The organism is Pantoea sp. USMM079, from assembly GCF_037153115.1.
Taxonomy (GTDB): domain Bacteria; phylum Pseudomonadota; class Gammaproteobacteria; order Enterobacterales; family Enterobacteriaceae; genus Pantoea; species Pantoea communis.
In genome coordinates this window covers 57,316-114,407 of the sequence record NZ_JBBCKX010000012.1, presented here as the reverse complement: position 1 = coordinate 114,407, position 57,092 = coordinate 57,316, and the positions used below count along the sequence as shown (strand labels likewise).

Genomic DNA, 57,092 nt, shown 5'->3' with positions numbered 1-57,092 from the left:
CCTACAATCGCCCGGCAAGCTAGCTTATTACCAGGATTAAAGATGACACCCGAACAGCTCCCGATTGAACAATACGACGCGCAACTGGCGGAAAAAGTCAGCCGTTTACAGGCGATGATGGTGCCCTTTGCCGCGCCTGACGTGGAGGTGTTCCGCTCACCGGTCAGCCACTACCGTATGCGCGCCGAATTCCGCATCTGGCATGATGGCGACGATCTGTACCACATCATCTTTGATCAAGAGACCAAGCAGCGCATCCGTGTGGATCAATTCCCTGCTGCCAGCGCGTTGATCAACCAGTTGATGCCAAAATTGATCGATGCGATCCGTGATAACAAAGCGCTGCGTTTCAAGCTGTTCCAGATCGACTACCTGTCGACGATGAGCAATCAGATTGTGATTTCGCTTTTGTATCACCGCAAGCTGGAAGCGGACTGGACGGAAGCGGCCACCGCGCTGCGCGACGCACTGCGTGCTGAAGGCATTGATGTACAGCTGATTGGTCGCGCGACCAAAACCAAAATCTGCCTTGATTGCGATTACGTCGATGAGCGCCTGCCGGTAGCAGGCAAAGAGATGATTTATCGTCAGGTGGAAAACAGCTTCACCCAGCCGAATGCGGCGATGAATATTCAGATGCTGGAATGGGCGCTGGATGTCACTGAGGGCTCACGTGGTGATTTGCTGGAACTCTATTGCGGCAATGGCAACTTCTCATTGGCGCTGGCGCGAAACTTCCATCGCGTACTGGCAACCGAGATCGCGAAACCTTCGGTGGCGTCGGCGCAGTACAATATTGCCGCCAACCATATCGATAATGTGCAGATCATTCGCATGGCGGCGGAAGAGTTTACCCAGGCGATGAATGGCGTGCGCAGCTTTAATCGTTTGGAAGGCATCGATCTGAAAAGCTATCAATGCGAGACCATCTTTGTCGATCCACCACGCAGTGGCCTGGATGAGGAAACCGTGAAGATGGTGCAGGCGTATCCACGCATCCTGTATATCTCCTGCAACCCGCAAACCCTGTGCGACAATCTTGCCACGCTGAGTGAAACCCATGACGTGTCGCGGCTAGCGTTGTTCGACCAGTTCCCGTACACCCATCATATGGAATGCGGTGTCTGGCTCACGCGTAAAGCGTAAAACAAAATGGGAACCCTGCGGTTCCCGTTGTTGTATTTAGCTCTTGTTCCTGGCACGGCGGAAGCGCGTGGCAATCCAGAACACCAGCGCCACCATCAAAATGGTCGGAATGAAGTTGGAACCGATATCCGGATATTCAGCACGCACCAGCGCGCTATACACCAGAATACCCAACAGGAAAAACGCCGCGGCCAGTGAAGGCATGCCATCGGGCATATTACGGTTAAGATAACGCTGATGCAGACACCAGGCTGCGAGGCCAAGGGCGATCAGCGGGAATATCGAAAAAGGCACAAACGTACTGAACAGCACCGAAAAGGAGCCGTTGATCGCTAAACCGGTGATAAAAGCCAGTAACAGGGTTCCTTTATCGCGTGGGTTTTGCTCAATCATTTCATTATCCTTATCACATTACTCTTCGGGTTTTTCCAGGGTCACCGCCAGACGTTCCTGCTCCCGGCGATACCAGTAATAAGCGCCTTTGGCGATCATACGTAATTGCAGCACCAGGCGATCTTCCAGCTTGCGACGCTGTTCGATATCCACATCCAGCGCTTCCGCACCGGCACTGAACACGATGGTCACCATGGCTTCGGCTTGCGCTTCGGTAAAGCTGCGCGGCATCCGATTTTCCAGCTCAAGGTAATCCGCGAGCTCAGCAATAAAGTGCTGAATTTCTCGCGCAACTGCGGCACGGAACGCGGCCGATGTTCCGGAGCGCTCGCGTAGTAAGAGACGAAAAGCGTTGGGATTGTTCCCGATAAATTCCATAAATGTGGAAACGGAGGTCTTGATGATGCTGCCGCCCTTGGCAATGCGCTGACGTGCCTGGCGCATCAACTGGCGTAACATCAGGCCACTTTCGTCGACCATGGTCAAACCCAGTTCATCCACATCTTTAAAGTGACGATAAAACGAGGTAGGTGCAATCCCGGCTTCACGCGCAACTTCACGCAAACTCAGGCTGGCAAAACTCCTTTCTGCACTTAACTGACTGAAGGCTGCTTCAATCAGCGTACGTCTTGTACGTTCTTTCTGTTGCGCCCTGACGCCCATTTTCCCGGCCTTTTAAGTGATCTGGAAGGCACTATAACAAACTTTTCAGCGTACAGTGGCGCAAAGTTTGTGACCGCCTGTGTACCTCACGCTTTGTCAAAACTGGGGATTTTTCGCTGTTAGAATTCAGAAGTGCGCGGTGAGATGTTAGAATCTCGTTGTAAAAATGTGATAGAAAAATAGGACGTACTGGTATGCAAAAGTCTTACGATTACGATGCCATTGTGATTGGCTCAGGTCCAGGCGGCGAAGGTGCGGCAATGGGCCTGGTGAAGCAGGGAGCGCGCATTGCAGTGATCGAACGCTACCATAATATCGGCGGCGGTTGTACTCACTGGGGGACCATCCCCTCCAAAGCTTTACGTCACGCTGTCAGCCGTATTATCGAGTTCAATCAAAACCCTCTTTATAGCGATCACACCCGACTCCTGCGCTCCTCATTTGCTGACATTTTGAATCACACCGAAAACGTTATCAGTCAGCAAACGGCAATGCGTCAGGGATTTTATGAGCGCAACCGTTGTGAGCTTTATCAGGGCGATGCCCATTTTGTTGATGCCAACACCATCGAAGTTGAACAGCCCGATGGCACCCGCGAACGCTTAACCGCAGAAAAATTCGTGATTGCGTGCGGTTCACGTCCTTACCATCCTGCAGACGTCGACTTTACGCACCCACGCATTTACGACTCCGACTCCATCCTCAATCTGCATCATGAACCTGGCCATGTGATCATCTACGGTGCCGGTGTGATTGGTTGCGAATACGCATCGATTTTCCGTGGCCTGAACGTCAAGGTGGACTTGATCAACACGCGCGATCGTTTGCTGGCGTTCCTCGATCAGGAAATGTCAGATTCGCTCTCCTATCACTTCTGGAACAGTGGCGTGGTAATTCGTCACAACGAAGAGTTCGAGAAGATTGAAGGTGTCAGTGACGGCGTAATCATGCACCTGAAGTCGGGCAAGAAAGTGAAAGCGGATTGCCTGCTGTATGCCAACGGCCGTACCGGTAACACCGATTCACTGGCGCTGGAAAATGTCGGGCTGGAAGCCGATGGTCGTGGCCTGTTGAAAGTGAACAGCATGTATCAGACTGCGCAGCCGCACATCTATGCAGTGGGCGACGTGATTGGTTATCCGAGTCTGGCTTCAGCCGCCTACGATCAGGGCCGTATTGCGGCACAGGCGATCATAAAAGGTGAAGCCACTGCTCATTTGATCGAAGATATTCCCACCGGGATTTATACCATTCCGGAGATCAGCTCAGTGGGTAAAACCGAACAGCAGCTGACTGCGATGAAAGTGCCTTACGAAGTGGGTCGTGCGCAGTTCAAACATCTGGCGCGTGCGCAGATTGTGGGGATGCACGTGGGTAGCCTGAAGATTCTGTTCCATCGTGAAACCAAAGAGATTTTAGGTATTCACTGCTTTGGCGAACGTGCGGCAGAAATTATTCACATCGGGCAAGCCATTATGGAGCAGAAGAACGGCGGCAACACGATCGAGTACTTCGTGAATACCACCTTCAACTATCCGACCATGGCCGAGGCCTATCGCGTCGCGGCGCTCAACGGCTTAAACCGCCTGTTTTAACGACGTGTCCAGATAACCCTGCATGTGGGTTTTGATTGCTTCTGCCAGCTGCTCATAGCGGCTGCGCAGAGGTGATCCTGGGCGATAAACCAAAGCAATCGTGCGCTGCGGAACCGGCTTATAGCAAGGCAGATAGCACACGCCATCACGCACTCGCTCATTCGGCACCGCCAGCGAAGGCAGCAAAGTAATGCCGCTTCCTGCCGCGACCATGTTGCGTAGCGTTTCCAGGCTGGTTGCGCGGAAATGGGTATCTTCATCCGCACCGGCTTCAAAGCAGAAGCCCATGGCCTGATCGCGTAAGCAGTGGCCATCTTCCAGCATCAGCAGCTTTTCGCCGGCCAGATCAGACATCGGCACACGATCGCGATCGTGCCATGGATGATCCTTGTAGATCGCCAGCTTCATCGGCTCGTCAAACAGCGGCACCTCAATAAAGGCTTCGCTCTCTTTCACCAGCGCCAGAATCGCGCAATCCAGTTTGCCACTGTCGAGTTGTGCCAGCAGTTGCTGCGTTTGCGCTTCGTGCAGGTACATTTCGAGTTTAGGGAAGGTTTGATGCAGCATGGGAATGATCTGCGGCAGCAAATACGGGCCAGTGGTTGGAATCAGACCAATATGCAGCGGTCCGGACATCGCTTCGCCCTGTTGGCTCGCCATCTCCTTCAGCACTTTGACTTCGCGCAGCACAGTTCGCGCCTGATCCACCAGCAACAGTCCAGCCTGGGTAAATAACACCTTACGGCTGGTACGCTCCAGCAGCATCACACCGAGCTCATCTTCAAGCTTTCGAATTTGACCGCTCAAGGTAGGTTGGCTGACATGACACGCATCAGCTGCACGCCGGAAATGGCGATGCTCCGCAAGCGAAACCAGATACTCCAGATCACGAATGTTCATTGATTTCCTCCAAACCACGATAGCCCGTGGCGATAGATAGAATAGCAATGAACGATTAGCCCTATCAAGCGATGAACAGGAATAATACCGGCCATAGCAAGCAATGTTGAAAAAGACGCTGAGATGACGTCGAGCATCACCTGCAATCAGCGGTAAAAATCAAAGTGTTGGCCGGGAGTGCCAGCCCTTGATGATGTGCCTATAACAATATGTATTTCTGAAGCTAGAGGTTGGCGGGCTACCGAAAAGGAGCCCGCTCTTTTTTTAGCCTAAACGCTTTTTCGCTTCAGCGATGGCAAATGCGACTTGCTGAGGCGACACACCGCCCTGTGCATTACGCTTGTCGAGGCAGGATTGCAGCGACAGAATCGGATAAACGTCATCCTCAATCACCGTACTGAACTGCTTCAATTGCGCCAGGCTTAATGCTTCCAGCGCCACGCCCTGCTTGATCGCTTCAACCACGGTTTCACCAACAATGTGGTGCGCTTCACGGAACGGTACACCTTTGGCCACCAGATAATCCGCCAGTTCGGTGGAGTTGGCGTAACCCTGCTCGGCCGCTTCCTGACAACGTGGACGTTTCACCTGAATGCCGTCCAGCACCAGTACCGACATATGCAGACAATCAACCCAGGTATCGAGCGCATCGAACAGGCCTTCTTTGTCTTCCTGCATGTCTTTGTTGTAGGCGAGCGGCAAGCCTTTCAGTGTCATCATCATGCCGGTCAGTGCGCCTTGTACACGGCCACATTTGCCGCGAATCAGCTCCAGTGCATCCGGGTTTTTCTTCTGTGGCATCAATGAAGAACCCGACGTTACTTTGTCAGACAGTTCAAGGAAGCCCGCTTCGCCAGTGTTGAAGAAAATCAGGTCTTCTGCGAAACGTGAAAGGTGAATCATGCCGATGGAGGCATCGGACAGCAGTTCCAGCACATGGTCACGATCGGACACGGTATCGAGGCTGTTGCGCGTAGCAGACGCAAAGCCTAACCAGCCGGCCAGCTGCTGACGATCGATTTCATATGCGGTGCCGGCCAGTGCGCCACAGCCCAGCGGGCTCACGTCTAAGCGCTTCAGCGTATCCTGCAGACGGCTTTCATCACGCGCCAGCATTTCTACATAGGCAAGGCACCAGTGCGCAAAGGTCACCGGCTGCGCACGCTGCAGGTGCGTATAGCCTGGCATCACCGCGTCCTGATTAGCTTCAGCGGTGGCAACGAGGGCTGATTGCAGTTCACGCGTGGCGTCCAGCAGCACTGCGACCTGCTCTTTGCACCACAGTTTCAGATCGGTGGCCACCTGGTCGTTACGGCTACGGCCAGTGTGCAGTTTTTTGCCCAGTGCGCCGACTTTGTCGATCAGCTTGCCTTCTACCCAGCTATGGATATCTTCGGCATCGCTTTGCAGAATCTGCTCTGGATTGGCGCGCACTTCTGCCAGCAGTTCATTCAATGCGGCTTCCAGTTGCTGCTGCTCATCGCTGCTCAGCACATTCACGGTAACCAGCGCTTTAGACCACGCTACCGAACCGGTGATGTCCTGCTCCGCCAGACGATAGTCAAAACGCAGTGAATCGTTGAACTGTTTAAACCGTTGGTCTGCTGCCTGCGAAAAACGTCCGCCCCAAAGTGCCATCTGCTTTACTCCTGAATGCTGTTATAGAAAGGGCGGCCCGAAGCCGCCCTTGCAAAATGTGTTATCTGCCGCGGTATTACTTCTTCAGCTCGTTCAGTGCACGAATGCGTGAAGAGAGAGAGAACAGACGGATGAAGCCGCCCGCGTGGCTGTGGTCGTAAACTTCGTCTTCGCCGAAGGTCGCGAACTCTTCCGAGTACAGGCTGTTCGCCGAGGTTTTCTGAATCGCAGTGGCGTGGCCTTTATACAGCTGCAGTACCACTTCGCCATTCACCTCTTCTGCCAGGGACTCGGCAGCAGCCTGGATAGATTTACGCAGCGGCGCAAACCAGCGACCGTCGTAAACCACATATGACATTTCGTGGCCCAGCTGCTCACGCCATTTGAAGCTGTCACGATCCAGTACCAGCTGCTCAACCGCACGCAGTGCGTTGACCATAATGGTGCCGCCAGGGGTTTCATAGCAGCCGCGAGATTTGATACCGACCAGACGGTTTTCCACGATGTCGATACGACCCACGCCGTGTTTCGCGCCCAGCACGTTCAGTTTCTCCAGGCACTGGAACGGGCTCAGCTTCTCGCCGTTTACCGCAACGACACGACCTTTCTCAACGGTCACAGTGACGTTCTCTGGCTGATCTGGCGCTTCCAGTGGATCAACGGTCCACACCCAGCAATCTTTGTTCGGTGCATTCGCTGGGCTTTCCAGCACGCCACCTTCTGTAGAGATGTGCCACGCGTTCTCATCACGGCTGTAGATTTTTTCCAGTGATGCCGTCGTTGGGATGTTACGCACTTTCAGGTAATCCAGCAGCGCTTCACGTGAACGCAGATCCCACTCACGCCATGGCGCAACCACTTTCAGCTGTGGCGCCAGTGCGGTGTAGGTGGTTTCAAAACGCACCTGATCGTTGCCTTTACCGGTCGCACCGTGGCACAGCGCGTCTGCACCGACTTTCAGCGCCAGCTCAACCTGCGCTTTGGCGATGATTGGACGTGCCATTGAGGTGCCCAGCAGGTAAGTGCCTTCGTACAAAGCACCGGTTTGCAGCACGGGATACACGTATTCGCTGATGAACTCTTCACGCAGGTCAGCAACGTGACACTCAGATGCACCAGACTGCAGCGCCTTCTTCTCAACGCCTTCCAGATCGGCTGGGTCCTGGCCAATGTTGGCCACGAATGCCACCACTTCACAACCGCCGTAATTCTCTTTCAACCATGGAATGATGGCCGAAGTATCCAGACCGCCAGAATAGGCCAGAACGATTTTTTTGATGTTTTGCGTGCTCATGTCTTAAATCCTTGATTATGCGAGAATCCGGGTGCCAATCGACACGCCGTTGAAAAGGGTTGGCAGCTGTTCAGCATGGCGCCAGCTGGCGATATCAACCGGACGACCTAAAGTACGTGCGGCATCGAGTGCCGCGTTCACTTTAACGATCATGCCATCAGTAATAATGCCCTGATCGATCAGCTGCTGTGCTTTATCGGCTGTCATCTCTTCGATACGTTGACCTTTGCCATCGAGAATACCGCTGACATCTGAAAGCAGGACTAAATCAGCACCAATGGTCGCTGCCAGCGCGGTCGCTGCCTGGTCAGCGTTGACGTTCATCAGATCGCCGCCGTCAGTAATACCGATGGAGCTGATCACCGGCATATAGCCCGCGCTCAGTAAGGTATTCACCAGCGCTGGATTACCTGGCGTCGCGTTGCCTACATGCCCGAGTTCTTCATCGAACTGCGCCACGTTTACCAGGCCCGCATCACCGAGGCATAAGCCAACGGCACCAATGCCATATTTCTTCGCCCAGGCCAGCAAGGTCTTGTTCGCTGTACCCGCCAGGGCACCAGTAATAATGTCAATCTGATCGGCTGGCGTCACGCGCAAACCGTTCTTCTTTTTCACTGGCAGAGCGAGCTTCTTCATCAGCTCGTCCACCAGGCAGCCGCCGCCGTGCACAATGATCAGCGGACGCTGATGTTCGTTGCGGTAGGCCAGCAGCGCATCAAACAAGCGGGCCAGCGCTTCTTCGCTATCCAGCAGTACGCCACCCAGCTTAATAATCAATGGATTCATTGCAGTTTCCGTCCGTTAAATCAGAGACAATGTTTCAGGGTAGCCGAAACGAATGTTTAAGCATTGAACCGCCTGCGAAGAGGCACCTTTCAGCAGGTTATCTTCGGCCGCCACCACAATCAGGTGCTCGCCCTGCATGGCAAAGCCAATATCGCAGAACGGCAAGCCGACCACGGCTTTCAGTGCCGGGACACCTTTGTCATACACACGCACCAGCGGTTTGTCGTGGTAAGCCTTGTGGAAGGCATCCGCCACGTCTTGCTGCGTCACGCCCGCTTTCAGGCGACAGGTGGTGGTCGAAAGAATACCGCGCGGGAAGCTACCCAGATGCGGGGTGAAAATCACAGGCGTACCGAGATGCGCCACGATTTCAGGATGATGACGATGATTGAACAAGCCATACGGCTGCAGGCTCACTTCACAGAAGCTGGTGCCGACGTTGGCTTTACGCCCTGCGCCGCTCACACCACTGGTGGCATTGATCACCGGCCATTGTGCATCGTTAAGCAAACCGGCTTCGACCAGCGGCTTCAATGACAATTGTGCAGCCGTTGGGTAGCAACCCGGCACAGCAACCAACTGTGCATCTTTGATTTTGTCATGCTGCCATTCGGCCAGGCCGTAAACGGCTTTATCCAGCCAATCCTGATGTTGATGGCTGAAACCATAATATTGAGTATAGAAAGCATCGTCGTTGACACGGAACGCACCGGAAAGGTCAAACACCACACAGCCTGCTTTGAGGAATTCGGGTGCCAGATCGTGGCTGACTTCATGCGCGGTCGCGAGGAACACCACATCGACTTTATCGGCCCACTCTGCGGCATCACTCAGCGGCTGCAGCGGCAAATCGACAATGCCTTTCAGCTGCGGATGCAGATCGGAGAGTAATTTTCCGGCGTCCGGGCTTTGCGCTGAAACCGCCAAAGCGGTTATGTTCATATGCGGATGGCGATTCAGGTAAGTGGCAAGCTCTACGCCAGCATAACCACTGGCACCAACGATCAGCGTATTCAACATCAGGCTGTAACCCTTTTTACAGTCACTCATTCCGGGTCGCGGCTTTGCCCCGTTGCCCACGATGCCGTTTGCAGATGATTTTACGCTTCACTTGCAAACGACGTTATTGTATTTTTATTCACTATTAATGCATGAATATTGATACATCCTAACCCAAGGACCGTCAACAGTGAAGACAAAATTACCACCTTTTATCGAACTCTACCGCCAGCTGATTGCCACACCATCGATCAGCGCCACTGACAGCGCGCTGGATCAGAGCAATGAAACTTTAATCAATTTGCTGGCGGGCTGGTTCCGCGATTTAGGCTTCAGTGTTGAAGTCCAGCCAGTCCCGGGTACGCGTCATAAGTTCAATATGCTGGCACGCAGCGGTTTGGGTGCTGGCGGCCTGCTGCTGGCAGGCCATACCGATACCGTTCCGTATGATGATGGCCGCTGGACGCGCGATCCTTTCACCCTAACCGAGCACGACAACAAGCTATACGGTTTAGGTACGGCGGATATGAAAGGCTTCTTTGCTTTTATTCTGGATGCGCTGCGTGACGTTGACGTGACCAAACTGAGCAAGCCACTGTACATCCTCGCCACCGCCGATGAAGAGACCACCATGGCCGGTGCGAAGTACTTTTCCGAATCCACCCAGTTGCGTCCAGATTGCGCCATCATTGGTGAGCCGACCTCACTGAAGCCGGTGCGCGCGCACAAAGGTCATCTGTCGAACGTGATTCGTATTCAGGGTCAGTCAGGCCACTCCAGCGATCCTTCACGCGGTGTGAACGCCATTGAGCTGATGCATGAATCCATTACCCAGCTGATGCAACTGCGCAATACCCTGAAAAATCGCTATAACCACGATGGATTTGCGATTCCTTACCCGACCATGAACTTTGGTCACATTCACGGTGGCGATGCCGCGAACCGTATCTGCGCCTGCTGCGAATTGCACATGGATATTCGTCCGCTGCCGGGCTTAACTCTGAGCGATTTGGATGGCTTGCTGAATGAAGCATTGGCGCCAGTAAGCGAACGCTGGCCGGGGCGTTTAACGGTAGGTGAACTGCACCCGCCGATTCCTGGCTACGAATGTCCGGCCGATCATGAGCTGGTGAAAGTGGTAGAGAAACTGCTGGGTGTGCCGACTGAAGTGGTGAACTATTGCACCGAAGCGCCTTTTATCCAGCAATTGTGTCCAACGCTGGTTTTAGGTCCAGGATCGATCAATCAGGCGCACCAGCCAGATGAATTTATCGATACCGCATTTATTAAGCCAACTCATGCGCTTATCACGCAGGTTGTTCAGCATTTTTGTCACTGATTAACAATAGATGGGGCAATTCACTGTTAAAACAGTAAATTGCCCGGTCATTGTTCGGGATTTGATAATAAGAATAACTTATCTCGCTTCCCCCCAAGTTAATTCTATGAATTTCCGGTAGTTAGCAGCGAATTATCGTCAATTTAAGTCAATTGACGAACAGGAAGAACCGTGGCTAGATAAAAGACGATGTTATGCCCGTTGGGTGTAAGGGTACTTTCAAGACGATAAGGGTGTCAGGGTCAAATGAACGAACAATATTCCGCAATGCGAAGTAATGTCAGTATGCTCGGCAAACTGCTCGGGGATACGATAAAGGATGCACTGGGAGAGAACATCCTCGATCGGGTGGAAACCATCCGCAAACTCTCTAAGTCCTCCCGCGCAGGCAATGACACCGATCGTAAGGAACTGCTGAACACGCTGCAAAACCTGTCTAATGACGAGTTACTACCTGTTGCACGCGCGTTTAGCCAGTTCCTCAACCTGACCAACGTGGCAGAGCAGTATCAGACCATCTCCCGCAGCGGCGATGGCGCGAATAATCCGGAAATCCTGAAGAAGACCTTTGAGCGTCTGAAGCAGCAAAACGACATCAGCGAAAGTTCGATTCGCCAGGCGATCGAAGAACTGTCGCTGGAGCTGGTGCTGACCGCTCACCCAACGGAGATCACCCGACGTACGCTGATCCACATGCTGGGCGAAGTGAATAGCTGCCTGCAGCAACTCGACCACAGCGATCTCTCCGATTACGAGCGCACGCAAGTCATGCGTCGCCTGCGTCAGTTGGTCGCACAAGCCTGGCATACCGATGAAATCCGTAAGTATCGTCCAACACCGATTGATGAAGCCAAATGGGGCTTTGCCGTGGTCGAAAATAGCCTGTGGCAAGGCGTACCGGCATTCCTGCGCGAGCTGAACGAGCAGGTTGAAGAGACCTTTGGTATTAAGTTGCCCGTCGATTTCGTGCCGATTAAATTCACCTCGTGGATGGGCGGCGATCGCGACGGTAACCCGAACGTCACCGCACCTATCACACGCCATGCGATGCAGTTGAGCCGCTGGAAAGCCGCCGATCTGTTCCTGCGCGACGTGGGCGTGCTGATTTCTGAACTGTCGATGTCCGAATGCAGCGATGAAGTACGCGAGTTGTGCGGCGATCCAGAAGCGCTGGAACCGTACCGCATGATTCTGAAGCGCATCCGTGGCCAGCTGATGACCACGCAAGCTTATTTAGGCCGTCGTTTGAAAGGCGAGCGCCTGCCGCGCCCTGCCGATCTACTGGTCTCGAACGATCAACTGTGGCAACCGCTGTTCGCCATCTATCAATCTCTGCAACAGTGCGGCATGGGCATCATCGCCAACGGTCAGTTGCTGGATACGCTGCGTCGCGTGAAGTGTTTCGGCGTGCCGTTGGTGCGCATCGATATCCGTCAGGAGAGCACCCGCCACACCGAAGCGATTGCCGAAGTGACGCGCTATCTGGGACTGGGTGACTACGAAAGCTGGTCAGAAGCCGACAAACAGGCGTTCCTGATCCGCGAACTGAATTCCAAACGTCCGCTGCTGCCGCATCAATGGGAGCCGGGCGACAACACCCGTGAAGTGCTGGACACCTGTAAAGTGGTGGCTGAAGCGCCGCAAGGTTCCATCGCCTCTTACGTAATTTCGATGGCGAAAACGCCATCGGACGTGCTGGCGGTGCACTTGCTGTTAAAAGAAGCCGGTATTCCTTACGCGATGCCGGTAGCGCCACTGTTCGAAACCCTCGACGATTTGAACAACGCCAATGACGTCATGACACAGTTGCTGAGCATCGATTGGTATCGTGGCTTCATCAACGGCAAACAGATGGTGATGATTGGTTATTCCGACTCGGCGAAAGATGCCGGCGTGATGGCCGCCAGCTGGGCGCAGTACGAAGCACAGGATGCGTTGATCAAGACCTGTGAGAAAGCCGGCATCACGCTGACGCTGTTCCACGGACGCGGCGGTTCCATCGGCCGTGGCGGCGCACCGGCACACGCAGCACTGCTGTCGCAACCGCCGGGCAGCCTGAAAGGCGGCCTGCGCGTGACCGAACAAGGCGAGATGATTCGCTTCAAATATGGTTTGCCAGAAGTCACCATCGCCAGCCTGTCGCTGTATACCGGTGCGATTCTGGAAGCCAACCTGATGCCACCGCCCGAGCCTAAGCGCGAGTGGAAAGAGATCATGAACGGTTTGTCAGCCCATTCCTGCGCCATGTATCGCGGCTATGTGCGTGAAAACCCGGACTTCGTACCGTATTTCCGTTCGGCCACGCCAGAGCAAGAGCTGGGTAAACTGCCACTCGGTTCACGTCCGGCGAAGCGTCGACCTACCGGCGGCGTGGAATCACTGCGTGCGATTCCGTGGATCTTCGCCTGGACGCAGAACCGCTTGATGCTGCCAGCCTGGCTCGGTGCCGGTGCGGCGCTGCAGAAGGCGATGGACGAAGGGCATCAGGACCAGCTGGAAGCGATGTGTAGCCAATGGCCGTTCTTCGCCACCCGTCTGGGCATGCTGGAGATGGTGTTCTCGAAAGCTGACCTGTGGCTGGCGGAGTATTACGATCAGCGTCTGGTTGATAAATCACTGTGGCCGCTGGGTCTGCAGTTGCGCGATCAGCTGGCTGCGGATATCAAAGCCGTGTTGACCATCGCCAACGATGCGCATTTGATGGCTGACCAGCCATGGATCGCCGAGTCTATCGCGCTGCGTAACGTTTACACCGATCCGCTCAACGTGTTGCAGGCTGAACTGCTGCATCGTGCACGTGCGCAGGAAGAGCGTGGTGACGAGCCGGATGCGCGTGTTGAACAAGCGTTGATGGTGACGATTGCGGGTGTAGCAGCGGGTATGCGTAATACGGGCTAGTGGCGTAAAACGCTAATCACGAAGGGGCCAATGTGCCCCTTTTTTAATGGGTGTTGCGCGTCGCGGGAAGAGGCGGCAATTACGTAAAGCCGCTGTCTCGTCCCTGATCGCTCGGCGTGCGCCATCCATGGCGCCCAACGCTTTACTCCATTTGCCGCCTCTTCCCGCTGGGTAACATGGTGCCAATGAAAAGAGGGCACATTGGCCCCCTCATAATTCTTTTTAATAAAATCAGTTCGTTAAGGTCGGACGCACACCCAGCGTGTGACAGATGGCGTAACTCAATTCTGCGCGGTTCAGCGTGTAGAAGTGGAAATCCTTCACCCCTTCGCGTGACAGGATTTTCACCATGTCCATGGCGATATTGGCGCCGACCATTTTGCGGGTTTCTGGATCGTCATCCAGTCCGGCAAACATCGCATTCATCCAGCCCGGCACGCGCACGTTAGTCATGGTGGCAAAGCGCTGCAGCTGTTTGAAGTTAGATACCGGCAAAATGCCCGGCACGATTTCGACATCAATGCCTGCCGCAACACAGCGATCGCGGAAGCGCAGGTAACTCTCAACATCAAAGAAGAACTGCGTGATGGCGCGGTTGGCACCAGCATCAACCTTACGCTTCAGGTTGATCAAATCCGCTTGCGCACTTTTCGCTTCAGGATGCACTTCCGGATAAGCGGCTACGGAGATATCAAAATCGCCCACTTCTTTAAGCAATTCAACCAAATCAGCGCCGTACATTTCAGGCTTGCCGCTACCCGGAGGCAAATCGCCGCGCAGAGCCACGATGTGACGGATACCGTTATCCCAGTAATCGCGCGCGATGGCGCGTAACTCATCACGCGTGGCATCAATGCAGGTCAGATGAGGAGCCGCTTCCAGGCCGGTGCGCTCTTTAATGCCTTTGATGATGCTGTGTGTACGGTCGCGTTCGCCAGAGTTCGCACCGTAGGTGACAGAGAGGAATTTCGGTTTCAGGATGCTCAGTCGATCAATCGAACTCCACAAGGTTTCTTCCATTTCACTGGTGCGAGGCGGGAAAAATTCAAAAGAGACATTAATTTGCCCGTTCAGCTCAGCCAGGCTTTGGTTCAACGCTTCGCGCTGATTGGCGTGAAAGAAACTCATCCAGATTACCTCGTCGTCACATATCGATTAACTTGCGGCCTGCGAACATCTATACGTTTAGACGTCCAGATGTACAAAATGAACCATTAGCGCGTTAGCGTCAACTTAAAATTAATGTACAGGCGTGACAAATATTCAATCAAGTTGAAAGAGTTTCATGTTCGCGAAGAGGGTGAAAAGCGCAGACGGCGGGCACCGTCTGCGTTGCAAGGCAGACTACAGCAGTTGTGCGAGGCGATTGATATCCGATTGTAACGCACCGGCTGTCACATCACGGCCGGCGCCCGGCCCGCGGATCACCAGCGGATTATCACGATACCAGCGGCTTTCGATAGCAAACACGTTATCGCACGGCAGCAGTGAAGCCAGCGGGTGTTCCGGACGCACCGCTTCCACCCCCACACGGGCCTTTCCGTTGGCATCGAAACGTGCCACATAGCGCAGCACCAGGCCCATCTCCTGCGCCGCTTCAAAGCGTTGCAGCATTTGGTCATTCAACTCGTCGGCATTCTCGAAGAAGTGGTCAATCGATTCTTCTTCGCAATCCGACGGCACCAGCGATTCAACACGCACCTGATCCGGCTCGATGTCATAACCGGCTTCACGCGCCAGGATGACCAGCTTGCGCATCACATCCTGCCCCGACAGATCTACGCGCGGATCGGGTTCGGTGAGACCTTGCTGCCAGGCCTGATCCACCAGCTCACTGAACGGCACGGTGCCATCAAATTGCAGGAACAGCCAGGACAGCGTGCCGGAGAAAATACCACTGATGGCCAGAATGCTGTCGCCGCTTTCGCGCAGATCGCGCACCGTATGGTTCACCGGTAATCCTGCGCCTACCGTGGCGTTATATAGCCAGTGACGGCCGGTTTTGGCGAACGCATCACGAATCTGCCGCCAACTCTGGCTGCTGGATGCGCCTGCGACTTTGTTCGCGCTAATGACATGGAAACCGTGGCTGGCAAAATCAAGATATTGCTGTGCCAGCGGTGCGCTGGCGGTGACGTCCAGCACCACTAAATCATCGAACGGATGGGCGCGCATCCACAGGAACAGCGACTCTTCATCGCGTTCTTCGGCTTCGTCATCAAAAAAGGCGAGCGCACGGCTGGCTTCCAGACCTTCGTAGCTCAGCAAACTACGACTGCTATCCGCCACGCCTGCCAACACATACTCAAAGCCGGTACGCGCCGATAAGCCTTCCTGCTCGCGGGCAAACAACTCCAGCCAGCGTGAGCCGATATTGCCTTTACCAAACAGCATCAGACCGATGCGCTTTTCCGCGCGGAACAATGACTGGTGCAGCCCCTGAATCAGGTGCTGCGTCGGTCCTACGCGCAGTACGGCAACAATACTGATGTGATCTTCTGACTGCCAGACAAACTCAACCGGCTGGTCTTTGATCTGTTGCCAGAAACGATGGCTATGGAGCGGGTTACGCGTCACGCCTGCGCCGACCAACGCCACCAACGCTAAGCCATCGCGCAGTTGCAGATGACCCGGCAGCGCAGCGTCCTGCAACAAATTGAATGCGCTGTTCACCACTTCGGAGGTGTAGCAGAGTTGCAGCAAACGGCGATCGGGATGGACACCCATCGCCAGCGGACGCAGTTGCGCACGCTTCAGCAGCAGATCGATCTCTTTCTGCTGCGTTTTGAAATCGTGGTTTTCTGGGATGTGAATCTCTACCAGGCACACATCGTCGTGGCTGGTGACAATACGCGCGCCGGTACCAGAAGCCAGTACGCGCTCAATGCGCGTTGAGCCCTGCTCAGGTTGATAGCTGCAACGCAACTGCAGATCGATATCGCTATTCGACACGGGCTGCAGCGTACGTGTATGCAATACCGGTGCGGCCAGACGCGCCAGTTCGCTGGCCTCATCTAAGCGCAGTAAAGGCAGCAAACAGGCGTCGGACACTTTACGCGGATCGGCGCTATAGACACCGGCCACATCGCTCCAGATGGTGACACGGTTTACGCCTGCCAGCGCACCGATCTGCGTGGCTGAGTAGTCCGAACCATTGCGACCCAGTAACACCGTTTCACCGGCATCGCTACGGCTGATAAAGCCGGTTACTACCAAACGCTTATGAGGATGCTGAGCCAGCAGCGCCTGTAGCAATGGCCAGGACTTGCCTTCATCGACCTGTGGCTGCGCAGCACGTTCGGCACGCAGAAAGTCACGCGCGTCCAGCCATGCAGACTCGATATCACGCTGGCTCAGCACTGCCGCCATCAAGCGTGCCGACCAGATTTCACCGTGCCCCACCACTTCGGCATACACCCCATCGGTGATAGCGCCGTCAAGCAGTGCCGCCAGACGTTCTAAATCGCGAATAAAGGCAGCGGTCAGCGTTTCAGCAAATTCAACAGGCAACAGCGCAGCGATCAGTTCGCTGTGAAAACGGCGTAAAGCTTGTTGCACCTGATGGGCAGATAAGCGATCGCTCTGGCTCAGTTTAAGCCAGCTAATCAGCTGGTTGGTGGTGCTGCCTGCGGCAGAGACCACCATTAAATCACCCGGCTGGCTGTAATCCGCCATGATGCTGGCGACACGTTGATAACAACGTGCATCCGCCAGGCTACTGCCACCAAATTTATGCAACTGCTTGTTCGGCGTTCCCGCGCCTGCTGAACTTGTCATGCTTACTCCTCGGCTGCGATCCGGAATGCATTATCCAGATCGGCGATTAAATCTTCGTGATCTTCAATTCCGACAGAAATACGCAGCAGCGTTTCTGAAATACCCGCTGCCGCGCGCGCTTCCGCAGACATGCCGGCATGCGTCATAGTCGCAGTATGCGAAATCAGGCTCTCCACGCCACCCAGGGATTCCGCCAGCGTGAACAACTGCAGCGCTTTCAGGAAGCGGCGCAGACGCGCTTCATCAGCGTCAAGTTCAAAGCTGAGCATCGCACCAAAGCCACGTTGTTGACGCACCGCGTACTCATGTCCGGCATTTTCCGGCAGAGACGGATGATACAGTTTTTTCACCAGCGGTTGTTGCTTCAGGTAATCAACAATCGCCAGCGCATTACGCTGCGCTGCCGCCATACGCGGCGCCAGCGTGCGCAGACCGCGCAACAGCAGGTAGCTATCAAACGCTGCGCCGGTTACACCAATATTATTCGCCCACCAGGCAAGATCCGTGGCCATCGCCGGATCTTTAGAAATCACCGCTCCGGCCACCACATCCGAGTGACCATTCAGGTATTTGGTGCAAGAGTGGATAACCAGATCGGCTCCCAGCGCCAGCGGATTTTGCAATGCCGGACTCAGGAAGGTGTTATCCACTACACTGATCGCACCCGCTGCACGCGCCGCCTGGCAAATGCCGGCGATATCTACCACGCGCAGCAGCGGATTGCTTGGGCTCTCCACCAACACGAGTTTGGGTTTCTCGGCCAGCGCGGCTGCCAGCGCGGCTTTGTCACCCTGATCGACAAATTTCACGCGATAAGCACCGCGTTTGCTCAGGCTGTCGAACAGGCGATAGCTGCCGCCGTAGCAGTCATGTGGGGCAACCAGCAGATCGCCCGGCTTCAGGAACACGGTGGTCACCAGATGAATCGCTGACATCCCGGTATTGGTTAATACCGCGCCCGCACCGCCTTCCAGTTCTGCCAGCGCGAGTTGTACCACATCACGCGTGGGGTTACCGCGACGTGAGTAGTCATGTGCACGCGGTTCATTAAAGTCGAGGAAGTTGTAGGTGCTGGAGAGGTGAATCGGTGGGACAACGCAGCCATATTGCTCGTCATCATTCAAACCGCTGCGTACTGCGATGGTTGCCTGTTTACGCGTCATGGTGCTTACTGTTCCTGAAGTGTAATAAGAAGTGGCAACAGGATAACATTCAGCGCATAGACGTCAATACATCTGGACATCTAAATGTCTTTGCGTATAGATTGAGCAAATCATCAATACCCGCTAAAATTACGCGTCATCGCCTGGTGTTCAGCGCGCTTTCCTGTGAAAAGCGATGCGCAAGCATAAAACCGGCAGTTTAAGCGGTCAGGCATCGAAAAATCGGGCATAATCAACGGATTTCCCCATATTCAACTTTTATTGATTAAGGTAACCCATGGCTGAATGGAACGGCGAATATATCAGCCCTTACGCTGAACACGGCAAGAAGAGCGAGCAGGTTAAGAAGATTACAGTTTCTATCCCGCTGAAAGTGCTGAAAATTTTAACGGATGAACGCACGCGCCGTCAGGTGAACAACCTGCGTCATGCCACAAATAGCGAATTGCTGTGCGAAGCCTTTTTGCATGCTTTCACCGGGCAGCCGCTGCCAAATGATGTCGATTTGCGCAAAGAACGTAGCGATGAGATTCCGGAAGAAGCTAAGCAGATTATGCGTGAGATGGGCATCGATCCCGACACCTGGGAATACTGAGTCCAGAAACAAAAAAACCCAGCCAAGGCTGGGTTTTTTCTTGCTGCCGAATCCGAAGATTCGATGGCAAATAATCTTATTTCTTGCTGCCTGGGATGCTGAAACGCTTGTTGAAGCGATCAACACGACCACCAGAATCAACAACACGCTGCTTACCAGTGTAGAACGGGTGGCATTTGCCGCACACGTCCAGGTTCAGGGTACCAGTCATGGTTGAACGGGTGTTGATCACGTTGCCGCAAGAGCAGGTGATGGTCACAGCTTCGTATTTCGGGTGAATACCTTGTTTCATGGGAGAACCTCATAAAAGGCCGTGTCGCTCTCCGTGCCAGGCGAACCTGCACAGCACCACACGCGGTTAATAATTAAGTGTATCTTTGACAAGCCATCTCATCAAAGGCGGCATAGTATACAGAAATTGACCGCACCAGGCAAATATCAGCTGTTTATTGGGAGGCAGTAAACGTCCTCATCCCAGTCCATCTGATGGAAAGAGCGTGCGCAGCCAATGTGTCTATGCGCTGTGGCGGTGGCGGTGGCGGTGGCGGTGGCGGTGGCGGTGGCGGTGGCGGTGGCGGTGGCGTGAAGTATGACGAGGGTTGCATCAGCGTGTACACTACTTCTCCTTATTACAGTACCGGATAGAGATCGACATGCCCGTTGTTCAGGTTGCCCTGCCCGTTCCGCTGCCTCGCCTGTTTGACTACCTTCTGCCCGCCGATGCGGCGCAGCCGGTGGTGGGCGCGCGCGTCAGCGTGCCGTTTGGCAATCGTAAAATGATCGGCATCGTGGTGGCTGTAAAGGAAACCAGCGACCTGCCTCTGGCTCAGCTCAAACCGCTGGAGAGCGTGCTGGACGATCAAAGCCTGTTCTCTCCAGCGCTGTGGCGCATCCTTAACTGGGCCGCCAGCTATTACCATTCGCCGCTCGGCGAGGTGCTCAACCATGCTCTACCTGTGCTGCTGCGTCAGGGCAAACCGGCGCAGGAAACGCCGTTGTGGCAGTGGGTGGTCAACGACGCCGGGCGCGAAGTGGCCATGGAAAGCCTGAAGCGTGCACCCAAGCAGCAGCAAGCTTTAGCGGCACTGCGCCAGCAACCTCTCTATCGCCATCAGGTCAGTGAACAGGATCTGACTGACGCCGCGCTGCAATCATTGCGTGCCAAAGGTCTGTGCGATCTGCGTGAACACGCACCGCAGATGCACGACTGGCGCACCACCTTTGCGGTGAAGGGCGATCGCCTGCGTCTCAATACCGATCAGGCGATGGCCGTCGGCGCGATGCGCAGCGAAGATGATCATTATGCAGCGTGGTTGCTGGCAGGCATTACCGGTTCGGGCAAAACCGAAGTCTATCTCAGCGTGCTAGAGAATGTGCTGGCGCGCGGCAAACAGGCGCTGGTACTGGTGCCGGAAATCGGCCTGACACCGCAAACTATTGCACGCTTCCGTGAACGCTTCGATGCGCCGATCGATGTGCTGCACTCGGCACTCAATGACAGTGAGCGTCTTGCGGTATGGCTGCGTGCGCGCAGTGGCGAAACCGCGATTATCATCGGTACGCGTTCCGCGCTGTTCACACCGCTGGCGCGTCCGGGGGTAATCATTATTGATGAAGAACACGACAGTTCGTACAAGCAGCAGGAAGGCTGGCGCTATCAGGCGCGCGATCTGGCGGTGTTTCGCGCTCACGAAGAAGATATCCCGATTGTGATGGGTTCTGCCACACCGGCGCTGGAAACGCTGCACAATGTGCGCGTCGGCAAGTATCGACAGCTCAATCTTACCAAACGCGCGGGCAACGCCAAACCGGCACTGCAACAGCTAATCGACCTTAAAGGCCAGCAGCTTAAGGGTGGGCTCGCGCCCGCATTGCTGGGCAAAATGCGCCAGCACCTGCAGGCCGATAATCAGGTATTGCTGTTCCTCAACCGCCGCGGATTCTCGCCTGCATTGATGTGCCACGACTGCGGGTGGCTGGCGGAGTGTCAACGCTGCGACAGCTATTACACGCTGCATCAGCATCATCGTCAGCTGCGCTGCCACCACTGCGACAGCCAGCGCCCGCTGCCCAATCAATGTCCGGGTTGCGGTTCCACACACCTGATGCCGGTCGGCGTCGGCACAGAGCAGCTTGAGCAGCAGCTCAGCACACTCTTTCCCGGCGTACCGGTGTCGCGCATTGATCGCGATACCACCAGCCGCAAAGGTGCACTGGAGCAGCATCTGGCGGATGTGCATCGCGGCGGTGCCCGCATTCTGGTTGGCACACAGATGCTGGCAAAAGGGCACCATTTCCCCGACGTGACGCTGGTTTCCCTGCTGGATGTCGATGGCGCCTTATTCTCCGCCGATTTCCGCGCCGCCGAACGCTTTGCTCAACTCTATACCCAAGTGGCCGGGCGCGCCGGGCGCGCCGGTAAACAGGGTGAAGTACTGCTGCAGACGCACCATCCCGAGCATCCGCTGTTGCAAACGTTGCTGCATCGTGGCTATTTCGCCTTTGCCGAAGAAACCTTGCTGGAGCGCCAATCGGTGCAGCTGCCGCCGTGGACCAGCCACGCGCTGTTCCGCGCGGAAGACATGGACAATGCGCAGGCCGCTGAATTCCTCACACAGCTGCGCAATTTACTCGAAGCCAGCCCGCTGAAAGATGAGGCTATGTGGCTGATGGGTCCGGTTCCGGCATTGGCACCAAAGCGCAGTGGGCGCTGGCGCTGGCAACTGTTGCTACAGCATCCTTCGCGTAAACGCCTGCAACAGCTGCTGAGCAGTTCGCTGCCGCTAATCTCCACCCTGCCCGCCGCGCGCAAAACCAAATGGACACTGGATATCGACCCCACCGAGAGTTAGGCCGCATCACATCTGCGAGCCAGATCGAAAAAAGTCGCACAAGTCACAATTTTTATGCAAATTAAGTAACAACCTCACCCGACGTTGGGTTATCAATAGTGCCCATCCCGGCTGAAGCCCGGCAATGTCTGAAAATCAATGCGCTGTACCGCGTCAGGAGTTATACGTTGGACCAGAAGCAACCTTCATCTGCTGCCACCATGAAAGATGTGGCCGAGAAAGCCGGCGTCTCTACCGCCACGGTTTCTCGCGCGCTGATGAACCCGGAAAAAGTCTCGGCTGCCACCCGGCAGAAAGTAGAACAAGCGGTGATTGATGTCGGCTATGCGCCACACGGGCTGGCGCGCAATGCCAAACGCGGCGAAACGCAAACCATATTGGTAATAGTGCCGGACATCTGCGATCCGTTCTTTAGTGAAATCATCCGTGGCGTCGAAGTCACCGCGGCGCAGGAAGGCTATCTGGTGTTGATTGGCGACTGCGCACATCAGGATCAGCAGGAAAAAACCTTCCTCAACCTGATGTTGACGCGCCAAATCGACGGCATGGTGCTGCTGGGTTCACAACTGCCGTTCGATGCAGGAATTGAAGATCAGCGTAACCTGCCGCCGATGGTGATGGGCAACGAATTCGCCCCGGAAATGGCTCTGCCTACCGTGCACATTGATAACCTGACGGCGGCATTTGAAGCTGTCAATCATCTGCTGCAACTCGGTCATCGCCAGATTGCCTGCATTACCGGGCCGGAACATATCCCGCTCAGCCAGTATCGTTTACAAGGCTACATTCAGGCTCTGCGCCGCAGCAGTATCGCCATTGATCCCACGATGATTGTGCACGGTGATTTCACCTTCGAAGCTGGTGCCAGTGCGCTGAAACAGTTGATGAGCTTACCTCAGCCGCCGAAAGCCATTTTCTGCCACAGCGACTTGATGGCATTAGGTGCAATGAATCAGGCACGAAAGCTGGGCATGCGCATTCCGCAGGATCTTTCCGTGGTGGGATTTGACGATATCGAACTGGCGCAGTATTACGATCCCCCACTCACCACCGTGGCACAACCGCGGTTTGCCATTGGTCGTGAGGCGATGCTGCTGTTGCTGGATGAACTGCAGGGCAAACGCGTCAACAACGGCTCACGTTTACTCGACGCGGAATTACGCGTGCGCGGAAGCACCGCACCCGCCACAAAAACGGGAAAAATGGTCTAGGCTTCACTGCATTTTCAGCGGATTCTGAAGGCAGACTCTGCTGGTCAAAGTTCCAGCCCTTGAGTAACATGACGCATTCGTTGCCGGGCAATTAACAGAACTTTTACACCCGTCTTAATTTAGGGTTTCGCCCATTGGCATTTTTTTGAAGGGTATCAGAACGAAAGTGGCACAGAGAGATTATGTAGGCCGCGGGCGTTCAACAGGGACGCGTCGCAAAAAACCCGCTGCAGGCCGCAGTAAGAAAAGCAAAGGCGGCTCCGGCACGTCAAAGTTGATGATCGTACTGGCCGTGGCCGTGCTGGTCACCTTTGCCGGTGGTTTATGGTTCATCTCTCATCATAAAAAAGAAGAGACTGAGGTCATTCCGAATCATAAAGCCAACGGCAACGGCCTTCCGCCTAAGCCGGAAGAGCGCTGGAAATACATCAAAGAGCTGGAAAATCGCCAAATCACCGTGCCGACGCCGACTGAACCGTCTGCTGGTGGTGGTGTGCAATCACAAACACAGCTGACGGATGAGCAGCGCCAATTGCTGGAACAGATGCAGGCTGATATGCGCCAGCAACCGACGCAGCTCAACGAAGTGCCGTGGAACGAACAAACTCCGGCACAGCGTCAGCAAACTCTGCAACGCCAGCAGCAGGTTCAGCAACAACAGCAACAGATGCAGCGCCAGCAGCAACAGTTACAGCAGCAACAACATCAACAGCAGTTGCAGCAACAGCAGGCGACGCGTCAACAACAACAGCCAGCGCCGATAACGCGTGAACCAGTGCAACAGCCGAAACCGCAGGAAACGGCAAAAGCGAAACCGGAAGAGAAAGCCGCTTCGCAGCGCTGGATGGTGCAGTGTGGATCGTTCAAAGGCACTGACCAGGCAGAGTCTGTGCGCGCAGGTCTGGCTTTTGAAGGTTTCGAGAGTCGTATCACCACCAGCGGTGGCTGGAATCGTGTGGTAATCGGGCCGTTTAAAGATCGCAGCAGCGCTGACAGCACGGTCAAACGCTTACACAGCTCCGGACACGGAAGCTGCATTCCTCTCGCTTTACCTTAAGTCATTCGCCTCGCGGCAAGTGCGTGAATCCCCTGAGCTTGCATCAGTAAGTTACAGGGGTGAACGCACCTCGCCAACGTACCGGCCATTTCAAGTAAGACAAATCTCGGGGTTGAAACCCTTCAAACCTACCCCATATCTGGTTGCATGATACTCCGCGCTCTGTGCGCGAAGTTCCTTATCCACTGCAACAAGGGGTCTGCCCGTGACAACAATAGTAAGTGTACGACGCAACGGCCGAGTCGTGATTGGCGGTGATGGCCAGGCTACGCTCGGCAATACCGTGATGAAAGGCAACGTGAAGAAAGTGCGTCGTCTCTACAATGACAAAGTGATCGCTGGTTTTGCTGGCGGCACCGCAGATGCCTTCACCCTGTTTGAACTGTTCGAGCGCAAGCTGGAAATGCATCAAGGTCACCTGGTGAAAGCCGCGGTCGAGTTGGCAAAAGACTGGCGTACCGATCGCATGCTGCGCCGTCTTGAAGCGCTGCTGGCGGTAGCTGATGAGAACTCCTCACTGATCATCAGCGGTAACGGAGACGTGATCCAGCCGGAAAATGATTTGATTGCCATCGGTTCCGGCGGTCCTTACGCCCAGGCAGCGGCACGCGCCCTGCTGGAGAACACCGACATTGGTGCGCACGATATCGTTGAGAAGGCGCTGAACATCGCTGGCGATATCTGCATTTACACCAACCACAACATCAACTTTGAAGAATTACCGTCTAAGGCTAAGGACTAAACATCATGTCTGAGATGACTCCCCGCGAGATTGTCAGCGAGCTTAACCGCTTTATCATCGGCCAGGACGGCGCAAAGAAGGCCGTGGCGATTGCACTGCGTAACCGCTGGCGCCGCATGCAGCTCGACGAAGAGCTGCGCCATGAAGTGACGCCAAAAAATATTCTGATGATTGGCCCGACCGGTGTCGGTAAAACCGAAATCGCGCGTCGTCTGGCAAAACTCGCCAATGCGCCTTTCATCAAAGTCGAAGCCACGAAATTCACCGAAGTGGGTTACGTGGGTAAAGAAGTCGACTCGATTATTCGCGATCTGACCGACTCTGCCATCAAAATGGTGCGCAGCCAGGCCATCGAGAAAAACAAATACCGCGCCGAAGAGATGGCGGAAGAGCGCATTCTTGATGTGCTGATCCCACCGGCGAAAAATAACTGGGGCCAGGCTGAGCACACTGCCGAACCTTCTGCGGCCCGTCAGTCATTCCGCAAGAAACTGCGTGAAGGCCAGCTGGATGATAAAGAGATTGAGATCGATCTGGCCGCATCCGCAGCCGGTGTTGAAATCATGGCGCCTCCAGGCATGGAAGAGATGACCAGCCAACTGCAGTCGATGTTCCAGAACCTCGGCGGCCAGAAGCAGAAAGCGCGCAAGCTGAAGATCAAAGAAGCCATGAAGCTGCTGATTGAAGAAGAAGCGGCAAAACTGGTGAATCCAGAAGAACTGAAGCAAGACGCCATCGAAGCCGTTGAGCAGCACGGTATCGTGTTCATTGATGAAATCGATAAGATCTGTAAGCGCGGCGGCCAGAATGCGGGCGGCCCGGATGTATCACGCGAAGGTGTACAGCGCGACCTGCTGCCACTGGTTGAAGGCTGCACCGTGTCCACCAAGCACGGCATGGTGAAAACCGACCACATTCTGTTTATCGCTTCAGGCGCGTTCCAGGTCGCCAGCCCGTCAGATCTGATTCCAGAACTGCAGGGTCGCTTGCCGATTCGTGTAGAGCTGCAGGCGCTGACCGTGAATGATTTCGAACGTATTCTGACGGAGCCAAACGCTTCTGTGACCGTACAGTACAAAGCGCTGATGGGCACTGAAGGCGTGAACGTTGATTTCACCGAAGACGGCATCCGTCGCATCGCCGAAGCCGCATGGCAGGTGAACGAAACGACTGAAAACATCGGTGCGCGTCGTCTGCACACCGTGCTGGAGCGTCTGATGGAAGACATCTCCTATGACGCCAGCGATCGCAACGGCGAATCCATCACCATCGATGCTGATTACGTAGGCAAGCATCTGGACGAATTGGTGGCCGACGAAGATCTCAGCCGCTTTATTCTGTAAAGGTCCCATCGTTATCCGCTGCCCGGCCACTGTGCCGGGCATTTTTTTACGCAGGATATTGATGCAGCGCTTTTTTTAGCGGGTGATGATTTTGCCAACAATCGTCAGATAGCGATATACTTACCGCTCCTGTGGCAAACAGACGATACCCTCATGAAATATGATACTTCCGAACTCTGTGACATCTACCATGAAGAAGTGAACGTGGTTGAACCGCTCTTTTCCAATTTTGGCGGACGCACCTCATTCGGTGGGCAAATCACCACAGTGAAATGTTTCGAAGACAACGGCCTGCTTTACGATCTGCTGGAAGAGAATGGCCGGGGTCGCGTGTTAGTGATTGATGGCGGCGGCTCGGTACGTCGTGCTCTGGTTGATGCGCAACTGGCGCGTCTGGCAGCGCAAAACGAGTGGGAAGGCCTGGTGATCTACGGCTCAGTGCGTCAGGTGGACGATCTGGAAGAGCTGGAAATTGGTATTCAGGCGATTGCCGCGATTCCGGTCGGTGCGGCGGGCGAAGGGATTGGCGAAAGTGATGTGCGCGTTAACTTTGGCGGCGTAACCTTCTTCTCTGGAGATCATCTTTATGCCGATAACACCGGCATCATTCTGTCGGAAGACGCCCTCGATATCGAGTAAGCCTCAACAAAAACGGGTGCCGCAGCACCCGTCATGGGTTTAAGCATAGACGCTTAAACCTCTTCCATTTTTCCCAACAGTGCACGCAGACGCTCCTGCCACACGTGCTGTTCTTCTTTCAGATGCTGGTTTTCACGCACCAGTGCATCCTGGTTGCCGGAAGCCTGGCTGGCTTCGTTGCGCAGCGTATTATTCTGATCTTTCAGCTCTTCGATTTCCATCTGTAGCAGGGTGATGGTATCAATCGCCTGCTGTACTTTCGCTTCCAGTTTCTCGAACACTTCAAATGACATCTTTATGACCTCTCCTAAATCTCTTGCAAGGCGTTGATGGTGCTGGGACTGCCTTGTTATGGTGCGTCCAGCCACGATGTCCCGATTGTATGTAGCCACACCCCGCAAGTCCAGCGACACAAGGCCTGCACGGGCAGTCTGTAACACTTTTCAGTTAATGCTTAAAAAAACGCTCACGATCGCGCATTTTTGCGCGCGGTCACGATATTGGACTTAAGTAAAGCAGGGTTAATGGCCCTTAAAGAAAGGTAAAAGACGCGAAAACGCGCATTTTTATGACGGAGTACACATATTTCGATTTCGCTATTTCTCGTTTATGCTCGTTAACGATAAATTCACATCAGCCCTACATAAGAGCTGGGTGACTCATGGATTGAGAACAAAAACTGATAAAATTTAACCTCGCTTCAGGAATGCCATTATGAGTCAGACAACGAACACACTAAAAGGTCAATGCATCGCCGAGTTTCTCGGTACCGGTTTGATCATCTTTTTTGGTGCAGGCTGTGTTGCTGCATTAAAACTGGCTGGTGCCGCATTCGGTCAGTGGGAAATCTGTATTATCTGGGGTCTTGCTGTCTCCATGGCCGTGTATCTCAGTGCGGGCGTATCCGGCGCGCATTTGAATCCAGCGGTAACGGTCGCGCTGTGCCTGTTTGCTAACTTTGAAGGCCGCAAAGTGCTGCCTTACATCCTGGCGCAGGTTGCCGGTGCCTTCTGTGCGGCGGCGCTGGTTTATGGCCTCTACTACAATTTGTTCTTTGATTATGAAGCCAGCCATCAAATGGTGCGAGGCAGCGTGCAGAGCCTCGATCTGGCCGGTATCTTCTCAACCTACCCTAACCCGCACATCAGTGTCGGTCAGGCGTTCCTGGTTGAGATGGTGATTACGGCGGTACTGATGGCGGTGATCATGGCGCTGACCGATGACGGCAATGGCGTACCACGTGGTCCACTGGCTCCGCTGTTAATTGGTCTGCTGGTTGCCGTGATTGGTGGTTCAATGGGCCCGCTCACTGGCTTCGCACTCAACCCGGCGCGTGACTTCGGTCCTAAGCTGTTCGCCTTCATCGCAGGTTGGGGTGATGTGGCCTTCACCGGCGGCAAAGATATTCCTTACTTCCTGGTTCCGATTTTTGGCCCACTGGTGGGTGCTTGCCTCGGAGCCTTCGGTTACCGTTCACTGATTGGCCGTAACCTGCCGGTCAACGTGGCGGAAGCCAGCAAAACAGAAAAACCGGTCGCACGCGCTGAGCAGCGTAAAGCGTAAGTTTCATCGTTAATCATCAGGAAAATAAAATGACTACGACTGATAAAAAATACATTCTCGCGCTCGATCAGGGCACGACCAGCTCGCGTGCCGTGGTACTCGATCATGACGCGAACATCGTCGCCGTCTCGCAGCGCGAATTCACCCAGATTTACCCGAAAGCGGGCTGGGTAGAACACGACCCAATGGATATCTGGGCGTCACAAAGCTCAACGCTGGTCGAAGTGCTGGCCCATGCCGACATCCGTTCTGATGAGATTGCCGCGATTGGTATCACCAACCAACGTGAAACTGCCATCGTGTGGGATAAAGAGACCGGTAAGCCGATCTATAACGCCATCGTCTGGCAGGATCCACGTACAGCGGACTATTGTAACAAGCTAAAGAAAGAGGGTCTGGAAGAGTACATCCAGCATACCACCGGTCTGGTGATTAACCCTTACTTCTCAGGCACCAAAGTGAAGTGGATCCTCGACAACGTTGAAGGTGCGCGCGAGCGTGCAAAACGTGGCGAGCTGCTGTTTGGTACCGTTGATACCTGGCTGGTATGGAAAATGACCCAGGGGCGTGTGCACATCACCGACCACACCAACGCCTCTCGTACCATGATGTACAACATCCACAAGCTGGAGTGGGATGAGCGTATGCTGGAGATCCTCGATATTCCGCGCGAAATGCTGCCGGAAGTGAAAGGCTCTTCTGAAATCTACGGCCAGACCAACATCGGGGGTAAAGGCGGTACGCGTATTCCAATCGCGGGTATTGCAGGTGACCAACAGGCAGCCCTGTACGGCCAGCTGTGCGTACAACCGGGTATGGCGAAAAACACCTACGGTACCGGCTGCTTCATGTTGATGAACACCGGCACCGAAGCCGTGACTTCAACGCACGGTCTGCTGACTACCATTGCTTGCGGCCCGCGTGGCGAAGTGAACTACGCACTGGAAGGTGCGGTGTTCATCGGCGGTGCCTCCATTCAGTGGCTGCGTGATGAGATGAAGCTGATCAGTGATTCAACGGACTCTGAATACTTCGCCCTGAAAGTGAAAGACACCAACGGCGTCTACATGGTGCCTGCGTTTACCGGTCTGGGTGCGCCTTACTGGGATCCGTATGCCCGTGGCGCCATCTTCGGTCTGACGCGCGGTGCCAACGCAAATCACATCATCCGTGCAACCCTGGAATCGATTGCTTATCAGACACGTGACGTGCTGGAAGCGATGCAGAACGATGCAGGCACCCGTTTGCAATCTCTGCGCGTGGACGGTGGTGCGGTCGCCAACAACTTCCTGATGCAGTTCCAGTCAGACATTCTCGGTACGCGCGTTGAGCGTCCGGAAGTACGTGAAGTGACCGCGCTGGGTGCAGCTTACCTTGCTGGCCTGGCGGTGGGCTTCTGGAGCGATCTGGAGGAAGTACGTGCGAAAGCGGTCGTTGAACGTGAGTTCCGCCCAAGCATCGAAACCACCGAACGCAACGTGCGCTATGCAGGCTGGAAGAAAGCCGTGGCGCGTGCGCAAGCGTGGGAAGACGCTGAGTAATACCTTTGACCCGCGGCACCCTGCCGCGGGTTTTTCTCCCCGCCCTGCTTTCCCCTCCGTGTTACACTGCCTGCCTGTTTTTTATCAGGTGCAACCATGAAACGAGAACTCGCGATTGAATTTTCCCGTGTGACCGAAGCCGCTGCATTAGCGGGCTATCACTGGTTAGGACGCGGCGATAAAAATGCGGCCGACGGTGCAGCCGTCCACGCTATGCGCATTATGCTCAATACCATTGATATCGATGGTCAGATTGTGATTGGCGAAGGCGAAATCGACGAAGCGCCGATGCTCTATATCGGTGAAAAAGTCGGTACCGGCCTTGGGGATGCGGTGGATATCGCTGTCGATCCTATCGAAGGCACACGCATGACGGCGATGGGTCAGGCCAACGCACTGGCAGTATTAGCCGTGGGCGATAAAGGTAGCTTCCTGCACGCACCTGATATGTACATGGAAAAACTGATTGTCGGGCCCGGCGCGCGCGGTGCTATCGATCTCAACCTGCCGCTCGAAGCCAATCTGAAGAACATCGCCATCGCTCTGGATAAACCCCTCAGCCAGCTGACCGTGTCGATTCTGGCTAAGCCGCGCCATGACGCGGTGATCGCTCAGCTCCAGCAGCTCGGCGTGCGTGTGTTTGCCTTCCCGGATGGTGATGTTGCGGCCTCGATTTTGACCTGCATGCCTGACAGCGAAGTGGATGTACTTTACGGTATCGGCGGTGCGCCAGAAGGTGTGGTGTCCGCTGCAGTGATACGTGCAATGGATGGCGACATGCAGGCTCGGCTATTGGCGCGCCACGACGTCAAAGGCGACAGTGAAGAGAACCGTCGTTTGGGCGAGCAGGAGCTGCAACGTTGTGCTGAAATGGGCATTAAAGCCGGAGAAGTGCTGAAGCTGGAAGAGATGGCGCGTAACGATAATGTGATTTTCGCCGCCACCGGTATCACCACCGGTGACCTGCTGAAAGGCATTACACGCAAAGGCAACATCGCTACCAGCGAAACCCTGCTGGTGCGCGGTAAATCACGCACCATCCGCCGCATCCAGTCGATCCATTATCTGGATCGCAAAGACGCGGCGCTGCATCAGTTTATCCTGTAATCGCCTGTTTGCCGCTCTCCGGATGACGTGAGAGCGGCCACCAGCACAGCAGCATCACCAGCGATGTGACAAACATCAGCATCCCGAGGCTCGACTGATCGTGCTGCGGCAGTAGCGCCGACAGCCAGGCAATTACGCCAGAGCCCAAATTCTGTATGCCACCAATCAGCGCGCCCGCACTCCCTGCTAACCATGCATACGGCTCCATCGCACCGGATGTTGCCAATGGGAACAGCATCCCGGCACCAAAGAAGAACAGTGCGGCAGGCACCAGCAGTGTCCAGATATTCATGATGCCGAACCATGCCGGAATCCACATCAGCAGACCCGCCAGCAAGCAACTGTTCACGCCGTACCACATCAGCGTATGCCAGGACTTCTGCTCGCGTCCGGCAAACCACGCACCAAAAAAGGCGGCCGGGATTGGCAGGATAAACAGAATGCTGACGGTGATGCCATCCAGACCGAGCACGCCCCCCATCAACACCCCACAGCTAGCTTCAAACACTGCGATACCTGCCAGGGCGCCCACCAGCAGCAGCAGATAGCGGATAAAATTCCCGTCGCTAAGTAAGGTGGCATAACGGCGCAGAAATGGTGTGGCAGGCGTATCCACGGGACGCGTTTCGGGTAGCCAGCGCGCCATGGAAGCTGTGACGCCGACGCACAGCAACAGCAGAAAGGCAAAACAAGCGTGCCAGCCAAACAGGTGCGTCAGTAGCGCGCCAATCACCGGTGCCAGCAGCGGGCTCACCAGAATTCCCATATTCAGCAGACTATTGGCCTGGCGCAGGGCGATACCGGAATAGAGATCGCGCGGCATAGTGCGCGCCATCACCCCCGCGACGCCAGTACCCAAACCCTGCACCGCGCTGCCCAGCACCAAAATCTGCAGTGATGGCGCAAACATGGCGATCAATGCCCCCACGGCAAAGATCGTCATACCGATAAGGATCACCGGACGACGGCCAAAGCTGTCTGACAACGGACCATAGATCAGTTGTGATCCACCATAGGTCATCAAATAAGCGGCCATGACCTGCTGCATGCTGCCACTGCGTACGTTCAGGGCTTCGGCCATGTTCGCCATCGCCGGCACATAGATGGTTTGCGCCATCTGTCCGACCGCCACCAGCACGATCAGCATGAATAACAGGAAGCGGTTTTGTGTTTTATTCTTCAACATGGAACAAAATGTCTGCCTGAGAAACAAAATAAAAGCAGCACTAAAAAAGGCTGCTGGCGATTAATGGCGGCAAAAATATCAGGATTGCATGACAAATCGAGAGGTGAGTGCAAAGCGACTGGCGCAGTGGTGTCAAGATTACGTACCGGGTCGTAACCCGACCGCTACAGTTGATGTGGAGTGCGCATGATTTGTCGCTGAGAGCCCTTTACTCTCCGCCGGGCTGGAAATCTGTGAGAGGGCTGACGATGATAGTGACACGCCTGAATAATCAATAATAAGGAGCGATCATGGCAGAGTGGATCAATGCGGAAGTGAAAGAAGTGAAAAACTGGACCGATGCACTGTTCAGCCTGCGCGTTACCGCGCCGATTGATACCTTTACCGCCGGGCAGTTTGCCAAGCTGGCGCTGGAAATTGATGGTGAACGCGTGCAACGCGCCTATTCATATGTGAATGCACCGCGCGATCCCTTACTGGAGTTCTATCTGGTAACCGTGCCAGAGGGTAAGCTCAGTCCACGTTTGCAGGCATTGCAGCCTGGCGATCAGGTGATGGTGACCAAAGAAGCTGCAGGATTCTTTGTACTCGATGAAATTCCCGACTGCAGCACGCTATGGATGCTGGCCACTGGCACGGCGATCGGTCCTTATCTATCGATTCTGCAACAGGGCGAAGATCTGGAACGGTTTGATAACATTGTGCTGGTGCATGCGGCACGTTTCGCCGATGACCTGAGCTTCCTGCCGTTGATGCAGCAGCTGCAACAGCGCTATCAGGGCAAGTTGCATATTCAGACGGTGGTGAGTCGCGAAGAGATCGCCGGTTCGCTGCACGGTCGTGTTCCGCAGCTCATTGAGAGCGGTGAACTTGAACGTGCGGTGGGTTTGCCGATGACCGCTGACACCAGCCACGTGATGCTGTGTGGTAACCCGCAAATGGTGCGCGATACCCAGCAATTGCTGAAAGATACGCGTGAGATGCGTAAACATTTCAAACGCAAACCCGGCCATATGACCAGCGAGCATTACTGGTAATCCGTGTGGTGTGAAGAATGTCAGACTTTTCCCTGTGCGGGTTTTGACTTTGGTCGGTAAAAACCGTTCTAATCGTGGGCTAAGTGAATGATTTAGGGCCGAAGCAATGAAGAACCTGCCAGTCGCGCTGCTCTTGAGCGTCGCGCTGACATTTCCCGCCTGGGCGGAGGATGCGACACCGCAGGATCGAAGCGATCACCTGCCTGCCGCCCCTTATCTATTGGCAGGTGCCCCCACCTTCGATATGACCATCGCGCAGTTCCGCGAGAAGTACAACGCAACGAATCCGGACCTGCCGTTGCAGGAATATCGTGCGATTGATAATCGAGACGATAAAAGCAACCTGACGCGCGCCGCCAGCAAGATCAATGAAACACTCTATGCTTCTACCGCGCTGGAGCAGGGCACCGGAAAAATCAAAACGCTGCAAATTACCTGGCTACCGGTTCCCGGCCCGGATATGAAAGCCGCGCAGGCACGTGCGATGGATTACATGACAGCATTATTGCGATTTTTTGTCCCAGGTTTATCGCCTGCAGATGGACGCAAAAAGCTTGATGCACTGCTCAGCGCAGGCAAAGGCGCACGCTATTTTGCCAGTACTGAAGGCGCATTGCGTTTTGTGGTCGCGGATAACGGTGACAAGGGATTAACCTTCGCGGTTGAGCCAATAAAACTGGCGCTCGCGACCCCTTGATCACCGCGGCAAAAATGACGAAAAGCAAAGCCAGCGACACGTTTGATCTCTATACTGTCTGGCAGACATCGCTGCCCGATGGCAGCGCTATTTCATGAATCGCGTTATGCGGAGGAAAGAATGCGACATCCACTGGTTATGGGTAACTGGAAACTGAATGGCAGCAAGCACATGGCAGGCGAGCTGATTGAAGGTCTGCGCAAAGAGCTGTCTGGTGTTGAAGGTTGTGGCGTAGCAATTGCTCCACCCACTCTCTATCTTGACCTGGCAAAACACGCCGTCTCCGGCAGCCACATTGCACTGGGTGCACAGAACGTTGACGTTAACCTGTCTGGCGCATTCACCGGTGAAACCTCCGCAGAAATGCTGAAAGATGTCGGCGCGAAATACATCATCATCGGCCACTCTGAGCGTCGTACTTACCACAAAGAAAGCGACGAGTTCATCGCGAAGAAATTTGCTGTGCTGAAAGCAGCCGGCCTGGTACCAGTACTGTGCATCGGTGAAACTGAAGCAGAGAACGAAGCGGGCAAGACTGAAGAAGTGTGCGCACGTCAGATCGACGCCGTGCTGGAAACTCAAGGTGCTGCTGCGTTCGAAGGCGTGGTTATCGCTTATGAGCCAGTCTGGGCGATCGGTACCGGCAAATCCGCTACACCTGCGCAGGCCCAGGCCGTGCACAAATTCATTCGTGACCATATCGCGAAGAAAGATGCGGCGATTGCTCAGCAGGTTATCATTCAGTACGGCGGTTCTGTTAACGACAAAAATGCCGCAGAACTGTTCACCCAGCCAGATATCGATGGCGCGCTGGTTGGCGGTGCTTCACTGAAAGCCGATGCGTTCGCAGTGATCGTGAAAGCAGCTGCAGCAGCGAAAAACGCCTAAGTTTTTAGGTGTTGAACAAGGCGGCTGATGGGCCGCCTTTTTTATTGCCAGAGATGCGTACTGAGACATGTAACTCATACACTGAGGAAGATGTGATGAAACAGTTCTGGAACCCCCCAGCGTGCTTATACGTTTCATTGAAGCTTTATATTGGAAGCCATGGTTAATGGTTCAAAATCTGGCATTGGTGGTCCTGCAACTCCTCCGCAGAACCGCTGTTTAACATTAACCAGTTACGTTCCAGCGCCAGCAACGCTAAGCGCCCATCCGGTAATTCCGCCAGTGCCATCCCATATTTTCCCATCTCGCTGCGCGCATTAGGCACTTCAGTCGCCAGACGAATAAAGACACTTTGCTGCGCCAGTTCAGCCGTCGACAGTGTGCGAATCAAATAGCGATGTTTGCGCAGCGTGGCTGGTTGCCACTGTTCATTGAGCTTAGGGCTTAACGCATCAAGCCGCTGGCGCACATCAGGACGCAGACAGGAGATGTGGATGTGCAGTTGATTCTGCGTACGGCCATATTGCGCATTAATCGCCAGTGACAGCACGCTATCATCAATCGGTGCACCGCGTTTTTTGGCCAACAGACTGCGCTGCAGCCAGGCGGCGGCAAACAGATTGGGCGTGGTGGGTTCGAGAATAATCGGGCTTTCCATGCCAGTGATTTTTTCAATCGGCATCAGTAAATACTGCAGTGGACCGTTGAGGTCTTTCAGCGTGACATAACCCTGTGCCGTATTCACTTGCTGACAAGGGGCGGGATTGCCACTCTTCGCCAGATTGGGCTCGCACTTTTCACTGATGATCTGCCAGAGGGCATTGGAGTTTTTCTGGAAATGGAAGGCGCTGACGATCAGTCCGACAATCAGCACCAGCAGTAAAACGGTTAGCAACTTCAGGGTGCGACGACTTCCCTGCATGGCCGAATTCCTCTGTTCATCACCTGCCAGCATCCTCGCCTGCCGTCTGGGCAATGTCACGGACTTTTACTGCTGTGTAATGCAAAACGGCCAGCATCAGGCTGACCGTTTCAGTTTGATGCGATGACAATTACGGTTTCATGACCTGATCGTAACTGCCACCATCAGCGAAGTGCGCTTTCTGCGCTTGCGTCCAGCCACCGAACTTGCTGTCGATAGTGAACAGTTTCACCGGCGCAAAGGTGCTGGCAAACTTTTTCGCGACTTCAGGATCGCGTGGACGATAAAAGTTTTCCGCTGCGATGGTCTGGCCTTCTGGTGAGTAGAGATACTTCAGGTAATCTTCGGCCACTTTACGCGTGCCCTGCTCATCCACCACCTTATCGACCACCGAAACGGTTGGTTCTGCCAGAATCGATTCGCTTGGCGTGACGATTTCGAACTTGTCTTTACCCAGCTTGTTCACCGCCAGATACGCTTCGTTTTCCCAGGCAATCAGCACATCGCCTATGCCACGTTCAACGAAGGTGTTGGTGGCGCCACGTGCACCGGAGTCCTGCACTTCTACGTTCTTGAACAGCGCCTTCACATACGCGAGTGCTTTGGTCTGGTCACCGTTGTTTTGATCCAGCGCCCAGCCCCATGCGGCCAGATAGTTCCAGCGTGCGCCACCTGAGGTTTTCGGGTTCGGGGTGATCACCGATACGCCGGGTTTAATTAAATCGTTCCAGTCATGAATGCCCTTCGGGTTGCCCTTACGGACCAGGAACACGATGGTGGAAGTATAAGGGGCGGAGTTGTCTGGCAGACGCTTAATCCAGTTTTTATCGATCCGACCACGGTCAGCAATAGCATCCACGTCAGACTGCAGCGCCAGGGTTACGACATCAGCACGAATGCCGTTGATCACAGAGGTCGCCTGCTTCCCTGAACCGCCATGAGACTGACGGATCACCACATTGTCACCCGTTTCCTGCTTGTAGTGTGCGCTAAACGCTTTGTTGTACTGTTCATACAGCTCACGCGTTGGATCGTAAGAAACGTTTAACAGCTGGATATCCTTTGCCAAAACACTGGTGGAAGCCAGTAACAGGGTGACACCAATACTCCACTTGTTCATTGCTTGCTCTCCCGAGGTCGTTATAGAACAAGACTGACATAAACCAATTCAATGATTAAAGAATTAAAAATAAGTGGTTATAACTGGAGAGAATATAAGTGGGAATAAAAAAGGGCACGGTGGAGGCCGCGCCCTGATTTAGTTTGATTAGTAGAGTTTTTTCGCCGTATCCAGCCAGTCGCGCTTGAATGGGCGCTTCATGTTTTCAATCGCGTCAATGATGTCGTGATGCACCATCTTCTCATTCTGAATACCGACACAACGTCCGCCGTAGCCCTGCAACAGCAGTTCGATGGAGTAGGCACCCATACGTGACGCCAGGATACGGTCGTAAGCGCATGGTGCACCGCCACGCTGAATATGCCCAAGCACCGTTGCACGTGTTTCGCGTTTGGTTTCTGCTTCGATGTAATGCGCCAAATCGTCGATATCACAGATGTGTTCGGTAATGGCCACAATGGCATGTTTTTTACCTTTGGCGATACCCGCTTTGATCTCTTCGACCAGTTCTTCACGGGTATAAGGAATTTCCGGCAGCACGATAAATTCACAACCACCGGCGATGGAAGCAGCCAGAGTCAGATCGCCGCAGTAACGACCCATCACTTCCACGATGGAAATGCGCTGATGCGAAGAGGAGGTGTCGCGCAGACGGTCAATCGCTTCAACCACGGTTTCCAGCGCCGTGAAGTAACCGATGGTGTAATCGGTACCGGCAACGTCATTATCGATGGTGCCTGGCAGACCAATGCACGGGAAACCCATTTCCGTCAGACGTTTGGCACCCATGTAGGAACCGTCACCGCCGATGACCACCAGCGCGTCAATGCCGCGCTTCTTCATGTTCTCAATGGCAACCTGACGAACTTCCTCATTACGGAAATCCGGGAAGCGCGCAGAACCGAGGAAAGTGCCGCCACGGTTGATCATGTCGGACACGCTGTAACGGTCGAGGTTGATCATACGGTCTTCATACAATCCCAGATAGCCGTCGTAGATACCAAAAACTTCAAGGCCTTCACTCAGCGCGGAACGGACAACTCCGCGGATGGCTGCGTTCATGCCTGGGGCGTCACCGCCGCTGGTCAGTACTCCGATTTTTTTGATCATGACAACCTCTGGATTGTTCAAAACTAAGGATTATTCCTGCCTGCCGACCGGTGTAAACCCGCTCACGATCGTGCGGCTTAATAGTTGCAGATAGTATATCAAAGGCTTGATGCTGAATTGATTCAGGTCAGACAAGTTTTCGCTATTTTTTTACAGAGTTGTTAGCGTTACGTCATTTTTATAACGCAACGCCATGATATTTAAACGCTAAAACTGGAAAAAGCCTTGCTGATTTTCAGGCACCACCGAACAGGGATCCTGATGGATGATAACATCCGAACCGGGAAACTTAAGCCGGAGTGCTTGCTCGATCTGATCCGCTACCTGATGCGCCTGCACCAGCGGCAGGTGGTCATCCATTTCCAGATGAAGCTGGATAAAACGGGTTGGCCCGGATTGACGCGTACGCAGTGCATGGGCACCGCGCACACCTGGCCAGTCGCTAACCAAATCGATAATCGCCTGCTTCTCTTCTTCCGGCAATGCGCGGTCCAGCAAAGATTGCACCGCTTCATAACCCATGCGCAAAGCGTTATAGAGGATGTACACCCCAATCCCCAGCGCAAAGAGCGCATCTGCCCGGACAAAACCATAGCTGCTTAACACCAAAGCCACCAGGATCGCGCCGTTCATCACCACGTCAGATTGATAGTGCAGCATATCCGCACGTATCGCCTGGCTGCGTGTCCGACGCACCACCCAGCGCTGGAAAGTCACAAGTAACAGGGTGGACAAAAGGGCGACCACAGTGACGACGATACCGACCAGCGGCGCACGTAATATATTGGGTGAGGCCAGATGCTGAATACCCGTGAGAAATAAAAACAGTGCCGAGCCGGAAATAAACATGCTTTGTGCCAGTGCGGCAAGCGACTCCGCTTTACCGTGGCCGAAGGTGTGATCAGCGTCCGCAGGCTGGAGTGAATAGCGCACCACCAGTAAATTTGTGAGCGATGCAGCGATATCCACCAGTGAATCGACCAGGGCGGCCAACATACTGACTGAGCCAGTCAGCCACCAGGCAAAAATTTTCACGATCAACAGTAATGTCGCCAGCGTCGTTGCCGCCAGCGCCGCGCGGTTGACGAGTTTCGCGTAGGAGGGATCCATGCCATGCCTCATAGAAGCGTCTGCTCAGCGCAACGCCTTTAGTCACATAATGGCTCAAGTTTATCATCGGCAAGCGTAAGCTGCGTGAATTGAATATTAAGGTGATGATGCAGCACAGGATTGGCAGATAAAAAAAACCCCCGCATCATGCGGGGGAAGACAGGGATGGTGTCTATGGCAAGGAAAACAGGGATACTATGTTACTGGTTACTGCTGGTACTACTCACTGCATGCAGCGGTGATGATGGCTGCAATCCTGAGAGCTGACGCATATCGTTAAGTCGCCGCTCATAATTCTTCTGCAATGTCGCTTGCTGTGCAGGCGTTAGCAGGTGATACATCTGGTTGCGAACCCGAGCCATCTCAACTTGCAGTTCTATCTGCGCGCGGGCTTGTTTCTCTGCCTGCTGTCGGATAGCCGATTCGTTAAATTTGTCTGCAATGACAAGGTCATGCATAGTTTCAATATCCTGAACGCTCATAGCCGGGCGCTCATGTCGTGCTTGCTGCATCAGGTCTCGCATCTGTTGCCGCTGTTGTTCAGTCAGCTCAATGCCATCGAACATGTGGCTTTGCGGATTTTGCGTCATACTGCCTGTCGTCAATCCGCCGTTATGATGCATCTCGTCAATCGTCGTCGTGTCTGCTGCTTCTGCGCTGGCGTGACTGAGAACCATCGCTGAGGCAATGACGACGGCGGTTAAGTAGCGCATCGTTTACTCCCAGTTCGTTCCGTTTTGCGATTCAACGAGAGCTAGTGTACGGCGATAGCTGCAAACATCCGTCAGGGGGTGTAAAACTACGTAAAGCGTTGGAAAGCAAGTCAAGGAACACGGTATTTTGCCTGCGGAGGGCAACAAAAAATGAATAAAATCCTGTTGGTTGATGACGACCGCGAATTAACTTCGCTGCTTAAAGAACTGCTTGAGATGGAAGGTTTTGAGGTGATTGTCGCCAGCGATGGCGAGCAGGCGCTTAACCTGCTGGATAACAGCGTTGACTTGTTATTACTCGACGTCATGATGCCGAAGAAGAACGGTATTGATACGTTGAAAGAATTACGACAACAGCACCAAACTCCGGTCATTATGCTGACCGCTCGTGGTAGTGAGTTGGATCGTGTTCTTGGCCTTGAGCTGGGCGCGGATGACTATCTACCAAAACCGTTTAATGACCGTGAACTGGTGGCGCGTATTCGGGCTATTTTGCGCCGTTCAAACTGGAGCGAACAACAACAGCAGCATGACAATAGTTCACCCACGCTGGAAGTGGATTGCCTGCGCCTCAACCCAGGCCGCCAGGAAGCCAGCTTCGATAGTGAAACGCTGGATCTGACGGGCACGGAATTCACTCTGCTCTATTTGCTGGCACAGCACTTAGGTCAGGTCGTGTCACGTGAGCACCTCAGTCAGGAAGTGCTGGGTAAACGCCTGACGCCGTTTGACCGCGCGATTGATATGCACATTTCAAACCTGCGTCGTAAATTGCCGGAACGTCGTGATGGTCATCCGTGGTTTAAAACGCTACGCGGACGCGGCTATCTGATGGTTTCGGCATCATGATTGGAAGTTTGACCACCCGCATCTTCGCCATTTTCTGGCTCACCCTGGCGCTGGTGTTGATGCTGGTTTTGATGGTGCCCAAACTCGACTCACGCCAGATGACTGCACTGCTGGAAAGTGAGCAACGACAGGGCACCATGATTGAACAGCACGTTGAAGCTGAGTTATCGCAAGATCCTCCCAACGACCTGATGTGGTGGCGCCGGCTGTTTCGCGCCATCGACAAATGGGCCCCACCCGGTCAACGCTTGTTATTAGTGACCAGCGAAGGCCGGGTGATCGGAGCGCAGCATAATGAAATGCAGGTGATTCGTAACTTTATCGGCCAGTCTGATAATGCCGATCATCCGCAGAAGAAAAAGTATGGTCGTGTGGAAATGGTGGGCCCGTTCGCCGTGCAGGATGGTGAAGATAACTATCAGCTCTACCTGATCCGCCCCGCCACCAGTTCTCAACTGGACTTCGTCAATCTACTGTTTGACCGTCCGTTATTGCTGCTGATTGTCACCATGCTGATTAGCTCGCCACTGCTGTTATGGCTGGCGTGGAGCCTGGCGCGTCCAGCGCGCAAACTGAAACATGCTGCCGATGAAGTGGCGAGCGGAAACTTACGCCAGCATCCTGAACTGGAATCCGGTCCACAGGAATTCCTGGCAGCAGGTTCAAGTTTCAACCAAATGGTGAGCGCACTTGAACGCATGATGACCGCACAGCAGCGTTTGTTATCCGATATCAGTCATGAATTACGCACGCCACTGACACGTTTGCAGTTGGCTACCGCCCTACTGCGCCGTCGCAATGGTGAAGGTAAAGAACTTCAGCGTATCGAAACGGAAGCCCAGCGGCTTGATGGCATGATTAACGATTTGCTGGTGCTCTCACGCACTCAGCATAAAAATGCCTTAGTCAGTGAAGCGATGAAGGCGAACCAGCTGTGGAACGGTGTACTGGAAGATGCCAAATTTGAAGCCGAGCAGATGGGTAAAACCATGGATGTGCCGTATCCGCCTGGTCCGTGGCCACTGTACGGCAACCCGCATGCCCTGGAGAGCGCGCTGGAGAACATCGTGCGCAATGCGCTGCGTTATTCCCACACGCATATTAGCGTGAGTTTTTCGGTGGATATCCAGGGCATTACCGTTCACGTTGATGACGATGGCCCAGGCGTTAGCGCTGAAGATCGCGAGCAGATTTTCCGCCCCTTTTATCGCACTGATGAAGCACGCGACCGTGAATCTGGTGGCACCGGTCTTGGACTGGCGATTGTGGAAACGGCCGTACAACAGCATCGCGGTTGGGTGAAAGCCGATGACAGTCCATTAGGCGGTCTGCGGCTTACGCTCTGGTTGCCGCTGTACTCCGCTCGTCAATAATTTGCTATGCTTCGGCCCTCGTTTCCGGGGGCCTTATGCTGAACATCGTTTTATTTGAACCAGAAATTCCGCCAAATACGGGCAATATCATCCGCTTGTGTGCCAATACAGGCTTCCAATTGCATCTGATTGAGCCGCTGGGCTTTGCCTGGGATGACAAGCGCCTGCGCCGCGCCGGGCTCGATTATCACGAATACACCTCACTCAAAAAACACGCCAATTACACTGCGTTTATCGAGTCTGAAGCACCACAGCGTCTGTTTGCACTCACCACCAAAGGCACACCTGCCCACAGCGCTGTGAGCTATCAGAAAGGGGATTATTTATTGTTTGGACCTGAGAGCCGTGGTTTGCCGGCAGAGATACTGAACGCGCTGCCAGCAGAGCAGAAGATCCGCATCCCAATGATGGCTGAAAGTCGCAGTATGAATCTGTCGAATGCGGTATCTGTGGTGGTGTATGAAGCGTGGCGCCAGCTTGATTATGCTGGCGCACTGATCAAGAGCTAAATTCCGTCGCCGTACTCGAAGCCCGCGCCGTTGAAGAGTTGGTCCATATCCATCGAAGGTTTATCACTGGTGGGTTTGCCAACGATACGCGCAGGCACACCGGCTGCCGTGGTATGCGGCGGCACTGGTTGTAGTACCACCGAACCTGCACCAATTTTCGCGCCGCGCCCCACTTCAATGTTACCGAGAATCTTGGCACCTGCGCCAATCATCACACCTTCACGGATTTTCGGATGGCGATCGCCGCTGGTTTTTCCGGTACCGCCTAGCGTGACCGACTGCAAAATCGACACGTCATTTTCCACGACGGCGGTTTCACCAATCACGATACCGGTAGCATGATCGAGCATGATGCCGCGACCAATACGGGCTGCCGGGTGGATATCCACTGCAAAGGAGACGGAGATTTCGTTCTGCAAATAGACGGCTAACGCGCGGCGGCCCTCTTTCCAGAGCCAGTGGCCGATGCGATAAGCCTGTAATGCATGGAAGCCTTTCAGATACAGCAATGGCGTTGAATACTTATCAACGGCAGGATCGCGCTGGCGCACGGCTTGAATATCGTAAGCTGCAGAGACAATCATCTCTGGATCTTCGCGATACGCTTCCTCAACGATTTCGCGTACCGCAATGGCTGGCATGATCGGGTTGGCAAGTTTGTTCGCCAGCATGTAGCTTAGTGCGCTGCCAAGATTTTCGTGCTTGAGCAAAGTCGCGTGATAAAAGCTGGCCAGCATGGGTTCACAATCAGCCAGCGCTCTGGCTTCAGCTTTGATGTTGTTCCAGACCAGTTCTAACTCTTCTGACGACATTGCTCTGTGCTCCCGATAAAAAAAGCGCCTGAGAGGCGCTGCAGGTGATTTAGCTGAGCATCCTGCTTCAGCTTTGGCTGTTTTCGTCCTTCCTTGCACGGCCAAGTAAACTCAATGCTGCCTCTCGCGCCGATTTTTCGCAATACAGTACCTGATAAATCTGCTCGGTTATCGGCATTTCAACACCCATTCTTGCCGCCAATGCTTTGACTTCTTTGGTGTTTCGGTACCCTTCTACAACTTGTCCGATAATGCGTTGCGCCTCATCAACGCTCTCGCCTTGTCCCAGCATCATGCCAAAACGACGATTGCGGGATTGATTATCGGTACAGGTCAGCACTAAATCGCCCAGCCCCGCCATGCCCATAAAGGTGGTGGGATCGGCTCCGAGAGCGGCGCCAAGGCGACTCATCTCCGTCAGCCCACGGGTAATCAGCGCGGTTCGTGCGTTAGCACCAAAACCAATTCCATCGGAAATGCCGGCACCAATCGCAATCACGTTTTTCACCGCGCCACCCAGTTGCACGCCGATGAAGTCTGGATTGTTGTACACGCGGAAGCTTTTACCGCAATGCAGTTTTTGCTGCAGATCTTCGGCGAACTGTGCGTCAGTGGCAGCCAGCGCTATCGCTGTAGGCAGGCCCGCAGCAAGCTCCTTCGCGAAAGTTGGACCGGAAACCACGGCCAGCGGAATTTGATCGCCAAGGATTTCACGCGCAACATCCTGCAAAAGACGGCCAGTCTCTTTTTCGAGACCTTTGGTTGCCCAGACAATACGTGAGTCTGCACGCAGATGCGGCTTCAACTGGGTGAGAACGTCGCCAAACACGTGGCTGGGCACCACCACCAACAGATCACGACTGGCACTCACCACCGTTGCCAAATCGGCTTCAGGAACAAGATTGTCAGGGAAAGGTACATCAGGCAGGAAAGCAGCATTACATCGGTCAGCCTGGAGCTGTGCCACACTGTGCGGATTGTGGCCCCAGAGCAGAACCGGATGGCCGTTACGGGCCAGCGTAATGGCCAATGCGGTGCCGTACGAGCCGGCACCGATGACGCTAATCGAAGCGTTGAGGGTAGTCATCAGGCATCCTGACGTGGCGCTTCGCCTTCACCTTGCTGCTGCAGATAGTTCATGAACAGGGCATCAAAGTTAACTGGCGCCAGATTGAGCTGAGGGAAAGTACCACGAGACACGAGGCTGGTGATGCATTCACGTGCATACGGGAACAGAATGTTCGGGCAGTATGCACCGAGGCAATGTGCCATCTGAGTGCCTTCGATACCGCCGATAGTGAAGATACCTGCCTGCTGAACTTCGCACAGGAATGCGGTGTCTTCGCCAACGGTTGCTGTCACGGTAACGCGCAGAACAACTTCGTAGACTTCATCAGCCAGCTGAGATGAAGCGGTGTCCAGATCCAGTTTCACTTCCGGTTCCCACTCTTTCTGGAAAACCTGAGGCGCGTTTGGCGCTTCGTAAGAAACGTCTTTGGTATAAACACGTTGAATCTGGAACTGCATTTCGTTTGTGCTATGTTCTGACATGTTACTAAATCCTGTGAGTTAAATTGTCTGACCGAAAAATTATGCCTGGAGTAAGGGATCCAGTCCCTGACGCCCATCCAGCGCGTAAAGATCGTCACAGCCACCAATGTGCTGTGCATCAATAAAAATCTGTGGAACTGTCGTACGCCCGCTTCGCTGAATCATCTCTTCACGCTTCGCCGCGTTCCCATCAATAGGAATCTCCTGGAACGAAACGCCTTTCTGATCCAACAATGCTTTTGCCCGGTGGCAATAAGGGCATGTGACTTTGGTGTAAATCTCAACATTAGCCATGCGGTTACCTCTGGGAATTATTTACCGCGTACCAGCGGCAGATTCTCACCACTCCAGCCGCTCACGCCATCTTTCAGCACGGAGACTTTTTCAAAACCTTCAGCGCTCAATTTAGCGGCTGACTCACCCGCGCTCTGACCAGTGGCACATACCACAATTATGGGCTGGGACTTGTGCTTTTCCAGTTCGGCAAAGCTCCCTTTTTTGATGTCAGCCGCTGCAATATTCACCGCACCTGAAATGTGCCCTTTGCGATAATCATCGCGCGAACGCACGTCTACAACCACCGCATCCTCTTTGTTGATCAGGTGGGTTGCTTCACCACGGCTGATGGTTTTTACCTTAGAGAACATTCCTTTAACGGTGGTCACAATCACCAGAACGAGTAAAACAACCCATGCCAGACTAAGGATGGTGTGATTGCTTGCAAACTGCATAATTTCTTGCATGAGGGGTAACGACTCCAGACCGGGCTAATAAGCTAAAACAAGGGTTCTGAGTATACCTGCGCCACTTAGCATGTACAGTCGCGAAGCGGGCAGAGTTACGATTTGTGCGTCATTTTCCAAAAAAAGTGTTCTAATCGCAAAATTGAGTCAAGGTTTATGCCGCTAAGCTCGGCACCGACATCTTTCGTAAAGCAAAACCCGCCCGGGATAACTGGTAAGCGGCTGTTCATCGTGGAATAATTATCGACTATGAAGGGAAAAGCGACCGTTACACACACAAGGACCTGTCACAACGGCCCAGCGCATCCGTTGTTATTTCGCTGGTCCGAAATCTCCCTGAGCTTGCTCTGCGCGGGCGCACTGTTATTGCCCGTTTACGCGCACAGTGCGGATGACAGTAAAACCCAGCTCAAGTCCATTCAGCAGGATATCGCTGACAAAGAGAAAAGCGTTAAAGCGCAGAAATTACAGCGCAGCAAACTTCTCGATCAACTGCAAAGTCAGGAAAAAGTGATTGCGCAAGCCAGCCGGCAGCTTAGGGAAACACGCAATAGTTTGACCGCGCTCGACGGCGAAATCACACAAATTACCACCTCCATCTCTCGTCTGGAAAAACAGCAGGCTCAGCAGGAAAAACTGCTGGCTCAACAATTGGATGCGGCTTTCCGACAAGGCCAACACAATGGGTTACAGCTGCTGCTGGGTGGTGAAGAAGCACAACGCAGTGAACGCATACTTGCCTATTTCGGCTACCTTAATGCTGCACGCCAGAAAAACATCGACGATCTCAAACAAACTCAGCAACAGCTGTCCGAGCAGCGTCAGGCATTGCAAGGTAAGCAGGAACAACAAAAATCCCTGTTAGCCCAACAGCAGTCGCAGCAAGCCAAACTGGAAACCGCCAGTGCGGCACGTAAGAAAACCCTGACAGTATTGGAAAGCTCGCTGGAAAAAGATCAGGCCGATTTGGTTGAGATGCGAGAAAACGAAAGCCGTCTGCAGGATAAAATTGCCAAAGCCGAACGCGAAGCGCGTGAGCGTGCCGAACGTGAAGCACGTGAGGCAGAAAAAGTACGCCAGCGTCAGGCGCAGGCAAAAGCCAAGGGATCAAGTTATCAACCCACACAAAGCGAACGTGAGTTGATGGCGCGCACCGGTGGCCTCGGTAAGCCTGGTGGGCAGGCGGTATGGCCGGTGAATGGACGTATTGAACACCGCTTCGGTGAATCCATGCAGGGTGAACTGCGCTGGAAAGGTCTGGTGATTGATGCACCAGAAGGCACCGAAGTGAAAGCCATCGCCGATGGACGCGTACTGATGGCCGACTGGCTGCAAGGCTATGGCCTGGTTGTGGTATTGGAACATGGTAAAGGCGATATGAGTCTTTATGGCTACAACCAAAGTGCGCTGGTGAGCGTGGGTACTCAGGTGAAGGCAGGACAGCCTATCGCCCTCGTGGGTACCAGTGGCGGCCGCGGCACGCCTTCGCTCTACTTTGAAATCCGACGTCAGGGACAGGCCGTCAATCCACTACCGTGGTTAGGAAGATAAGTGTTGTTTCAGCCTCAAAAGCTCTCAATTGCGCTCTGCGCACTGTTTTTCACACTATCGGCTCAGGCGGGTAAACTCTCAATTGTGATTGATGACTTCGGTTATCGTCCGGTTGAAGAGAATAAAGTGCTGCAAATGCCCGCAGCGATTTCGGTCGCTGTACTGCCGAATGCACCTCATGCTCGTGAGATGGCGACAAAAGCACATCAGGGTGGTCATGAGGTGTTGATTCACTTGCCAATGGCACCGCTCAGTAAGCAGCCGCTGGAAAAAGATACCTTAACCCCAGAGATGAGCAGCGAAGAGATCGCACGCATTGTTCGGGATGCCTCGGGTAAAGTGCCCTTCGCTGTGGGGCTGAACAACCATATGGGCAGCAAAATGACCTCCAGCCTGCCTGGCATGCAGAAAGTGATGCAGGTGCTAAATCAGTACAATTACTACTTTCTCGATAGCATGACGATTGGCAACAGCCAGTCTATTCCAGCGGCACAAGGTACGCATGTTAAGGTGCTGAAACGCCGGGTATTCCTTGACGATAGTCAGAATGAGGCATCGATTCGCGAACAGTTTACCCGTGCCGTAAAACTGGCACAGCGCGATGGCTATGCCATTGCGATTGGCCATCCGCACCCCACCACCGTCCGTGTGCTGCAACAGATGCTGCCATCACTGCCTGCCGATATTACGCTGGTCCGCCCGAGTCAGTTGCTGAATGAGCCTGTGCATCAGGGTAAAACACCAGTGATAACCGATAAATCTCCGGGACCGAAATTCCGTGCTCCGGGCGTGTGTAAGGTTAGTAAACCACTGACGCCAGTGCCGCAGAGCAGAGCTGTTCAAATTGTGCTTGAAAGCATCGGTCATAGCCGATTAATGAAAACGCTGGGAAGTTTGTATTGATTAATAAGCAGGAGTTCTGTCTCATTAAAATGATTCACATCCTTGGACAAACATTATAATTTATGCGAAACATGACCGCACATAGAAAGGATATCAGTACGGATGAAGCCGCATAAAAGAAAAATCCTGCTACTCGACAATGGTCGTGAATGGGGTGGTGGAACGAACAGCATGCTTGAATTACTGAAGCGTATTGATCGTGAAAAATTCGAGGTTACTTGCTGTTTTTACCACAATTACTCACGTGGAAATGGCGAAACGATAGAGTTAATTCTCAATTCTATAAATGTACCTGTATTTTTCATCCCTCAGATTAAACAACCTCGCTGGGCAAAAATAAGTAAAGAAATCATCCGAACTATACTGTTCTTCAGTACCAAGGTACACAAAGCCATCATAGGGAAGATTGATTATAAATGGCGGGTTTTACCTAATGCTTACAAAATAAATTCACTGCTACAAATGGGTCAATATGATGCCCTTTACATGAACAACCAACCCAGTACTAACGTCGAGGGTTATATCGCTGCACGCCAATTAGGCATCGCTATTGTTCAACATTGTCGTATTGATCCTATACTTAATGGCCCACTGGTGCGAATGGTTAATGAGTATTGTGATGCCATTATTTCAGTATCGAATGGCGTCAACAGTACGCTTCGCCAACGAGGTGTTGATGCACGTCGTTGCTTTACTGTTAATAATGCAATTGACATTCATCAATCATTGCCAGACCGCTTAGCCTTCCGTCGGCAACTGAGTATAGCGCCTGAAACGTTTGTTTTTGGATCTATTGGCTCATTGATTTTACGCAAAGCTAATCACCACATTCTTAAAGCATTGGGGCATTTCAAACGAACACACCCACAGGCCAACTGGAGAATGATTGTGGTAGGCTCAGGCCCAGAACATGAAAATCTTGAGAAATTGGCAGTTCGTGAGAACATCAGCAAAGAGATTATTTTTACTGGATTTCAAAACAACGCTTTAGACTTCCTTTCAGCATTTGATACTTTCATCCTTGCATCAAAAAGTGAGGGTCTTCCTCGCGTAGTGCTTGAAGCGATGCTCGTTAATACAGCCGTAATTGGTTCGAATGTGACAGGTACAACTGAATTAGTTAATCACAACAGTACCGGGCTTTTATTCGAATATGGTGATATTGATAGACTGACACAACACATTACTCTTCTTTGGAAAGAAGCTGAATTACGTCAAAGACTTGTTGATGCAGCAGCAAAGAAAGTTCGTGAGAATTATGCAATTGAAAACTATGTCAGTGGTGTGGAATCCATATTGGAACAGGTAATAAGAGAAAAAAAACATGCTTAAATTTTTAAATAAACGCTATAAACACATTCGCTCTCGTCATAATATCGATTATGGTCTAATGGACACCCAAGGCGATATTCCAGTGACTTCCGTAGTCATTCCTTGCACAGGGTCGGACTATATTGAAGAGGCGTTACTAAGCGCATCTTTCGCCAGCAAGTTTGCTCCTCATATTAATGAAGTTGTAATTGTCACCGATCAGCCGGAAAAAGAGTTTGGTCTATTACCTGCCATGATACGTGTTATCAAACTTGACGTTCCTGACCGCGAAGAAAGCTATCGCTATAAACAAATCTATCGAAGCCGTCTCATTAAGTTACAGGCACCTTTACAAGCGAAGGGGGAAGGCATCTTGATGATTGATTCAGACTTAAATCTGCTTAAATCACCCGTCATCAATTTGCGGCAAGACCATCTTTACTCCAGTTTCCGTCAGGGTAAGATGATTGCAAAATTAGAGGGCGCGGCTAGAGAGTCGATTCCTGCTTATTATCATTCTTCGATTCGCCCTCATTTCGCGGACCATGTAAATGGGGCATATTTGGCGGCAACGCATAAAACATGGAAGCGTATTTGCCCCCTGTGGTTGGCGCTCTTTCAGGACACCTGGGAGTTGATGAACGATGATCAACCACCAACCGACCAACTACCTTTAGCAACTCTGCTGGATTTACTAGATATACGAACTGTTAATTTAGGTGAGTGGGCGAATTGGCCGGTTTCTAAACGTATTGGTGGTCAATCAGCCATTATCCCGCAAGAAGTCATTGGTGCGCATGGTGGTTTCCCATTGAGTGAATGGCAAAAATATTTGCAGGATCCCACTCAACCACTCTGTTTCAAAGGTCAGGATTACACACGAAAAGTGCGTTACCTGACCGATTCTGAAAAAAAGCAATCTTAATCTACTTCGGCCATAAAACCGGGGCTTTTAATCCCAGCTCAATACCACTTTTCCTGAACGCCCGGATCGCATCTCGTCAAATCCCTGCTGGAATTCATCGATGTGGTAGCGATGCGTGATAATGGGCGTTAAGTCGAGGCCGGATTGAATCAACGCTGCCATTTTGTACCAGGTTTCAAACATCTCGCGGCCATAGATGCCTTTGATGAAAAGTCCTTTGAAGATCACCAGATTCCAATCGATCGCCATCTCGCCCGGCGGAATGCCCAGTAGGGCGATTCGCCCGCCATGGTTCATCACCTCCAGCAGGGTGCGAAACGCGGGAGGCGCGCCAGACATCTCCAGTCCGACATCGAAACCTTCGGTCATACCCAGCTCAGCCATCACATCGCGCAGATTTTCCTGCGCCACATTTACGGCGCGTGTCACGCCCATCTGGCGTGCCAGGCCGAGGCGATATTCATTGATATCGGTGATGACCACATTGCGTGCGCCCACATGTTTGCACACCGCTGCAGCCATAATACCAATAGGACCAGCACCAGAGATCAGCACGTCCTCGCCGACCAGATCAAACGAGAGCGCGGTATGCACGGCGTTGCCAAAGGGATCGAAAATCGCTGCCAGCTCGTCAGAGATATTGTCGGGAATCTTGAAAGCGTTAAATGCAGGGATGGCCAGGTACTCGGCGAAACAGCCCTGACGATTGACGCCGACACCCACGGTATTGCGGCACAAGTGAGTGCGACCGGCGCGGCAATTTCGGCAGTGACCGCAGGTGATATGACCTTCGCCGGACACACGATCGCCAAGGGTAAAGCCTCTTACCTCTTCGCCCATACCGACGACTTCGCCGACATATTCATGGCCAGTGATCATCGGAACGGGAATGGTTTTACGCGACCAATCATCCCAGTTGTAAATGTGAACATCGGTGCCGCAAATTGCAGTTTTACGAATTTTAATCAGCAGGTCGTTGTGACCAGGTTCCGGAATCGGTGCATCTTTCACCATCCAGATACCTTCCTCTGCTTTGAGTTTGGCCAGTGCTTTCATCGTTCTGCTCCTGCGATCACGCCCAACTGTTGACCAATGCGAGTGAAGGCGGCAACGGCATGTTCCAGTTGTGCCTGCGTATGACCTGCAGATATCTGAGTGCGGATGCGTGCCTGACCTTGCGGCACCACCGGATAAAAGAAGCCTGTGACATAGATGCCCTCTTTTTGCAGCAGGCTGGCAAACTGCTGAGCCACTTTTGCATCGCCAAGCATCACCGGGATGATGGCGTGGTCAGCACCCGCCAGCGTAAAGCCGGCTGCGGTCATCTTCTCGCGGAAGAATCGGGCGTTATCCCAAAGGCGCTGGCGTAACCCATCGCCTTCACTGAGCAGGTCTAACACCCGCAGCGAGGCGGCGACGATGGCAGGTGCCAGGGAGTTGGAAAATAGGTAAGGGCGTGAACGCTGGCGTAGCCATTCAACCACCTCATTTTTCGCAGCCACATAGCCACCTGAAGCACCACCTAGCGCTTTGCCTAATGTGCCAGTCAGGATATCTACGCGATCCATTACGCCGCAGTATTCATGGGTGCCACGTCCAGCTGCTCCGACAAAACCGACCGCGTGGGAATCATCAACTATCACCAATGCGTCAAATTCGTCGGCCAAATCGCAAATGCCTTCCAGATTGGCAATCACGCCATCCATCGAGAACACACCGTCTGTGGCGATCAGAATATGGCGTGCACCTTTATCACGCGCTTCCTCTAACCGAGCACGTAGCTCAGACATATTGTTGTTGGCATAACGATAGCGCTGGGCTTTACACAGGCGTACGCCATCGATAATTGAGGCATGATTGAGTGCATCAGAGATGATGGCATCTTCCGCACTGAGCAGCGTTTCAAACAGACCGCCATTGGCATCGAAGCAAGAGGAAAACAGAATGGCATCTTCCATGCCGAGGAAGGCCGCCAGCTTTTGTTCCAACTGCTGATGAATATCTTGTGTGCCGCAGATAAAGCGCACGGATGCCATGCCGAAGCCGTGGGAATCCATGCCTTCTTTGGCGGCCTGAATAAGCGCGGGGTGATTCGCCAGACCGAGATAGTTGTTGGCGCAGAAGTTAATCACCGGGGGACTATTAGCGACATGGATCTCAGCCTGCTGCGCCGACGTGATGGTACGTTCTTGTTTGAACAATCCATCGCTACGTGTTGTCTCAAGCTGTTGACGGATTTGCGAATAAAACTGACTGGACATGATTCTGCTCCTCAGATAGCAAAATTTTGGAACATATTACTGATCAGTACGCATCGTGCCGATATTTCCGCCAGAGAAATCTTCGTTTTGCAGCATAGTTCACGCGATGGATGCAAATTGTGCAGCGGTTACGGAGTCATCTGGCTGCCTGCCGCGGGCTGAAATGTTATGATGTTAGGTATTCGTGCGTGAAACCTCCTGTTTCACCCCAACTGTTTAAAGGCAAAGCATATGATTATCGTAACCGGTGGCGCTGGCATGATTGGCAGCAACATTGTTAAAGCGCTGAACGATCGTGGTCTTACCGATATTCTGGTGGTGGATAATCTGAAAGATGGCACCAAATTCGTGAACCTCGCAGATCTTGATATCGCGGATTACATGGACAAAGAAGAGTTCCTCTCTTACATCATGTCCGGCGAAGATCTGGGTCCAATCGAAGCGGTGTTCCACGAAGGTGCCTGCTCGGCGACCACAGAGTGGGATGGCAAGTACATGATGGATAACAACTATCAGTACTCGAAAGACTTGCTGCATTTCTGCCTGGAACGCGAAATCCCTTTCCTTTACGCCTCTTCAGCGGCCACTTACGGTGGCCGCAATGAAAACTTCATTGAAGAGCGCCAGTACGAGCAGCCGCTGAACGTCTATGGCTACTCAAAAATGCTGTTCGACCACTACGTGCGTCAGATTCTGCCGGAAGCCGATTCTCCAGTATGTGGCTTCCGCTATTTCAACGTTTACGGCCCACGCGAAGGTCACAAAGGCGGTATGGCGAGCGTGGCATTCCACCTCAACACGCAGATCAGCAACGGTGAAAATCCAAAGCTGTTTGAAGGTAGCGACGACTTCCGCCGCGATTTCATCCATGTTGACGATGTCGTTGCAGTAAACCTGTGGTGCTGGGAAAACGGGGTATCTGGCATCTACAACTGTGGTACTGGCCGTGCGGAATCCTTCCAGGAAGTCGCCGATGCAGTACTGAAGTTCCATCAGCAAGGGCAGATTGAATACATCCCATTCCCTGAGAAACTGAAAGGCCGCTATCAGGCATTCACTCAAGCGGACCTGACCAATCTGCGCGCAGCGGGTTATGACAAGCCATTTAAAACCGTTGCTCAGGGCGTGGGTGAATACATGACCTGGCTCAATCGCAAAGCATAAGGATACCGGCACCAGCGATGAAAATTCTGGTCATTGGCCCTTCCTGGGTCGGCGATATGATGATGTCGCAAAGTCTCTATCGCACGCTCAAGGCTGAGCACCCGGATGCGGTCATTGATGTGATGGCGCCGGCCTGGTGCCGGCCACTGCTGTCACGGATGCCGGAAGTCAATCAGACGCTGGCGATGCCATTGGGCCATGGCGCTTTGGCACTGGGTGAAAGGCGGCGTTTGGGCAAATCCCTTCAGGTCAGCAATTATGACCGTGCTTATGTGCTGCCAAATTCGTTCAAATCAGCGCTGGTGCCGTTCTTTGCAGGTATTAAGCGCCGTGTCGGCTGGCGTGGTGAGATGCGCTATGGCGTGTTGAACGATGTGCGTGTGCTGGATAAAGCCGCGTTTCCGCTGATGGTGGAGCGCTATGTTGCACTGGGCTACGACAAACCCATCGCCTCCGCACAACAGTTGCCGCAGCCCTTACTGTGGCCGCAGTTGCGTGTCGATGAAGATGAAAAGCGCATGACAGCAGCGCAATTTTCTTTGTCGTCCGATCGTCCTGCTATAGGGTTCTGCCCTGGCGCTGAATTTGGCCCAGCCAAGCGCTGGCCGCACTACCATTACGCGGCGCTTGCCGAGCAACTGATTGCCGAAGGGTACCAGGTGGTGTTGTTCGGTTCCGCAAAAGATCGCGAAACCGGTGACACTATTGTTCAGACGTTATCGGAATCAGCACGAGCGCACTGCAAAAATCTGGCCGGCGATACGCAATTAGAACAAGCGGTTATCTTAATTGCACATTGCGCGGCTATCGTCAGTAATGATTCCGGGTTGATGCACATTGCCGCCGCACTGAATCGTCCTTTGGTCGCCTTATATGGCCCAAGTAGCCCGGATTTCACTCCGCCGCTCTCTCATCAGGCACGCGTAATTCGTTTGATCTCTGGCTATCACAAAGTACGTAAAGGTGATGCCGAAGAGGGTTATCACCAAAGTCTCATTGATATTCAGCCTGCTCGAGTTCATCAGGAACTTAGCACGCTGCTGCATCCGGTGCAGGAGTAGCCATGCACGTTTTGATTGTAAAAACCTCCTCAATGGGGGACGTGCTGCACACGTTACCGGCGCTCACTGATGCGATGCAGGCCATTCCTGGCATCCGTTTTGACTGGGTCGTCGAAGAAAATTTTGCACAGATCCCCAGCTGGCATCCGGCAGTAGATAAAGTGCTGCCGGTGGCGATTCGTCGCTGGCGTAAACATTGGTTTGGTAGCCAGCAGCGTGAAGAGCGCGTTCTGTTTAAGCGAGACCTGCAATCGCGCCAGTATGATGTGGTGATTGATGCCCAGGGGTTGATCAAAAGCGCCGCGCTGGTGACGCGACTGGCTAAAGGCGTAAAGCATGGGCAAGACAGCCGCAGCGCGCGGGAACCCTTTGCCAGCTGGTGGTATGACAAACGCCATGAAATCAACAAACAGCAGCATGCGGTAGAACGCACGCGCGAACTGTTTGCTAAAAGCCTGGGTTATGAGAAACCGGACACTCAGGGGGATTATGCGATTGCCGGTCATTTCCTCTCCGCGTTGCCCGAGGATGCGCATCAATATTTAGTGTTTCTACACGCCACCACCCGTGATAACAAGCATTGGCCTGAATCACACTGGCGCGAACTGATTGAATTGGTACAGCCGACGGGTCTGCGGGTGAAACTGCCGTGGGGTGCTGAACATGAGCATCAACGTGCATTAAGAATGGCGGAAGGTTTTGACCATGTTGAGGTGCTGCCAAAATTAGCGCTGGAGCAAGTGGCACAGCAATTGGCGGGGGCACGCGCTGTCGTTTCGGTCGACACGGGTTTGAGTCACCTGACCGCCGCGCTGGACCGCCCGAATATTACGCTGTTTGGTCCAACCGATCCGGGGCTGATTGGGGGGTACGGTAGGAATCAACATGAGTTGAAGGCAGAAAATAACAATTTAGAATTTTTAAGCGCTTTAAATATCTATAAGAAGCTCTCGATATTACTCGTGGACAACACGCTATGAATTACGTCATCATATATATTTTACTACTTCCCTTAAAAGGGATAATGCGTTTATTTTATCGCCCAACGGGGCGTAGCCTGGTAATTCAAACGGCTAAAATTGGCGATTTTATCAATATCACACCTATGCTTCGTGCACTCATAAAATCCGACGTGCTGATTAGTAAGACGGTAAAACCATTAGCTGAACATGACGAAACCATATCTAAAATTTTTTTAATTGAAGAAGCCAAACGTAACTTAGTAACGAAAATTAATTTAGCTTTTTCTATAATGAATCGTTACGACAATATTTACCTGGTACAACCAAATAGCACCAATCTCTTTTTTTCCGCATTATGCAACGCGCCAAATAAGCAGTTTTTACGGACTTATGTGCTAAAACCCTACCATGCTATCTTCTATCGTACTGCCAAAGGGATTGTGGAGCATAGAAAACAAGATTTAACCATCGATAGTTACCTTAAACTCATTAATCGTGAATATAGTCACACTGATTTCCCTAAGCATGCGACCTCTCCGCTTTTTGAGCCTATTACACCCCCCGTTGCGCTGTTATCAGTTCATCAAAGTTTAAGGATAGGCATCAGCATCTCAGCGGGTAATCGCGCAAAAACGATACCTGCAGCCGTGTGGAATACGCTTATGGAAGCAATGGCTGATTTACCCTGCACATGGTATGTGTTTGGTCCTCCGTCCGAGCAACCCTATCTGGACGAGCTGCTAACTCTAACTGGAAATAATGGAAACATTGTTAATTTAATAGGACATTTAACCCTTGAAGAGGTCCCATGGGCCATTGAAAAAATGGATATTTACATTGCGTCTGACTCGGGTAATGTCTACATTGCGGATGCGCAAAATGTACCAGTTGTAGTACTTTATGGACCCTGTAATGTTCAGGAACAACGGCCGACAAATAAAGTATTACTCATTGGCCCCAATAATATTCCAGCAACCAGCTTTATCTTTTCAGCACCTTATACATTCAATTACTCTGCAGATGAACTTTTTAAGCTTGATGATAAAAAAATTCAGTCTATTAAGTCTTTCATACTTGGAATATGGAATTC

At 53.2% G+C, this 57,092-nt stretch carries 54 protein-coding genes (1 of these 54 running past the window's edge); 29 read left to right on the top strand and 25 right to left on the bottom strand.

The window, feature by feature from the left end:
- Window positions 1-42 precede the first annotated feature (42 nt).
- Window positions 43-1,146 carry a tRNA (uridine(54)-C5)-methyltransferase TrmA gene (gene trmA / locus WFP70_RS16650; protein WP_337023870.1) on the top strand — a complete coding sequence of 368 codons (1,104 nt, stop codon included), beginning with the start codon at window positions 43-45 and terminating at the stop codon, window positions 1,144-1,146.
- Between the two features lie 36 nt (window positions 1,147-1,182).
- Here the strand turns inward: trmA and WFP70_RS16645 are convergent, their stop codons facing one another.
- Both WFP70_RS16645 and fabR read right to left on the bottom strand, forming a co-directional pair.
- Entirely contained in the window at window positions 1,183-1,539 is a 357-nt protein-coding gene (locus WFP70_RS16645) for a YijD family membrane protein (RefSeq protein ID WP_034823705.1), read from the bottom strand.
- Between the two features lie 18 nt (window positions 1,540-1,557).
- Window positions 1,558-2,202 carry an HTH-type transcriptional repressor FabR gene (gene fabR / locus WFP70_RS16640; RefSeq protein WP_034823706.1) on the bottom strand — a complete coding sequence of 215 codons (645 nt, stop codon included), beginning with the start codon at window positions 2,200-2,202 and terminating at the stop codon, window positions 1,558-1,560.
- Window positions 2,203-2,396: 194 nt separating this feature from the next.
- On the opposite strand from fabR, the gene sthA reads away from it, so the two are divergent.
- Window positions 2,397-3,797 carry a Si-specific NAD(P)(+) transhydrogenase gene (gene sthA / locus WFP70_RS16635; RefSeq protein WP_021506825.1) on the top strand — a complete coding sequence of 467 codons (1,401 nt, stop codon included), beginning with the start codon at window positions 2,397-2,399 and terminating at the stop codon, window positions 3,795-3,797.
- Here sthA and oxyR read toward each other — a convergent pair.
- From oxyR to argC, 5 genes are all read right to left on the bottom strand, one after another.
- Entirely contained in the window at window positions 3,780-4,697 is a 918-nt protein-coding gene (oxyR, locus tag WFP70_RS16630) for a DNA-binding transcriptional regulator OxyR (protein WP_034823715.1), read from the bottom strand. The genes sthA and oxyR overlap by 18 nt on opposite strands.
- Window positions 4,698-4,961: 264 nt before the next feature.
- Window positions 4,962-6,335 (bottom strand): argininosuccinate lyase, encoded by a 1,374-nt coding sequence (gene argH / locus WFP70_RS16625; protein WP_337023869.1) that lies wholly within the window; start codon window positions 6,333-6,335, stop codon window positions 4,962-4,964.
- 76 nt (window positions 6,336-6,411) lie between these two features.
- Window positions 6,412-7,629, bottom strand: a complete 1,218-nt coding sequence (locus tag WFP70_RS16620) for an argininosuccinate synthase (protein WP_337023868.1) — start codon at window positions 7,627-7,629, stop codon at window positions 6,412-6,414.
- Window positions 7,630-7,644: 15 nt separating this feature from the next.
- The gene (gene argB / locus WFP70_RS16615) at window positions 7,645-8,418 is read right to left on the bottom strand and encodes an acetylglutamate kinase (protein WP_058960105.1); all 774 of its coding nucleotides are present in this window, start codon (window positions 8,416-8,418) and stop codon (window positions 7,645-7,647) included.
- Between the two features lie 15 nt (window positions 8,419-8,433).
- The gene (gene argC / locus WFP70_RS16610; protein WP_337023874.1) at window positions 8,434-9,438 is read right to left on the bottom strand and encodes an N-acetyl-gamma-glutamyl-phosphate reductase; all 1,005 of its coding nucleotides are present in this window, start codon (window positions 9,436-9,438) and stop codon (window positions 8,434-8,436) included.
- A gap of 169 nt (window positions 9,439-9,607) precedes the next feature.
- On the opposite strand from argC, the gene argE reads away from it, so the two are divergent.
- Window positions 9,608-10,756, top strand: coding sequence for an acetylornithine deacetylase (gene argE / locus WFP70_RS16605; protein WP_045815696.1), 1,149 nt, complete (start codon window positions 9,608-9,610; stop codon window positions 10,754-10,756).
- Between the two features lie 246 nt (window positions 10,757-11,002).
- Window positions 11,003-13,654 (top strand): phosphoenolpyruvate carboxylase, encoded by a 2,652-nt coding sequence (ppc, locus tag WFP70_RS16600; protein ID WP_211729381.1) that lies wholly within the window; start codon window positions 11,003-11,005, stop codon window positions 13,652-13,654.
- Between the two features lie 231 nt (window positions 13,655-13,885).
- Here the strand turns inward: ppc and metF are convergent, their stop codons facing one another.
- From metF to metB, 3 genes are all read right to left on the bottom strand, one after another.
- Window positions 13,886-14,782: a methylenetetrahydrofolate reductase gene (gene metF / locus WFP70_RS16595; RefSeq protein ID WP_337023867.1), complete on the bottom strand. Its 897-nt coding sequence runs from the start codon at window positions 14,780-14,782 to the stop codon at window positions 13,886-13,888.
- Between the two features lie 216 nt (window positions 14,783-14,998).
- The gene (locus tag WFP70_RS16590; protein WP_337023866.1) at window positions 14,999-17,431 is read right to left on the bottom strand and encodes a bifunctional aspartate kinase/homoserine dehydrogenase II; all 2,433 of its coding nucleotides are present in this window, start codon (window positions 17,429-17,431) and stop codon (window positions 14,999-15,001) included.
- Window positions 17,432-17,433: 2 nt separating this feature from the next.
- Window positions 17,434-18,594 carry a cystathionine gamma-synthase gene (gene metB / locus WFP70_RS16585; RefSeq protein WP_337023865.1) on the bottom strand — a complete coding sequence of 387 codons (1,161 nt, stop codon included), beginning with the start codon at window positions 18,592-18,594 and terminating at the stop codon, window positions 17,434-17,436.
- A 277-nt stretch (window positions 18,595-18,871) separates the two neighbouring features.
- Between metB and metJ the strand changes: the two genes are divergently transcribed.
- Window positions 18,872-19,189 carry a met regulon transcriptional regulator MetJ gene (metJ, locus tag WFP70_RS16580; RefSeq protein ID WP_034823729.1) on the top strand — a complete coding sequence of 106 codons (318 nt, stop codon included), beginning with the start codon at window positions 18,872-18,874 and terminating at the stop codon, window positions 19,187-19,189.
- Window positions 19,190-19,265: 76 nt separating this feature from the next.
- Here metJ and rpmE read toward each other — a convergent pair whose 3' ends face one another.
- Window positions 19,266-19,481, bottom strand: a complete 216-nt coding sequence (gene rpmE, locus WFP70_RS16575; protein WP_021506837.1) for a 50S ribosomal protein L31 — start codon at window positions 19,479-19,481, stop codon at window positions 19,266-19,268.
- Window positions 19,482-19,675: 194 nt separating this feature from the next.
- Here rpmE and WFP70_RS16570 point away from each other — a divergent pair, with 194 nt between their 5' ends.
- From WFP70_RS16570 to rraA, 7 genes are all read left to right on the top strand, one after another.
- Entirely contained in the window at window positions 19,676-19,834 is a 159-nt protein-coding gene (locus WFP70_RS16570; protein WP_337029539.1) for a hypothetical protein, read from the top strand.
- Window positions 19,835-19,842: 8 nt separating this feature from the next.
- Window positions 19,843-22,041 carry a primosomal protein N' gene (gene priA, locus WFP70_RS16565; RefSeq protein WP_160868988.1) on the top strand — a complete coding sequence of 733 codons (2,199 nt, stop codon included), beginning with the start codon at window positions 19,843-19,845 and terminating at the stop codon, window positions 22,039-22,041.
- Window positions 22,042-22,208: 167 nt separating this feature from the next.
- Complete coding sequence (gene cytR / locus WFP70_RS16560; RefSeq protein WP_034823733.1) at window positions 22,209-23,252, top strand: DNA-binding transcriptional regulator CytR; 1,044 nt, start codon at window positions 22,209-22,211, stop codon at window positions 23,250-23,252.
- A 166-nt stretch (window positions 23,253-23,418) separates the two neighbouring features.
- Window positions 23,419-24,309: a cell division protein FtsN gene (gene ftsN / locus WFP70_RS16555; protein WP_337023864.1), complete on the top strand. Its 891-nt coding sequence runs from the start codon at window positions 23,419-23,421 to the stop codon at window positions 24,307-24,309.
- Window positions 24,310-24,514: 205 nt separating this feature from the next.
- On the top strand, window positions 24,515-25,051 hold the full coding sequence (hslV, locus tag WFP70_RS16550; RefSeq protein ID WP_071845580.1) for an ATP-dependent protease subunit HslV: 537 nt from the start codon (window positions 24,515-24,517) through the stop codon (window positions 25,049-25,051).
- 5 nt (window positions 25,052-25,056) lie between these two features.
- Entirely contained in the window at window positions 25,057-26,394 is a 1,338-nt protein-coding gene (gene hslU, locus WFP70_RS16545) for an HslU--HslV peptidase ATPase subunit (RefSeq protein ID WP_045815700.1), read from the top strand.
- Between the two features lie 153 nt (window positions 26,395-26,547).
- A complete protein-coding gene (gene rraA / locus WFP70_RS16540; RefSeq protein ID WP_034823742.1) occupies window positions 26,548-27,033 on the top strand; it encodes a ribonuclease E activity regulator RraA in 486 nt (161 codons plus the stop codon).
- Between the two features lie 53 nt (window positions 27,034-27,086).
- Here rraA and zapB read toward each other — a convergent pair whose 3' ends face one another.
- The gene (zapB, locus tag WFP70_RS16535; protein ID WP_034823745.1) at window positions 27,087-27,326 is read right to left on the bottom strand and encodes a cell division protein ZapB; all 240 of its coding nucleotides are present in this window, start codon (window positions 27,324-27,326) and stop codon (window positions 27,087-27,089) included.
- A 421-nt stretch (window positions 27,327-27,747) separates the two neighbouring features.
- Here zapB and WFP70_RS16530 point away from each other — a divergent pair, with 421 nt between their 5' ends.
- The 3 genes from WFP70_RS16530 to glpX all read left to right on the top strand — a co-directional run bounded on the left by WFP70_RS16530 (window position 27,748) and on the right by glpX (window position 31,244).
- Complete coding sequence (locus tag WFP70_RS16530) at window positions 27,748-28,596, top strand: MIP/aquaporin family protein (protein ID WP_034823747.1); 849 nt, start codon at window positions 27,748-27,750, stop codon at window positions 28,594-28,596.
- Window positions 28,597-28,625: 29 nt separating this feature from the next.
- Window positions 28,626-30,137 carry a glycerol kinase GlpK gene (glpK, locus tag WFP70_RS16525; RefSeq protein WP_058960112.1) on the top strand — a complete coding sequence of 504 codons (1,512 nt, stop codon included), beginning with the start codon at window positions 28,626-28,628 and terminating at the stop codon, window positions 30,135-30,137.
- A 96-nt stretch (window positions 30,138-30,233) separates the two neighbouring features.
- On the top strand, window positions 30,234-31,244 hold the full coding sequence (gene glpX, locus WFP70_RS16520) for a class II fructose-bisphosphatase (RefSeq protein WP_337023863.1): 1,011 nt from the start codon (window positions 30,234-30,236) through the stop codon (window positions 31,242-31,244).
- Here glpX and emrD read toward each other — a convergent pair.
- Window positions 31,234-32,430, bottom strand: coding sequence for a multidrug efflux MFS transporter EmrD (gene emrD, locus WFP70_RS16515; protein ID WP_058960114.1), 1,197 nt, complete (start codon window positions 32,428-32,430; stop codon window positions 31,234-31,236). The two genes, glpX and emrD, sit on opposite strands and share 11 nt — an antisense overlap.
- A gap of 290 nt (window positions 32,431-32,720) precedes the next feature.
- Here emrD and fpr point away from each other — a divergent pair, with 290 nt between their 5' ends.
- The 3 genes from fpr to tpiA all read left to right on the top strand — a co-directional run bounded on the left by fpr (window position 32,721) and on the right by tpiA (window position 35,052).
- Window positions 32,721-33,467: a ferredoxin--NADP(+) reductase gene (gene fpr / locus WFP70_RS16510; protein WP_097119673.1), complete on the top strand. Its 747-nt coding sequence runs from the start codon at window positions 32,721-32,723 to the stop codon at window positions 33,465-33,467.
- Between the two features lie 106 nt (window positions 33,468-33,573).
- Window positions 33,574-34,164, top strand: coding sequence for a YiiQ family protein (locus WFP70_RS16505; RefSeq protein WP_034823757.1), 591 nt, complete (start codon window positions 33,574-33,576; stop codon window positions 34,162-34,164).
- Between the two features lie 120 nt (window positions 34,165-34,284).
- On the top strand, window positions 34,285-35,052 hold the full coding sequence (gene tpiA / locus WFP70_RS16500) for a triose-phosphate isomerase (RefSeq protein WP_034823759.1): 768 nt from the start codon (window positions 34,285-34,287) through the stop codon (window positions 35,050-35,052).
- 163 nt (window positions 35,053-35,215) lie between these two features.
- On the opposite strand, the gene WFP70_RS16495 is transcribed toward tpiA, so the two are convergent.
- The 5 genes from WFP70_RS16495 to cpxP form a co-directional block, all read right to left on the bottom strand.
- Entirely contained in the window at window positions 35,216-35,974 is a 759-nt protein-coding gene (locus WFP70_RS16495) for a CDP-diacylglycerol diphosphatase (RefSeq protein ID WP_097119671.1), read from the bottom strand.
- 130 nt (window positions 35,975-36,104) lie between these two features.
- Window positions 36,105-37,094: a sulfate ABC transporter substrate-binding protein gene (locus tag WFP70_RS16490; RefSeq protein WP_058960117.1), complete on the bottom strand. Its 990-nt coding sequence runs from the start codon at window positions 37,092-37,094 to the stop codon at window positions 36,105-36,107.
- A 147-nt stretch (window positions 37,095-37,241) separates the two neighbouring features.
- Window positions 37,242-38,204, bottom strand: coding sequence for a 6-phosphofructokinase (gene pfkA, locus WFP70_RS16485; RefSeq protein ID WP_034823768.1), 963 nt, complete (start codon window positions 38,202-38,204; stop codon window positions 37,242-37,244).
- Window positions 38,205-38,411: 207 nt separating this feature from the next.
- Entirely contained in the window at window positions 38,412-39,314 is a 903-nt protein-coding gene (gene fieF, locus WFP70_RS16480; protein ID WP_034823770.1) for a CDF family cation-efflux transporter FieF, read from the bottom strand.
- A 200-nt stretch (window positions 39,315-39,514) separates the two neighbouring features.
- Entirely contained in the window at window positions 39,515-40,027 is a 513-nt protein-coding gene (gene cpxP / locus WFP70_RS16475; protein WP_034823772.1) for a cell-envelope stress modulator CpxP, read from the bottom strand.
- 150 nt (window positions 40,028-40,177) lie between these two features.
- Between cpxP and cpxR the strand changes: the two genes are divergently transcribed.
- From cpxR to trmL, 3 genes are read left to right on the top strand one after another with little or no spacing between them, the layout of a single operon-like run.
- Entirely contained in the window at window positions 40,178-40,876 is a 699-nt protein-coding gene (gene cpxR, locus WFP70_RS16470; protein WP_034823774.1) for an envelope stress response regulator transcription factor CpxR, read from the top strand.
- Window positions 40,873-42,249, top strand: a complete 1,377-nt coding sequence (gene cpxA / locus WFP70_RS16465; RefSeq protein ID WP_034823776.1) for an envelope stress sensor histidine kinase CpxA — start codon at window positions 40,873-40,875, stop codon at window positions 42,247-42,249. The genes cpxR and cpxA overlap by 4 nt, the downstream gene beginning before the upstream one ends.
- Window positions 42,250-42,284: 35 nt before the next feature.
- Window positions 42,285-42,758 carry a tRNA (uridine(34)/cytosine(34)/5-carboxymethylaminomethyluridine(34)-2'-O)-methyltransferase TrmL gene (gene trmL / locus WFP70_RS16460; RefSeq protein WP_058960119.1) on the top strand — a complete coding sequence of 158 codons (474 nt, stop codon included), beginning with the start codon at window positions 42,285-42,287 and terminating at the stop codon, window positions 42,756-42,758.
- On the opposite strand, the gene cysE is transcribed toward trmL, so the two are convergent.
- The 5 genes from cysE to WFP70_RS16435 form a co-directional block, all read right to left on the bottom strand.
- Complete coding sequence (gene cysE / locus WFP70_RS16455; protein ID WP_034823780.1) at window positions 42,755-43,570, bottom strand: serine O-acetyltransferase; 816 nt, start codon at window positions 43,568-43,570, stop codon at window positions 42,755-42,757. The two genes, trmL and cysE, sit on opposite strands and share 4 nt — an antisense overlap.
- Window positions 43,571-43,637: 67 nt before the next feature.
- A complete protein-coding gene (gene gpsA, locus WFP70_RS16450; protein WP_182056728.1) occupies window positions 43,638-44,657 on the bottom strand; it encodes an NAD(P)H-dependent glycerol-3-phosphate dehydrogenase in 1,020 nt (339 codons plus the stop codon).
- Window positions 44,657-45,121, bottom strand: a complete 465-nt coding sequence (secB, locus tag WFP70_RS16445; protein ID WP_034823785.1) for a protein-export chaperone SecB — start codon at window positions 45,119-45,121, stop codon at window positions 44,657-44,659. Before secB ends, gpsA begins: the two co-directional genes overlap by 1 nt.
- Window positions 45,122-45,160: 39 nt before the next feature.
- Window positions 45,161-45,415 (bottom strand): glutaredoxin 3, encoded by a 255-nt coding sequence (gene grxC, locus WFP70_RS16440; RefSeq protein ID WP_007885328.1) that lies wholly within the window; start codon window positions 45,413-45,415, stop codon window positions 45,161-45,163.
- A gap of 17 nt (window positions 45,416-45,432) precedes the next feature.
- Window positions 45,433-45,864, bottom strand: coding sequence for a rhodanese-like domain-containing protein (locus WFP70_RS16435; RefSeq protein ID WP_034823789.1), 432 nt, complete (start codon window positions 45,862-45,864; stop codon window positions 45,433-45,435).
- Between the two features lie 249 nt (window positions 45,865-46,113).
- Here WFP70_RS16435 and envC point away from each other — a divergent pair, with 249 nt between their 5' ends.
- The 4 genes from envC (at window position 46,114) to WFP70_RS16415 (ending at window position 50,554) form a co-directional block, all read left to right on the top strand.
- On the top strand, window positions 46,114-47,415 hold the full coding sequence (gene envC, locus WFP70_RS16430; protein ID WP_313375570.1) for a murein hydrolase activator EnvC: 1,302 nt from the start codon (window positions 46,114-46,116) through the stop codon (window positions 47,413-47,415).
- 3 nt (window positions 47,416-47,418) lie between these two features.
- Complete coding sequence (locus tag WFP70_RS16425) at window positions 47,419-48,318, top strand: divergent polysaccharide deacetylase family protein (protein WP_337023873.1); 900 nt, start codon at window positions 47,419-47,421, stop codon at window positions 48,316-48,318.
- A gap of 102 nt (window positions 48,319-48,420) precedes the next feature.
- Window positions 48,421-49,650: a glycosyltransferase gene (locus WFP70_RS16420; protein ID WP_337023862.1), complete on the top strand. Its 1,230-nt coding sequence runs from the start codon at window positions 48,421-48,423 to the stop codon at window positions 49,648-49,650.
- Window positions 49,643-50,554, top strand: a complete 912-nt coding sequence (locus WFP70_RS16415; protein WP_337023861.1) for a hypothetical protein — start codon at window positions 49,643-49,645, stop codon at window positions 50,552-50,554. Before WFP70_RS16420 ends, WFP70_RS16415 begins: the two co-directional genes overlap by 8 nt.
- Window positions 50,555-50,581: 27 nt before the next feature.
- Here WFP70_RS16415 and tdh read toward each other — a convergent pair whose 3' ends face one another.
- Together tdh and WFP70_RS16405 are read right to left on the bottom strand one after the other, a co-directional pair.
- Window positions 50,582-51,610, bottom strand: coding sequence for an L-threonine 3-dehydrogenase (tdh, locus tag WFP70_RS16410; RefSeq protein ID WP_337023860.1), 1,029 nt, complete (start codon window positions 51,608-51,610; stop codon window positions 50,582-50,584).
- The gene (locus tag WFP70_RS16405) at window positions 51,607-52,815 is read right to left on the bottom strand and encodes a glycine C-acetyltransferase (RefSeq protein ID WP_337023859.1); all 1,209 of its coding nucleotides are present in this window, start codon (window positions 52,813-52,815) and stop codon (window positions 51,607-51,609) included. Before WFP70_RS16405 ends, tdh begins: the two co-directional genes overlap by 4 nt.
- Before the next feature lie 231 nt (window positions 52,816-53,046).
- Here WFP70_RS16405 and rfaD point away from each other — a divergent pair, with 231 nt between their 5' ends.
- The 4 genes in view from rfaD to WFP70_RS16385 are tightly spaced (at most 17 nt apart) and all read left to right on the top strand, a layout consistent with a single transcriptional unit that may run on beyond the window.
- Window positions 53,047-53,979 carry an ADP-glyceromanno-heptose 6-epimerase gene (gene rfaD / locus WFP70_RS16400; RefSeq protein WP_045815712.1) on the top strand — a complete coding sequence of 311 codons (933 nt, stop codon included), beginning with the start codon at window positions 53,047-53,049 and terminating at the stop codon, window positions 53,977-53,979.
- A gap of 17 nt (window positions 53,980-53,996) precedes the next feature.
- A complete protein-coding gene (gene rfaF, locus WFP70_RS16395; protein ID WP_337023858.1) occupies window positions 53,997-55,040 on the top strand; it encodes an ADP-heptose--LPS heptosyltransferase RfaF in 1,044 nt (347 codons plus the stop codon).
- Window positions 55,041-55,042: 2 nt separating this feature from the next.
- Window positions 55,043-56,020, top strand: a complete 978-nt coding sequence (gene rfaC, locus WFP70_RS16390) for a lipopolysaccharide heptosyltransferase RfaC (RefSeq protein WP_337023857.1) — start codon at window positions 55,043-55,045, stop codon at window positions 56,018-56,020.
- On the top strand, window positions 56,017-57,092 hold the 5' portion of the coding sequence (locus tag WFP70_RS16385) for a glycosyltransferase family 9 protein (RefSeq protein ID WP_337023856.1). 13 nt of this gene lie beyond the right edge of the window; 1,076 of the gene's 1,089 nt are visible here — the first part of the coding sequence; it begins with the start codon at window positions 56,017-56,019; its stop codon lies off the right edge, out of view. The genes rfaC and WFP70_RS16385 overlap by 4 nt, the downstream gene beginning before the upstream one ends.

What these genes read in the sequence shown, in the direction of transcription:
- argH (WP_337023869.1), bottom strand. Translation starts at nt 6,335, where the DNA reads ATGGCACTTTGGGGCGGACGTTTTTCGCAGGCAGCAGACCAACGGTTT.
- fieF (WP_034823770.1), bottom strand. Translation starts at nt 39,314, where the DNA reads ATGGATCCCTCCTACGCGAAACTCGTCAACCGCGCGGCGCTGGCGGCA.
- trmL (WP_058960119.1), top strand. Translation starts at nt 42,285, where the DNA reads ATGCTGAACATCGTTTTATTTGAACCAGAAATTCCGCCAAATACGGGC.
- WFP70_RS16530 (WP_034823747.1), top strand. Translation starts at nt 27,748, where the DNA reads ATGAGTCAGACAACGAACACACTAAAAGGTCAATGCATCGCCGAGTTT.
- WFP70_RS16590 (WP_337023866.1), bottom strand. Translation starts at nt 17,431, where the DNA reads ATGACAAGTTCAGCAGGCGCGGGAACGCCGAACAAGCAGTTGCATAAA.
- cpxP (WP_034823772.1), bottom strand. Translation starts at nt 40,027, where the DNA reads ATGCGCTACTTAACCGCCGTCGTCATTGCCTCAGCGATGGTTCTCAGT.
- tdh (WP_337023860.1), bottom strand. Translation starts at nt 51,610, where the DNA reads ATGAAAGCACTGGCCAAACTCAAAGCAGAGGAAGGTATCTGGATGGTG.
- glpK (WP_058960112.1), top strand. Translation starts at nt 28,626, where the DNA reads ATGACTACGACTGATAAAAAATACATTCTCGCGCTCGATCAGGGCACG.
- WFP70_RS16570 (WP_337029539.1), top strand. Translation starts at nt 19,676, where the DNA reads ATGGAAAGAGCGTGCGCAGCCAATGTGTCTATGCGCTGTGGCGGTGGC.
- WFP70_RS16645 (WP_034823705.1), bottom strand. Translation starts at nt 1,539, where the DNA reads ATGATTGAGCAAAACCCACGCGATAAAGGAACCCTGTTACTGGCTTTT.
- rfaF (WP_337023858.1), top strand. Translation starts at nt 53,997, where the DNA reads ATGAAAATTCTGGTCATTGGCCCTTCCTGGGTCGGCGATATGATGATG.
- rraA (WP_034823742.1), top strand. Translation starts at nt 26,548, where the DNA reads ATGAAATATGATACTTCCGAACTCTGTGACATCTACCATGAAGAAGTG.
- rpmE (WP_021506837.1), bottom strand. Translation starts at nt 19,481, where the DNA reads ATGAAACAAGGTATTCACCCGAAATACGAAGCTGTGACCATCACCTGC.
- fabR (WP_034823706.1), bottom strand. Translation starts at nt 2,202, where the DNA reads ATGGGCGTCAGGGCGCAACAGAAAGAACGTACAAGACGTACGCTGATT.
- hslU (WP_045815700.1), top strand. Translation starts at nt 25,057, where the DNA reads ATGTCTGAGATGACTCCCCGCGAGATTGTCAGCGAGCTTAACCGCTTT.
- WFP70_RS16495 (WP_097119671.1), bottom strand. Translation starts at nt 35,974, where the DNA reads ATGCAGGGAAGTCGTCGCACCCTGAAGTTGCTAACCGTTTTACTGCTG.
- cpxR (WP_034823774.1), top strand. Translation starts at nt 40,178, where the DNA reads ATGAATAAAATCCTGTTGGTTGATGACGACCGCGAATTAACTTCGCTG.
- secB (WP_034823785.1), bottom strand. Translation starts at nt 45,121, where the DNA reads ATGTCAGAACATAGCACAAACGAAATGCAGTTCCAGATTCAACGTGTT.
- grxC (WP_007885328.1), bottom strand. Translation starts at nt 45,415, where the DNA reads ATGGCTAATGTTGAGATTTACACCAAAGTCACATGCCCTTATTGCCAC.
- cysE (WP_034823780.1), bottom strand. Translation starts at nt 43,570, where the DNA reads ATGTCGTCAGAAGAGTTAGAACTGGTCTGGAACAACATCAAAGCTGAA.
- zapB (WP_034823745.1), bottom strand. Translation starts at nt 27,326, where the DNA reads ATGTCATTTGAAGTGTTCGAGAAACTGGAAGCGAAAGTACAGCAGGCG.
- metB (WP_337023865.1), bottom strand. Translation starts at nt 18,594, where the DNA reads ATGACGCGTAAACAGGCAACCATCGCAGTACGCAGCGGTTTGAATGAT.
- metF (WP_337023867.1), bottom strand. Translation starts at nt 14,782, where the DNA reads ATGAGTTTCTTTCACGCCAATCAGCGCGAAGCGTTGAACCAAAGCCTG.
- WFP70_RS16620 (WP_337023868.1), bottom strand. Translation starts at nt 7,629, where the DNA reads ATGAGCACGCAAAACATCAAAAAAATCGTTCTGGCCTATTCTGGCGGT.
- glpX (WP_337023863.1), top strand. Translation starts at nt 30,234, where the DNA reads ATGAAACGAGAACTCGCGATTGAATTTTCCCGTGTGACCGAAGCCGCT.
- tpiA (WP_034823759.1), top strand. Translation starts at nt 34,285, where the DNA reads ATGCGACATCCACTGGTTATGGGTAACTGGAAACTGAATGGCAGCAAG.
- WFP70_RS16405 (WP_337023859.1), bottom strand. Translation starts at nt 52,815, where the DNA reads ATGTCCAGTCAGTTTTATTCGCAAATCCGTCAACAGCTTGAGACAACA.
- sthA (WP_021506825.1), top strand. Translation starts at nt 2,397, where the DNA reads ATGCAAAAGTCTTACGATTACGATGCCATTGTGATTGGCTCAGGTCCA.
- cpxA (WP_034823776.1), top strand. Translation starts at nt 40,873, where the DNA reads ATGATTGGAAGTTTGACCACCCGCATCTTCGCCATTTTCTGGCTCACC.
- rfaC (WP_337023857.1), top strand. Translation starts at nt 55,043, where the DNA reads ATGCACGTTTTGATTGTAAAAACCTCCTCAATGGGGGACGTGCTGCAC.
- WFP70_RS16490 (WP_058960117.1), bottom strand. Translation starts at nt 37,094, where the DNA reads ATGAACAAGTGGAGTATTGGTGTCACCCTGTTACTGGCTTCCACCAGT.
- emrD (WP_058960114.1), bottom strand. Translation starts at nt 32,430, where the DNA reads ATGTTGAAGAATAAAACACAAAACCGCTTCCTGTTATTCATGCTGATC.
- rfaD (WP_045815712.1), top strand. Translation starts at nt 53,047, where the DNA reads ATGATTATCGTAACCGGTGGCGCTGGCATGATTGGCAGCAACATTGTT.
- argC (WP_337023874.1), bottom strand. Translation starts at nt 9,438, where the DNA reads ATGTTGAATACGCTGATCGTTGGTGCCAGTGGTTATGCTGGCGTAGAG.
- priA (WP_160868988.1), top strand. Translation starts at nt 19,843, where the DNA reads ATGCCCGTTGTTCAGGTTGCCCTGCCCGTTCCGCTGCCTCGCCTGTTT.
- WFP70_RS16420 (WP_337023862.1), top strand. Translation starts at nt 48,421, where the DNA reads ATGAAGCCGCATAAAAGAAAAATCCTGCTACTCGACAATGGTCGTGAA.
- trmA (WP_337023870.1), top strand. Translation starts at nt 43, where the DNA reads ATGACACCCGAACAGCTCCCGATTGAACAATACGACGCGCAACTGGCG.
- WFP70_RS16415 (WP_337023861.1), top strand. Translation starts at nt 49,643, where the DNA reads ATGCTTAAATTTTTAAATAAACGCTATAAACACATTCGCTCTCGTCAT.
- fpr (WP_097119673.1), top strand. Translation starts at nt 32,721, where the DNA reads ATGGCAGAGTGGATCAATGCGGAAGTGAAAGAAGTGAAAAACTGGACC.
- gpsA (WP_182056728.1), bottom strand. Translation starts at nt 44,657, where the DNA reads ATGACTACCCTCAACGCTTCGATTAGCGTCATCGGTGCCGGCTCGTAC.
- envC (WP_313375570.1), top strand. Translation starts at nt 46,114, where the DNA reads ATGAAGGGAAAAGCGACCGTTACACACACAAGGACCTGTCACAACGGC.
- WFP70_RS16435 (WP_034823789.1), bottom strand. Translation starts at nt 45,864, where the DNA reads ATGCAAGAAATTATGCAGTTTGCAAGCAATCACACCATCCTTAGTCTG.
- metJ (WP_034823729.1), top strand. Translation starts at nt 18,872, where the DNA reads ATGGCTGAATGGAACGGCGAATATATCAGCCCTTACGCTGAACACGGC.
- argB (WP_058960105.1), bottom strand. Translation starts at nt 8,418, where the DNA reads ATGAATCCATTGATTATTAAGCTGGGTGGCGTACTGCTGGATAGCGAA.
- oxyR (WP_034823715.1), bottom strand. Translation starts at nt 4,697, where the DNA reads ATGAACATTCGTGATCTGGAGTATCTGGTTTCGCTTGCGGAGCATCGC.
- WFP70_RS16505 (WP_034823757.1), top strand. Translation starts at nt 33,574, where the DNA reads ATGAAGAACCTGCCAGTCGCGCTGCTCTTGAGCGTCGCGCTGACATTT.
- pfkA (WP_034823768.1), bottom strand. Translation starts at nt 38,204, where the DNA reads ATGATCAAAAAAATCGGAGTACTGACCAGCGGCGGTGACGCCCCAGGC.
- ppc (WP_211729381.1), top strand. Translation starts at nt 11,003, where the DNA reads ATGAACGAACAATATTCCGCAATGCGAAGTAATGTCAGTATGCTCGGC.